At 58.5% G+C, this 56,118-nt stretch carries 55 protein-coding genes and 1 rRNA gene (1 of these 56 only partly in view); 25 read left to right on the plus strand and 31 right to left on the minus strand.

Annotation, left to right across the window (positions count from 1 at the left end; all coding sequences use genetic code 11):
• Positions 1-18 precede the first annotated feature (18 nt).
• Positions 19-134: ribosomal RNA gene (gene rrf / locus REA38_RS17745) — 5S ribosomal RNA — on the plus strand.
• 72 nt (positions 135-206) lie between these two features.
• On the opposite strand, the gene mobB is transcribed toward rrf, so the two are convergent.
• On the minus strand, positions 207-725 hold the full coding sequence (mobB, locus tag REA38_RS17750) for a molybdopterin-guanine dinucleotide biosynthesis protein MobB (protein ID WP_308886354.1): 519 nt from the start codon (positions 723-725) through the stop codon (positions 207-209).
• A complete protein-coding gene (gene mobA, locus REA38_RS17755; RefSeq protein ID WP_308886355.1) occupies positions 722-1,312 on the minus strand; it encodes a molybdenum cofactor guanylyltransferase MobA in 591 nt (196 codons plus the stop codon). Before mobA ends, mobB begins: the two co-directional genes overlap by 4 nt.
• Positions 1,313-1,460: 148 nt before the next feature.
• On the opposite strand from mobA, the gene REA38_RS17760 reads away from it, so the two are divergent.
• The 3 genes from REA38_RS17760 to dsbA all read left to right on the plus strand — a co-directional run bounded on the left by REA38_RS17760 (position 1,461) and on the right by dsbA (position 3,468).
• On the plus strand, positions 1,461-1,730 hold the full coding sequence (locus REA38_RS17760) for a YihD family protein (RefSeq protein WP_033638631.1): 270 nt from the start codon (positions 1,461-1,463) through the stop codon (positions 1,728-1,730).
• A 98-nt stretch (positions 1,731-1,828) separates the two neighbouring features.
• On the plus strand, positions 1,829-2,815 hold the full coding sequence (locus REA38_RS17765; RefSeq protein ID WP_060427002.1) for a serine/threonine protein kinase: 987 nt from the start codon (positions 1,829-1,831) through the stop codon (positions 2,813-2,815).
• 29 nt (positions 2,816-2,844) lie between these two features.
• Positions 2,845-3,468: a thiol:disulfide interchange protein DsbA gene (gene dsbA / locus REA38_RS17770; protein ID WP_004931264.1), complete on the plus strand. Its 624-nt coding sequence runs from the start codon at positions 2,845-2,847 to the stop codon at positions 3,466-3,468.
• 46 nt (positions 3,469-3,514) lie between these two features.
• On the opposite strand, the gene REA38_RS17775 is transcribed toward dsbA, so the two are convergent.
• The gene (locus REA38_RS17775) at positions 3,515-4,411 is read right to left on the minus strand and encodes an acyltransferase (protein ID WP_033636498.1); all 897 of its coding nucleotides are present in this window, start codon (positions 4,409-4,411) and stop codon (positions 3,515-3,517) included.
• Between the two features lie 497 nt (positions 4,412-4,908).
• On the opposite strand from REA38_RS17775, the gene polA reads away from it, so the two are divergent.
• Positions 4,909-7,710: a DNA polymerase I gene (gene polA / locus REA38_RS17780; RefSeq protein ID WP_308886356.1), complete on the plus strand. Its 2,802-nt coding sequence runs from the start codon at positions 4,909-4,911 to the stop codon at positions 7,708-7,710.
• A gap of 517 nt (positions 7,711-8,227) precedes the next feature.
• Here the strand turns inward: polA and yihA are convergent.
• Positions 8,228-8,872: a ribosome biogenesis GTP-binding protein YihA/YsxC gene (gene yihA, locus REA38_RS17785; RefSeq protein ID WP_019452177.1), complete on the minus strand. Its 645-nt coding sequence runs from the start codon at positions 8,870-8,872 to the stop codon at positions 8,228-8,230.
• Between the two features lie 505 nt (positions 8,873-9,377).
• Here yihA and REA38_RS17790 point away from each other — a divergent pair.
• The 3 genes from REA38_RS17790 to hemN all read left to right on the plus strand — a co-directional run bounded on the left by REA38_RS17790 (position 9,378) and on the right by hemN (position 11,702).
• Entirely contained in the window at positions 9,378-9,581 is a 204-nt protein-coding gene (locus REA38_RS17790; RefSeq protein ID WP_223182053.1) for a hypothetical protein, read from the plus strand.
• 25 nt (positions 9,582-9,606) lie between these two features.
• Positions 9,607-10,146: a Der GTPase-activating protein YihI gene (gene yihI / locus REA38_RS17795; RefSeq protein ID WP_071883854.1), complete on the plus strand. Its 540-nt coding sequence runs from the start codon at positions 9,607-9,609 to the stop codon at positions 10,144-10,146.
• Positions 10,147-10,328: 182 nt separating this feature from the next.
• Entirely contained in the window at positions 10,329-11,702 is a 1,374-nt protein-coding gene (gene hemN / locus REA38_RS17800) for an oxygen-independent coproporphyrinogen III oxidase (RefSeq protein WP_308886357.1), read from the plus strand.
• 34 nt (positions 11,703-11,736) lie between these two features.
• Here hemN and REA38_RS17805 read toward each other — a convergent pair whose 3' ends face one another.
• The 4 genes from REA38_RS17805 to glnA form a co-directional block, all read right to left on the minus strand.
• A complete protein-coding gene (locus tag REA38_RS17805; RefSeq protein ID WP_015379453.1) occupies positions 11,737-11,859 on the minus strand; it encodes a YshB family small membrane protein in 123 nt (40 codons plus the stop codon).
• Positions 11,860-11,970: 111 nt separating this feature from the next.
• The gene (gene glnG / locus REA38_RS17810) at positions 11,971-13,383 is read right to left on the minus strand and encodes a nitrogen regulation protein NR(I) (RefSeq protein WP_015379452.1); all 1,413 of its coding nucleotides are present in this window, start codon (positions 13,381-13,383) and stop codon (positions 11,971-11,973) included.
• An 8-nt stretch (positions 13,384-13,391) separates the two neighbouring features.
• Positions 13,392-14,441 carry a nitrogen regulation protein NR(II) gene (gene glnL / locus REA38_RS17815; RefSeq protein WP_004931246.1) on the minus strand — a complete coding sequence of 350 codons (1,050 nt, stop codon included), beginning with the start codon at positions 14,439-14,441 and terminating at the stop codon, positions 13,392-13,394.
• A gap of 193 nt (positions 14,442-14,634) precedes the next feature.
• The gene (gene glnA, locus REA38_RS17820) at positions 14,635-16,044 is read right to left on the minus strand and encodes a glutamate--ammonia ligase (RefSeq protein WP_004931244.1); all 1,410 of its coding nucleotides are present in this window, start codon (positions 16,042-16,044) and stop codon (positions 14,635-14,637) included.
• Positions 16,045-16,414: 370 nt separating this feature from the next.
• On the opposite strand from glnA, the gene typA reads away from it, so the two are divergent.
• The 5 genes from typA to fabY all read left to right on the plus strand — a co-directional run bounded on the left by typA (position 16,415) and on the right by fabY (position 21,343).
• Positions 16,415-18,238: a ribosome-dependent GTPase TypA gene (gene typA / locus REA38_RS17825; RefSeq protein ID WP_004931243.1), complete on the plus strand. Its 1,824-nt coding sequence runs from the start codon at positions 16,415-16,417 to the stop codon at positions 18,236-18,238.
• Between the two features lie 166 nt (positions 18,239-18,404).
• Positions 18,405-18,995 (plus strand): glucose-1-phosphatase, encoded by a 591-nt coding sequence (gene yihX / locus REA38_RS17830; protein WP_033636494.1) that lies wholly within the window; start codon positions 18,405-18,407, stop codon positions 18,993-18,995.
• A gap of 51 nt (positions 18,996-19,046) precedes the next feature.
• Entirely contained in the window at positions 19,047-19,940 is an 894-nt protein-coding gene (locus REA38_RS17835; RefSeq protein WP_060388464.1) for a virulence factor BrkB family protein, read from the plus strand.
• A complete protein-coding gene (gene dtd / locus REA38_RS17840) occupies positions 19,937-20,374 on the plus strand; it encodes a D-aminoacyl-tRNA deacylase (protein WP_016929644.1) in 438 nt (145 codons plus the stop codon). The genes REA38_RS17835 and dtd overlap by 4 nt, the downstream gene beginning before the upstream one ends.
• A 21-nt stretch (positions 20,375-20,395) precedes the next feature.
• Positions 20,396-21,343 (plus strand): fatty acid biosynthesis protein FabY, encoded by a 948-nt coding sequence (gene fabY / locus REA38_RS17845; RefSeq protein ID WP_033636491.1) that lies wholly within the window; start codon positions 20,396-20,398, stop codon positions 21,341-21,343.
• A 36-nt stretch (positions 21,344-21,379) separates the two neighbouring features.
• Here fabY and REA38_RS17850 read toward each other — a convergent pair whose 3' ends face one another.
• Complete coding sequence (locus REA38_RS17850) at positions 21,380-23,041, minus strand: AsmA family protein (protein WP_308886358.1); 1,662 nt, start codon at positions 23,039-23,041, stop codon at positions 21,380-21,382.
• Between the two features lie 128 nt (positions 23,042-23,169).
• Positions 23,170-24,570: an NCS2 family protein gene (locus tag REA38_RS17855; protein WP_019452186.1), complete on the minus strand. Its 1,401-nt coding sequence runs from the start codon at positions 24,568-24,570 to the stop codon at positions 23,170-23,172.
• Positions 24,571-24,810: 240 nt separating this feature from the next.
• On the opposite strand from REA38_RS17855, the gene gltS reads away from it, so the two are divergent.
• A complete protein-coding gene (gltS, locus tag REA38_RS17860; RefSeq protein WP_033649747.1) occupies positions 24,811-26,022 on the plus strand; it encodes a sodium/glutamate symporter in 1,212 nt (403 codons plus the stop codon).
• Between the two features lie 42 nt (positions 26,023-26,064).
• On the opposite strand, the gene recG is transcribed toward gltS, so the two are convergent.
• The 6 genes from recG to REA38_RS17890 form a co-directional block, all read right to left on the minus strand.
• Entirely contained in the window at positions 26,065-28,146 is a 2,082-nt protein-coding gene (gene recG / locus REA38_RS17865; protein WP_308886360.1) for an ATP-dependent DNA helicase RecG, read from the minus strand.
• Positions 28,143-28,838, minus strand: coding sequence for a tRNA (guanosine(18)-2'-O)-methyltransferase TrmH (trmH, locus tag REA38_RS17870; protein WP_308886361.1), 696 nt, complete (start codon positions 28,836-28,838; stop codon positions 28,143-28,145). Before trmH ends, recG begins: the two co-directional genes overlap by 4 nt.
• A 5-nt stretch (positions 28,839-28,843) precedes the next feature.
• Positions 28,844-30,955 carry a bifunctional GTP diphosphokinase/guanosine-3',5'-bis pyrophosphate 3'-pyrophosphohydrolase gene (gene spoT / locus REA38_RS17875; RefSeq protein WP_019452189.1) on the minus strand — a complete coding sequence of 704 codons (2,112 nt, stop codon included), beginning with the start codon at positions 30,953-30,955 and terminating at the stop codon, positions 28,844-28,846.
• 18 nt (positions 30,956-30,973) lie between these two features.
• Positions 30,974-31,249: a DNA-directed RNA polymerase subunit omega gene (gene rpoZ / locus REA38_RS17880; protein ID WP_004931221.1), complete on the minus strand. Its 276-nt coding sequence runs from the start codon at positions 31,247-31,249 to the stop codon at positions 30,974-30,976.
• Between the two features lie 54 nt (positions 31,250-31,303).
• On the minus strand, positions 31,304-31,927 hold the full coding sequence (gene gmk, locus REA38_RS17885) for a guanylate kinase (RefSeq protein WP_004931218.1): 624 nt from the start codon (positions 31,925-31,927) through the stop codon (positions 31,304-31,306).
• A gap of 210 nt (positions 31,928-32,137) precedes the next feature.
• Complete coding sequence (locus REA38_RS17890) at positions 32,138-32,755, minus strand: trimeric intracellular cation channel family protein (protein WP_025304704.1); 618 nt, start codon at positions 32,753-32,755, stop codon at positions 32,138-32,140.
• A 252-nt stretch (positions 32,756-33,007) separates the two neighbouring features.
• Between REA38_RS17890 and REA38_RS17895 the strand changes: the two genes are divergently transcribed.
• On the plus strand, positions 33,008-33,442 hold the full coding sequence (locus REA38_RS17895; RefSeq protein WP_033636480.1) for a DUF3574 domain-containing protein: 435 nt from the start codon (positions 33,008-33,010) through the stop codon (positions 33,440-33,442).
• Between the two features lie 34 nt (positions 33,443-33,476).
• Here REA38_RS17895 and REA38_RS17900 read toward each other — a convergent pair whose 3' ends face one another.
• Entirely contained in the window at positions 33,477-34,661 is a 1,185-nt protein-coding gene (locus tag REA38_RS17900) for a NupC/NupG family nucleoside CNT transporter (RefSeq protein WP_004931212.1), read from the minus strand.
• A gap of 363 nt (positions 34,662-35,024) precedes the next feature.
• On the opposite strand from REA38_RS17900, the gene REA38_RS17905 reads away from it, so the two are divergent.
• On the plus strand, positions 35,025-35,720 hold the full coding sequence (locus tag REA38_RS17905; protein ID WP_308886362.1) for a hypothetical protein: 696 nt from the start codon (positions 35,025-35,027) through the stop codon (positions 35,718-35,720).
• A gap of 95 nt (positions 35,721-35,815) precedes the next feature.
• On the opposite strand, the gene REA38_RS17910 is transcribed toward REA38_RS17905, so the two are convergent.
• On the minus strand, positions 35,816-36,679 hold the full coding sequence (locus REA38_RS17910) for a YicC/YloC family endoribonuclease (RefSeq protein WP_015379441.1): 864 nt from the start codon (positions 36,677-36,679) through the stop codon (positions 35,816-35,818).
• A 126-nt stretch (positions 36,680-36,805) separates the two neighbouring features.
• Between REA38_RS17910 and rph the strand changes: the two genes are divergently transcribed.
• Positions 36,806-37,522 carry a ribonuclease PH gene (rph, locus tag REA38_RS17915; RefSeq protein WP_025160305.1) on the plus strand — a complete coding sequence of 239 codons (717 nt, stop codon included), beginning with the start codon at positions 36,806-36,808 and terminating at the stop codon, positions 37,520-37,522.
• Positions 37,523-37,618: 96 nt separating this feature from the next.
• Complete coding sequence (gene pyrE / locus REA38_RS17920; protein WP_004931204.1) at positions 37,619-38,260, plus strand: orotate phosphoribosyltransferase; 642 nt, start codon at positions 37,619-37,621, stop codon at positions 38,258-38,260.
• 31 nt (positions 38,261-38,291) lie between these two features.
• On the opposite strand, the gene slmA is transcribed toward pyrE, so the two are convergent.
• The 3 genes from slmA to coaBC all read right to left on the minus strand — a co-directional run bounded on the left by slmA (position 38,292) and on the right by coaBC (position 40,792).
• The gene (slmA, locus tag REA38_RS17925; RefSeq protein WP_004931203.1) at positions 38,292-38,888 is read right to left on the minus strand and encodes a nucleoid occlusion factor SlmA; all 597 of its coding nucleotides are present in this window, start codon (positions 38,886-38,888) and stop codon (positions 38,292-38,294) included.
• 250 nt (positions 38,889-39,138) lie between these two features.
• Entirely contained in the window at positions 39,139-39,597 is a 459-nt protein-coding gene (gene dut / locus REA38_RS17930; RefSeq protein ID WP_033636478.1) for a dUTP diphosphatase, read from the minus strand.
• A complete protein-coding gene (coaBC, locus tag REA38_RS17935) occupies positions 39,575-40,792 on the minus strand; it encodes a bifunctional phosphopantothenoylcysteine decarboxylase/phosphopantothenate--cysteine ligase CoaBC (protein ID WP_308886364.1) in 1,218 nt (405 codons plus the stop codon). The genes dut and coaBC overlap by 23 nt, the downstream gene beginning before the upstream one ends.
• Before the next feature lie 183 nt (positions 40,793-40,975).
• Between coaBC and radC the strand changes: the two genes are divergently transcribed.
• From radC to mutM, 4 genes are all read left to right on the plus strand, one after another.
• On the plus strand, positions 40,976-41,659 hold the full coding sequence (gene radC, locus REA38_RS17940) for a DNA repair protein RadC (RefSeq protein WP_033654522.1): 684 nt from the start codon (positions 40,976-40,978) through the stop codon (positions 41,657-41,659).
• A 262-nt stretch (positions 41,660-41,921) separates the two neighbouring features.
• On the plus strand, positions 41,922-42,158 hold the full coding sequence (rpmB, locus tag REA38_RS17945; protein ID WP_004931195.1) for a 50S ribosomal protein L28: 237 nt from the start codon (positions 41,922-41,924) through the stop codon (positions 42,156-42,158).
• Between the two features lie 11 nt (positions 42,159-42,169).
• On the plus strand, positions 42,170-42,337 hold the full coding sequence (rpmG, locus tag REA38_RS17950; protein ID WP_002442576.1) for a 50S ribosomal protein L33: 168 nt from the start codon (positions 42,170-42,172) through the stop codon (positions 42,335-42,337).
• Between the two features lie 81 nt (positions 42,338-42,418).
• The gene (gene mutM / locus REA38_RS17955; RefSeq protein WP_308886365.1) at positions 42,419-43,234 is read left to right on the plus strand and encodes a bifunctional DNA-formamidopyrimidine glycosylase/DNA-(apurinic or apyrimidinic site) lyase; all 816 of its coding nucleotides are present in this window, start codon (positions 42,419-42,421) and stop codon (positions 43,232-43,234) included.
• Between the two features lie 4 nt (positions 43,235-43,238).
• Here the strand turns inward: mutM and coaD are convergent, their stop codons facing one another.
• The 3 genes from coaD to waaA are packed head-to-tail and all read right to left on the minus strand — an operon-like array spanning position 43,239 to position 45,779.
• Entirely contained in the window at positions 43,239-43,724 is a 486-nt protein-coding gene (coaD, locus tag REA38_RS17960; protein ID WP_033631353.1) for a pantetheine-phosphate adenylyltransferase, read from the minus strand.
• Positions 43,725-43,727: 3 nt separating this feature from the next.
• The gene (locus REA38_RS17965) at positions 43,728-44,501 is read right to left on the minus strand and encodes a glycosyltransferase family 2 protein (protein ID WP_041037400.1); all 774 of its coding nucleotides are present in this window, start codon (positions 44,499-44,501) and stop codon (positions 43,728-43,730) included.
• Positions 44,502-45,779 (minus strand): lipid IV(A) 3-deoxy-D-manno-octulosonic acid transferase, encoded by a 1,278-nt coding sequence (gene waaA / locus REA38_RS17970; RefSeq protein ID WP_025304695.1) that lies wholly within the window; start codon positions 45,777-45,779, stop codon positions 44,502-44,504.
• A gap of 125 nt (positions 45,780-45,904) precedes the next feature.
• Between waaA and REA38_RS17975 the strand changes: the two genes are divergently transcribed.
• Positions 45,905-46,921 (plus strand): glycosyltransferase family 9 protein, encoded by a 1,017-nt coding sequence (locus REA38_RS17975; protein WP_308886366.1) that lies wholly within the window; start codon positions 45,905-45,907, stop codon positions 46,919-46,921.
• 50 nt (positions 46,922-46,971) lie between these two features.
• Here the strand turns inward: REA38_RS17975 and REA38_RS17980 are convergent, their stop codons facing one another.
• The 3 genes from REA38_RS17980 to rfaQ are packed head-to-tail and all read right to left on the minus strand — an operon-like array spanning position 46,972 to position 50,278.
• Positions 46,972-48,072, minus strand: a complete 1,101-nt coding sequence (locus REA38_RS17980; protein WP_041037405.1) for a glycosyltransferase — start codon at positions 48,070-48,072, stop codon at positions 46,972-46,974.
• Positions 48,069-49,199: a glycosyltransferase family 4 protein gene (locus REA38_RS17985; RefSeq protein ID WP_041037407.1), complete on the minus strand. Its 1,131-nt coding sequence runs from the start codon at positions 49,197-49,199 to the stop codon at positions 48,069-48,071. Before REA38_RS17985 ends, REA38_RS17980 begins: the two co-directional genes overlap by 4 nt.
• On the minus strand, positions 49,196-50,278 hold the full coding sequence (gene rfaQ / locus REA38_RS17990) for a putative lipopolysaccharide heptosyltransferase III (protein ID WP_033649736.1): 1,083 nt from the start codon (positions 50,276-50,278) through the stop codon (positions 49,196-49,198). Before rfaQ ends, REA38_RS17985 begins: the two co-directional genes overlap by 4 nt.
• A 210-nt stretch (positions 50,279-50,488) precedes the next feature.
• Here rfaQ and REA38_RS17995 point away from each other — a divergent pair, with 210 nt between their 5' ends.
• Both REA38_RS17995 and REA38_RS18000 read left to right on the plus strand, forming a co-directional pair.
• Positions 50,489-51,451 (plus strand): polysaccharide deacetylase family protein, encoded by a 963-nt coding sequence (locus REA38_RS17995; RefSeq protein ID WP_041037409.1) that lies wholly within the window; start codon positions 50,489-50,491, stop codon positions 51,449-51,451.
• A complete protein-coding gene (locus REA38_RS18000) occupies positions 51,448-52,539 on the plus strand; it encodes a glycosyltransferase family 9 protein (RefSeq protein WP_052475437.1) in 1,092 nt (363 codons plus the stop codon). Before REA38_RS17995 ends, REA38_RS18000 begins: the two co-directional genes overlap by 4 nt.
• 47 nt (positions 52,540-52,586) lie before the next feature.
• Here the strand turns inward: REA38_RS18000 and galE are convergent, their stop codons facing one another.
• The 4 genes in view from galE to rfaC are tightly spaced (at most 19 nt apart) and all read right to left on the minus strand, a layout consistent with a single transcriptional unit that may run on beyond the window.
• Positions 52,587-53,603, minus strand: a complete 1,017-nt coding sequence (gene galE / locus REA38_RS18005; RefSeq protein WP_041037411.1) for a UDP-glucose 4-epimerase GalE — start codon at positions 53,601-53,603, stop codon at positions 52,587-52,589.
• Between the two features lie 19 nt (positions 53,604-53,622).
• On the minus strand, positions 53,623-54,867 hold the full coding sequence (locus REA38_RS18010) for an O-antigen ligase (protein WP_041037413.1): 1,245 nt from the start codon (positions 54,865-54,867) through the stop codon (positions 53,623-53,625).
• The gene (locus tag REA38_RS18015) at positions 54,852-56,015 is read right to left on the minus strand and encodes a glycosyltransferase (protein ID WP_041037415.1); all 1,164 of its coding nucleotides are present in this window, start codon (positions 56,013-56,015) and stop codon (positions 54,852-54,854) included. Before REA38_RS18015 ends, REA38_RS18010 begins: the two co-directional genes overlap by 16 nt.
• Positions 56,012-56,118, minus strand: partial view of a lipopolysaccharide heptosyltransferase RfaC gene (rfaC, locus tag REA38_RS18020; protein ID WP_308886367.1) — the 3' end only. Its footprint extends 859 nt past the window's final position; the window shows 107 of its 966 coding nt (coding positions 860-966); its start codon lies beyond the right edge, outside the window; it ends in the stop codon at positions 56,012-56,014. Before rfaC ends, REA38_RS18015 begins: the two co-directional genes overlap by 4 nt.

Here is a 56,118-nt window from a genome sequence, read left to right on the forward strand (position 1 = left end):
GGAATGAAACAGAATTTGCCTGGCGGCAATAGCGCGGTGGTCCCACCTGACCCCATGCCGAACTCAGAAGTGAAACGCCGTAGCGCCGATGGTAGTGTGGGGTCTCCCCATGCGAGAGTAGGACACTGCCAGGCATCAAACCAAGCCGAAAGCCCTGAACTGACGTTCAGGGCTTTTTGCTATGCGTAAAACGCAAAAAAGCGCAGCTACGCTGCGCCTTTCAACCACTCGACAATAAAGTCGGCGATGCTTTCCGGTTGATTGAGATCCAACTGCTTAGCCGCGATGGATAGCGGCCGGTCGCTGGCTACCGCCACGACAAACTGATCCAGCATGTCTTCCAGCGGTCTGCCGATCTCGGCCCTATAAAGCAGGATCTTGCTGACCGGCTCATGTTTGAACCCTTCCACCAGAATCAAATCGACCTTATCGGCGTCAAAACGCCCTGCCAGGTAGAGTAGATCCAAGGGTTGTTGCTCCGGCGTTTCGGTCATCAATGCCCAACGGCGATCGCTGGCGACCAGCGTTTGGTCGGCACCCGCTTTGCGCAGCTCATAGCTGTCTTTACCCGGCGTATCCACATCCATGTCGTGATGCGTATGCTTTATCAGCCCAACCCGCACCTGGCGCTGTTTCAGCATTGGGATCAATTGCTTGAGCAGGGTGGTTTTCCCCGTCCCGCTGTAGGCGCCGATGGCCAGCAAAGGGGGCAATGAACGATTCATGTTTTTAGCTCTCGTGCTTGCTGCCAGTGCAGGCAGTCTTCCGGCGTATTCAGGTTATGAAATGCCGTTTGCTGCCCGCTGAACACCACGCGTTGTGCGTTAATCTGATGCAAGAACAGCATCAGCTTGCGTTCACCGCGCGCCAGATAGTCGGCCAGCTGCGGCGCTATTTGGGTATGCAATAATGCCAGTGTAGGGTGATCTCGTTCACCATCGCTGGCAAAGGCTGCTGGCGCCGCGCCTTTTTGCCGCCATAGCTGCGCGACTAAGTCGGCGGGAAAGTCGGGGACGTCACAAGGGACGAAGACCACCCACTCGCTGGGAGATTGCTTGAGCCCGGCGAGCATCCCGGCCAACGGCCCGGCGAAATCGGGCGTCAGATCGCCAATCACCGGCAAACCGCTCGCCTGGTAACGTGCCTGATTGCGATTGGCGCTGATGGCGACGGAAGCCACTTGCGGCCGTAACCGAGCCAATACGTGTTGATAGAGTGCGATACCGGCAATCGACACCAGGCCTTTGTCTTCACCGCCCATACGCGTGGCCCGTCCGCCGGCCAAAATGACGCCGCTGATTTCTTTATGCATCTCGTTTATCCCGCCTTGTCGATGCGCTGATTGTAGCGCTAAAGCCGGCGCGACATCAGGATTTACCTTTATTGACAAGCCGGTTCTTTCACTGCGTGGGTAAGCCTGTTACTTTGTGAGTTTATTCATGCTATTGGACGATATTGAGATGAAAACGCATCGCGTAAACGAGTTGATCGAGCTGTTGCACCCGGCCTGGCAGGAAGATCCCGATCTCAATTTGATGCAGTTTTTGCAAAAGCTGGCGCAGGAAGCGGGCTTCCAGGGCGAGTTGTCCGAACTGAGCGACGACATTCTTATTTACCATCTGAAAATGCGCGGCAGCGCCGGCACGGATCAGATCCCGGGCCTGAAGAAAGATTACGAAGAAGATTTTAAAACGGCGCTGTTGCGCGCTCGCGGCGTTATCAAGGACTGATCCTCGCGCGGTGCGAGAAAGCATAGCTCGTGAAAGGCGCCATTAATGCTACTATTTCTCATTCCCGGCACCGTGCTGTCAGCGATCAAACGAACGTTATGAATAACTCTGCTTTTAATTTCGACACCCTGTCGCCCGATTTGATTATGGACGCCCTAGAAGGGGTTGGCCTGCGCGTCGATTCCGGCCTGACGGCGCTGAACAGCTATGAGAACCGCGTCTATCAGTTTATGGACGAAGATCGCCGGCGCTACGTAGTGAAGTTTTACCGCCCGGAGCGCTGGAGCGCCGCACAAATCGGTGAGGAACATCAGTTCGCTCTGGATCTGGCCAGCGCGGAAATTCCTGCGGTGGCGCCGCTGGCGCTGCAAGGCGCTACGCTGCATACGCACGGTGGATTCTTCTTTACCCTGTTTCCCAGCGTGGGCGGGCGCCAATATGAGATAGACAACCTGGATCAGTTGGAATGGGTGGGTCGTTTTCTGGGCCGTATCCATCAGGTCGGCGGCGAGCGTTTGTTCGCCGAACGGCCGACGATGGGGGTTGAAGAATATCTCACCGCCCCGCGTCAGGTGTTGGCCGATTGCGGGCTGTTGCCGGCAGCACAGCGTGACGCGTTCCTGCTGGCAACGGACAACCTGATTGTGGCGATCAAGGCGCACTGGCATCTGGACTGGCAGCCGCGCCGTTTGCACGGTGATTGCCATCCGGGCAATATTCTGTGGCGCGACGGCCCGCTGTTCGTCGATCTTGATGACGCGCGTAACGGCCCGGCGGTGCAGGATTTGTGGATGCTGCTGCACGGTGAGCGGCGCGATCAATTGATGCAGCTGGACGTCTTGCTGGAAGCGTACGGCGAATTTGCCGAGTTCGACCAACGCGAGCTGGCGTTGATTGAGCCGCTGCGGGCAATGCGCATGGTGTATTACCTGGCCTGGGTCGCCCGCCGTTGGCAGGATCCGGCCTTCCCTAAGAGTTTTCCGTGGATGGCGGAGTCTGATTTCTGGTTGTCTCAGACTGCGGCCTTCACCGAACAGGTTAAGCTGTTGCAGGAGCCCCCTCTGCAGCTGACGCCAATGTATTGAAGCTTTAACACAATGGAGAGTTTAGTCTTATGAAAAAAATATGGTTGGCGCTCGTTGGCATGGTGATGGCCTTCAGTGCCTCGGCGGCACAGTTCAGCGATGGCGCTCAGTACGTGACCCTGGACAAGCCGGTGACCGGTGAGCCTCAGGTGCTGGAGTTCTTCTCCTTCTACTGCCCGCACTGCTACCAGTTCGAGCAGGTCTATCACGTGTCCGAGAACGTGAAGAAGGCGCTGCCTGCCGGCACCAAAATGACCAAGTACCACGTTGAGTTCCTGGGGCCGCTGGGCAAACAGCTGACTCAGGCATGGGCGGTGGCGATGGCGCTGGGCGTGGAAGACAAGGTAAGCCCGTTGATGTTTGAAGCGGTGCAGAAAACCCAGACCGTGCAAACGCCGGACGATATCCGTAACGTCTTCGTGAAAGCGGGCGTGACCGCCGCAGATTATGACGCGGCATGGAACAGCTTCGTGGTGAAATCTCTGGTGGTTCAACAGGAGAAAGCCGCGGAAGATCTGCAACTGCGCGGTGTGCCGGCGGTATTCGTGAACGGCAAATACATGGTTAAAAACGATGGCCTGGACACCAGCTCGATGGACGCTTACGTGAAGCAGTTCGCCGACGTGGTTAAATTCCTCAGCCAGCAGAAATAAGCCAGATTCAACATGAAAAACGCCGGCGTTCGTTGCCGGCGTTTTTTTATCCGTATTGCCGCTTCAATTTATCCAGCAGCCGGTCTTTTTCCTGCCACAGCGTATTCAGCCACAGTTGGAAACGCCGCTTGAACTGCTTGTCGTTGAAATAGTCCCCGTGCAGGGTTTCATCGATCGGTAGCGTCTCTATTCTTACCACGATGCGCGTCAAACGACCGCACAGCATATCCAGAAAAGGCCGTTGGTTATTTTCCGGATAGAGCAGGGTGACGTTCAACACTTTGTCGAACTGATTGCCCAGCGCGCTAAGGGTAAACGCGATGCCGGCGGCTTTGGGCGCCAGCAAATTGCGATACGGCGAATTGCTTTTAATTTTCTTGGCTTCGGTGAAGCGCGAACCTTCGACGAAATTGACGATGGTGGTTGGACGTTGACGGAATTTTTCGCAGGAACGGCGCGTGGTTTCGATATCCTTGCCGCGCTTCTCCGGATGCTTGAGCAAATAGGCGCGGGAGTAACGCTTCATGAATGGCATATCCAGCGCCCAGCAGGCCAGGCCGACAAAAGGCACCCAGGCGAGCTGTTGCTTGAGGAAATACTTATTCATTGGAATATGATTTCTGAACAGCACGCACAACACGACAATGTCTGACCAGCTTTCGTGGTTGCTGATCAGCAGATACCAGTTTTTGCGATCCAGCCCTTCCAGCCCTTCAATATCCCAACGCAATTGCCCGTTAATGCGCAATAACAGCGCCAGCCCCTGACACCAACACCACATCATGAAATCGGCGAAAGCAGAGATATATCGCCAGACGGCGGGAATGGGCACCAGGAGTTTCACGATGCCGGCCAGCGTGATGGGGATAGAACACAACACCGTCACCAGAATGGTGAGTATGACGGAAATGATAAAAATAACAGGCGTTAACAATCTTGGCATGGTTATGGGCTGACGGTTGTTGGGAACATCGTTGCATGCCGAAGCGCATGAACAAAAGCCTATTTTAACAGAGAATGTCGGGGTAAAGCGCCGCTAAAAATCACTGTTTTTGGCCTCCCCGGATAACCATTTGCCGAGTTTTTGTGCAACTTGTCCAGCTTGTGCTAAGGTAATTGAGGCGCCGAATTTGATTAATAGTGCGATTAAAATCCGGCGAAAGTTATATCCACAAATTCAATAAAAGCCAGTAATAAAGCGTCGCCGGAATTCGTTCTTTTAACGCGGTGATTTAAATAGGAATTTTATTCGCCGTTATAACGATAATCACAACGTTATAATTCGGTCTCTTTTCTATGCACAAAGTTATCCACAGGTAAGATCTTGCGGATCCTCGCGCACAATCTCATCATTTTCGTCCGCAATGCACGCTAAGGTTCGTCTCCGGCGGCCAGCTATGGCATGCTTACCCCTATGTCCGATCACGATAAAGAAACGCTATGGCCCAGATTGCAGAAAACCCACTAATCCTGGTTGACGGTTCCTCCTACCTCTACCGCGCTTATCACGCCTTCCCGCCGCTGACCAACTCGGCGGGTGAGCCGACCGGCGCGATGTACGGCGTGCTGAATATGCTGCGCAGCCTGCTGCTGCAGTATCAACCGAGCCACGTTGCCGTGGTGTTTGATGCCAAAGGGAAGACCTTCCGCGATGATCTCTTCGCCGAATACAAATCGCACCGGCCACCGATGCCGGACGATCTGCGTGCGCAGATCGAGCCGCTGCATAACATGGTCAAGGCGATGGGCCTGCCGCTGCTGGTGACGCCCGGCGTTGAGGCGGACGACGTTATCGGTACGCTGGCGCTGGAGGCCGAAAAAGCTGGCCACGCGGTGCTGATCAGCACCGGCGACAAAGACATGGCGCAGCTGGTTACGCCGAACGTCACCCTGATCAACACCATGAACAACACCATCCTCGGCCCGCAGGAAGTGTGCGACAAGTACGGTATTCCGCCGGAGCTGATCATCGACTTCCTGGCGCTGATGGGCGATTCATCGGACAACATTCCCGGCGTGCCGGGCGTGGGTGAGAAAACCGCTCAGGCGTTGCTGCAGGGTATCGGCGGGCTGGATGCGCTGTACGGCAATCTGGAGAATATCGCCACGCTGAGCTTCCGCGGCGCCAAAACCATGGCGGCCAAGCTGGAGCAGAACAAAGAGGTCGCGTACCTCTCCTATAAGCTGGCGACGATCAAAACCGACGTTGAGCTGGATCTGACCTGCGCGGATCTGACGGTCTCTGCACCGGATGTCGATACGCTGCAGCAGCTGTTCAAACAGTACGAATTCAAACGCTGGCTGGCGGACGTGGAAGCCGGCGTATGGCTGGAAAACAAGAAAGGCGCGGGAGCGAAAGCTGTCGGCGGTGCCAAACCGGCCGCCGCCGCCGCGGAAGCGCCGAAGGCGCTGGCGGAGGCCAAGCTGTCCCAGGACGGTTATGTCACCATTCTGGATGAAGCGGCCTTTACCGACTGGCTGGCGCGGCTGAAAAAGGCCGATGTGTTTGCCTTCGATACCGAAACCGATGGTCTGGATACCCTGACCGCCAACCTGATCGGCCTGTCCTTCGCGATCGCGCCGGGCGAAGCGGCTTATTTGCCGGTGGCGCACGATTATCTGGACGCTCCGCCACAGCTGGACCGAGCCTACGTGCTGGAAGCGCTCAAGCCGCTGCTGGAGGACGATAAGGCGCTGAAGGTCGGGCAAAACCTGAAGTTCGACATGAGCCTGCTGGCGCGCTACGGCATTGAGATGCGCGGCATCGCCTACGACACCATGCTGGAGTCCTATGTGCTGGACAGCGTCGGCGGCCGTCACGATATGGACAGCCTGGCCGATCGTTATCTGAGCCATAAAACCATCACCTTCGAAGAGATCGCCGGCAAGGGCAAAAACCAGCTGACGTTCAATCAGATCGCGCTGGAGCAGGCGGCGCCTTACGCCGCCGAAGACGCCGATGTCACGCTGCAGTTGCACCTGGCGATGTGGCCGCAGTTGAAACAGAGCGCAGAGCTGCTGACGGTGTTCAACGAGATTGAAATGCCGCTGCTGCCGGTGCTGTCGCATATCGAACGCACCGGGGTGCTGATCGATCCGGCCATTTTGTCGGCCCACTCCCAGGAGCTGGCCAAGCGTCTGGCTGAGCTGGAGGCGCAGGCCCACGAGCTGGCGGAAGAGCCGTTCAACCTGGCGTCGACCAAGCAGCTGCAGGCTATCTTGTACGAGAAACAAAAGTTGCCGGTGCTGAAGAAAACTCCGGGCGGTGCGCCGTCCACCAACGAAGAAGTGCTGGCCGAGCTGGCGCTGGATTACCCGCTGCCGAAGGTGATCCTGGAATACCGCGGCCTGGCGAAGCTGAAGACCACCTATACCGACAAGCTGCCGCTGATGATCAACCCGGTCAGCGGCCGGGTACACACCTCGTACCATCAGGCGGTGACTGCGACCGGCCGTCTCTCCTCGAGCGATCCGAACCTGCAGAACATCCCGGTGCGCAACGAAGAAGGGCGGCGCATCCGCCAGGCTTTCATCGCGCCGGAAGGCTACCGCATCGTCGCGGCCGACTACTCGCAGATCGAGCTGCGCATCATGGCGCATCTGTCACAGGATGAAGGGCTGCTGAAGGCCTTCGCCGAAGGGAAAGACATTCACCGCGCCACGGCGTCGGAAGTCTTCGGTGTGCCGTTGGATAAAGTGACCGGCGAACAGCGCCGCAGCGCCAAGGCGATTAACTTTGGCCTGATTTACGGCATGAGCGCCTTCGGCCTGGCGCGCCAGTTGGGGATCCCGCGTGGGGAAGCCCAGCGCTATATGGATCTGTACTTCGAGCGTTACCCGGGCGTGCTGGACTACATGGAGCGCACCCGTCAACAGGCTTCCGAACAGGGCTATGTCAGCACGCTGGACGGGCGCCGCCTGTACCTGCCGGACGTCCGCTCCAGCAACGCCATGCGCCGCAAGGCGGCCGAGCGCGCCGCCATCAACGCCCCGATGCAGGGCACCGCGGCCGATATCATCAAGCGTGCGATGATCGAGGTCGACGCCTGGCTGCAAGGGCAGGAGAAGCCGTTGGTGCGCGCGATCATGCAGGTGCACGATGAATTGGTATTTGAGGTGCATGAGTCGGTGATCGAAGAAGCCAGCCAACGCATCCGTCAATTGATGGAAGGCAGCATGACTCTGGCGGTGCCGCTGAAGGTCGACGTGGGCGTCGGCATGAACTGGGATGAGGCGCACTGATTACCGGGTTATCGCCGGATGCGCTAACTGGCGATAACCTAAGCACTTTTCGTAATTAAGCTACAAGATGCGGCGATAGTTTCCCCAACTTCGCCGTTCTTGCGCCGCAAATTGTGTAAGTAAACTACAAAAAATTCTTTTGCCCTGCGAAAAAATAAGGTAGAGTTACAGGCGTAGGGTACAGAGGTAAGATGTTCTATCTTTCAGACCTTTTACTTCACGTAATCGGATTTGGCTGAATATTTAGCCGCCCCAGTCAGTATTGACTGGGGCGTTTTTTATTGTAAAAACAGCAGCAAACCATACGTTTTTCCTATCGCTCCGCACCGCTTTTCGTTCCTGCTTTCCTCCTTTCGACTCGCGTAATCCGGCGAGATAAGCCAGCCCTGGCGATAAGTTTTTATGATGGCTTTATTTCAGAACTGTAATTAGATAACAAAAAATCCCGCCTGCGGCTGAACTGCGGGTATAAAAAAGCCGATGCGGCGAGGCATCGGCTCTGGCGTTCGGCCTGGGCTTATTCGCCGGCTTCGTCTTCCGGCAGCACTTCCGGTGGGATCTCGTTAAACCAGGTGTCCAGCTTCTGGCGCAGCTTGTCGACGCCGATCTTCTTCAGCGACGAGAAGGCTTCAACCTGGATATCCCCCATAAACGGCAGCACCGCTTCACGCACCATATTGAGCTGCGCCTTGCGTGCGCCGGAGGCCAGCTTGTCGGCCTTGGTCAGCAGCACCAGCACCGGCGTGCCGACGTCGACCGCCCACTGGATCATCTGCTGGTCGAGATCTTTCAGCGGATGGCGAATATCCATCAGCACCACCAGGCCTTTCAGGCTGTTGCGCATCTGCAGGTATTCGCCCAGCGCGCGCTGCCATTTGCGCTTCATCTCTTCCGGCACTTCGGCGTAGCCGTAACCCGGCAGGTCGACCAGGCGGATGCCGTCTTCCACTTCAAACAGGTTGATCAGCTGGGTGCGCCCCGGCGTCTTACTGGTGCGCGCCAGGCTTTTTTGGTTGGTCAGCGTATTCAGCGCGCTGGATTTCCCTGCGTTGGAACGGCCGGCAAAGGCGACTTCAATTCCTGCATCCCCCGGCAGATGGCGAATATCGGGTGCGCTGGTGACGAAATGGGTCACATGATAGTTGTAGTTCTTGCTGGTCAAAATTTTTCGTCTCCGTGAGGATGGCTAACTGGTTGGCGATTATAACTGCATCAGCGGTAAAAATGGCGTGTTTCTCGGTTTTTAAGCGGTGGGACGCGATAAAACGACAGTTATGCCGCGCGTACGTTGTGAGACATTTGCCATTCGAATCGCGGGTAATGTCGCTTTATTCGAAAGTGATGTTTCTGTTTTTATTTTAAAAACAATATGTTGTTTTTTCGTTGTAGGGAAATGTCGTCCAAATCGGCGTCAGGTGCCTTGAGCCTTGGCAACAATAACGTAAAGTAGTCGTTAACGCAGGGTTGCGCAGGATTAAGGAACATCCGGGAAGGATGACAAATCTCAGGGAATGCACAGGGCGTGCAATGAGTGCCAGGATGAACGCAACAGGAAGTGACCCTTTCGCACCGGAACAGGCGGCAGGCACATCGGATGGTGAAGTATTGGCAGTTTGGATGCTGGCAGGAAGCGCGCTCGGGAAGAGCGGATGCGAATGGATTGCGCCATGGACGATTTTTCTTTCAGGATGAAGGACGTAGTGGCAGGGAATGCGGTTATAGCAGAAGGAAAAACCGGGATGTTGCATGTGCGCAAGGAGCGCGTAACAGGAATACCCTTCGCAAGAAGGTGCGAAATAGGCGGCAGGTTTAACCTGCCGCCTTTTTTCTTTGTCCGCTTTCTGCTAGATTCCGCCGCAATTCTATACTGAATCTACATACCTAAGAGCACACGCTATGAACCAGCCATCAAAAGCACCTCGCGGCAGCGCGGCGAAGTCAAAAACGAAAAAGAAAAGCCGTATGGAGCTCGATCAGGAAGCGCGCGAGCGCAAACGCCTGAAAAAGCGCCGCGGCCACGCTTCCGGTTCGCGCACCCAGGTCGAGTCCGGCAGCCAGAAGAACAAATCGGCGGCGGAAGCCAAAGATCCGCGTATCGGCAGTAAAGTGCCGGTAGCGCTGGTGGTCGACGAAACCAAAGTAAAGGCCAAACCGCAGCCGAAGCCAAAGGCCGAAGCGAAACCGCGCCTGTCGCCGGAAGAAGAGCTGGCGAAGCTGGAAAATGACGAACGCCTGAACGCGCTGCTGGATCGCATCGACGATGGCGAAACGCTGAACGCGGAAGAGCAGACCTATGTCGACAAAACGTTGGATCGCATCGATGTGCTGATGGACGTGTTGGGCATCGAACTGGGTGAAGACGACGACGAAGAAGAAGAGAAGCAGGAAGATATTCTGAAGCTGCTGAAAGGCGGCAACCCGAAAGACGCTTTTTAACGCGCTATGTGGCTAATCTCGGCAATAGCCCTACTCTTGATGTGTTATCTGCTGTGGTTATTCGGTAAACTATGGCGGCTGTCTAAGCGCAAAGCGCGTTTTCGCAGCGCTTCCGTGGCCAGACAGCGCAGACAACCGCCTCTCTCCAGGCCCGGTAGAAAAAGATATCGGAAGGAGTGAGCATGTCAGAGCAGACGATTGTCTGGGATTTGGCCCTGATCCAAAAATATAACTACTCAGGGCCACGTTATACTTCATACCCCACGGCGCTGGAGTTTAACCAGCGCTACGACGAAGCGGCGTTTCAACGCGCCGCTGCGCGTTACCCTGAGCGGCCGCTGTCGCTGTATGTGCATATCCCTTTCTGTCATAAGCTGTGTTACTTCTGCGGCTGCAACAAGCTGGTGACGCGCCAGACCCACAAGGCCGACGAGTACCTGAACGTTTTGGCGCAAGAGATCGCCAGCCGTGCGCCGCTGTTCGCCGGCCGCAAGGTCGGCCAGATGCACTGGGGCGGCGGTACGCCGACCTACCTGGATAAAGCGCAAATCAGCCGGTTGGTGGCGTTGCTGCGCGAACACTTTGATTTCCTGCCCGATGCGGAGATGTCGATCGAGGTCGATCCGCGCGAGATAGCGCTGGATGTGCTCGATCATTTACGCGCCGAAGGCTTTAACCGTCTGAGCATGGGGGTGCAGGATTTCAACAAGCAGGTGCAGCAGTTGGTCAACCGCGAGCAGGACGAAGCCTTTATCTTCGCCCTGATTGAGCGGGCCAAAGCGCTGGGCTTCCGCTCTACCAATATCGATCTGATCTATGGTCTGCCGAAACAGACGCCGGAAAGCTTCGCTTTCACGCTGCAGCGGGTGGCTGAACTGAATCCCGATCGCCTCAGCGTGTTCAACTACGCGCATATGCCAAACTTGTTCGCCGCCCAGCGCAAAATCAAAGACGCCGATCTGCCCAGCGCCCAGCAGAAGCTGGATATCCTGCAACAGAGCATCGCTTTCCTGACCGGCGCCGGCTATCAGTTCATCGGCATGGATCACTTTGCGCGCCCGGACGACGAGCTGGCAATCGCCCAACGCGAAGGCAAGCTGCACCGCAATTTCCAGGGCTATACTACCCAGGGCGACAGCGATCTGCTGGGGCTGGGCGTGTCGGCCATCAGCATGCTCGGCGACAGCTATGCGCAGAACCAGAAAGAGCTGAAGCATTACTATGACAGCGTACCAGCGCAGGGCAATGCCCTGTGGCGCGGGCTGGCGCTGACGGACGACGATTGCCTGCGGCGCGATCTGATCAAAACCCTGATCTGCAATTTCCGGTTGGCGTATCAGCCGCTCGAACGGCAATACGGCATCGATTTCACCGCCTACTTCGCCGAAGACCTGCAGCTGCTGGCGCCGTTTGAACGCGATGGGCTGGTGGAGCGCGACGAGCAGGGCATTCGCGTCACGCCGCGCGGGCGCTTGCTGATCCGCAATATCTGCATGTGTTTCGACCGCTATCTGCGGCAACAGGCGCGCAGCCAGCAATTCTCACGGGTGATCTGAGGATGAAAAAACAGCCGCTGATGCGGCTGTTTTTTTAACTGAAGAAGTTAATCAGCGCGGCGCACAATACCGCGGCAACCGCCGCCTGCGGGGTGTGGCTGGCGGCGGAGCCCAGCTCCGCGCCCTGAGAAATGAATACGATGAATGAGTCCAGCATCGTCAACCTCCAGAGTGTGCGACACGATCATACTGCGCCCGCACCGGCTGTAAAGCCTGCGGTTGGCGTTTTTTTGTGCGCCGGACGGCGTTTTTCATCATCCATCCCCGTCTATTCCATGCCCAGCTCTTTGAGCTTGCGGGTCAGGGTATTGCGCCCCCAGCCCAGCAGGCGCGCGGCTTCCTGTTTGTGCCCCTGGGTATGGCGCAGCGCGGTGGTGAGCAGCGTGCGCTCCATTTCCGGCTGCGCTTCCGACAGCAGGTTTTGATGACCGGAACGCAGCGCGCGATCGGCCCACTGCGCCAGCAGCGTGGCCCAGCTGTCCGGCAGACTGTGGCTGGGGCTTTCCGGCGCGGCGGTTTCGAACAGCTCACCCGGCAGATCCTGGATCAGCACTTCCTGCCCGGCGGCCATCACCGTCAGCCAGCGGCAGGTGTTCTCCAGCTGGCGCACGTTGCCCGGCCAGGGCAGGCGGGTCAGCGCGGTTTCGGTTTCCGGGTGCAGGTTCTTGGCCTCGACGCCTAACTCTTTGGCGGCGATCTGCAGGAAGTGGCGCGCCAGCCGCGGGATGTCTTCACGGCGCTCGCGCAGCGGCGGCAGGTGTACGCGAATCACGTTCAGGCGGTGGAACAGATCCTCGCGGAACTTGCCTTCCTGCACCCGCAGCTCCAGATTCTGGTGCGTGGCGGCGATGATGCGCACGTCGACCTTCACCGGCGCATAGCCGCCGACCCGGTAGAACTGGCCGTCCGCCAGCACCCGCAGCAGGCGCGTTTGCACGTCGAGCGGCATATCGCCGATCTCGTCGAGGAACAGCGTGCCGCCGTCGGCCTGTTCAAAACGGCCCTGACGAATTTGGTTCGCGCCGGTGAAGGCGCCTTTCTCGTGGCCGAACAGCTCGGACTCGATCAGATCCTTGGGGATGGCGGCCATGTTCAGGGCGATGAACGGCGACTTGGCGCGCGGGCTGTGGCGGTGCAGCGCATGCGCCACCAGCTCCTTGCCGGTGCCGGATTCACCGTTGATCAACACGCTGATCGACGAACGCGACAGCCGGCCGATGATGCGAAACACGTCCTGCATCGCCGGCGCCTCGCCGATGATGTCCGCCGCCGGATCGCTGGCCGGCTGGCTGCGCACCGGCTGCTGCTGCTCCTGATAATGACTGATGGCGCGCTCGACCAGCGCCACCGCTTCATCGATATCGAACGGCTTCGGCAGGTAGTCGAAGGCCCCTTGCTGATAGGCGCTGACGGCGGCGTCCAAATCCGAATGCGCGGTCATGATGATCACCGGCAGCATCGGGTGGCGCTGTTTGATCTGCTTGAGCAGCGCCAGGCCGTCTATGCCCGGCATGCGGATATCGGACAGCAGCACGTCGGGGGTTTGCGTGGCCAAGGCTTCCAGCACGTCATTGCCGCCTTCGAAGGTGGCGCAGCTCAGGCCCGCGCCGGTGAGCGCGCGCTCAAGCACCCAGCGGATGGAGCTATCGTCATCGACGATCCAGACTATCCCTCGTTGCATAGCAAACCTCACTGACGAATGGGCAGGTAGACCGAGAATTCGGTATGACCTGGCCAACTGTTGAATTCAATTTTTCCGCAATGCTGATCGATAAGATTGCGGGCGATGGATAATCCCAGGCCGGTGCCGCCCTCGCGGCCGCTGACCATCGGGTAGAACAGCGTGTCCTGCAGCTGCGCCGGCACGCCGGGGCCGTCGTCTTCGACGTCGATGCGCGCCGCCAGCCGGTAGCGGGTGCCGTGCAGCGTAATCTGAAACGCGGTGCGGGTGCGCAGCGTGATGGTGCCGCCCGCTTCGCCCAGCGCCTGCAGCGCGTTGCGGGTAATGTTCAGTAGCACCTGTTCTATCTGATCCGGGTCGTGGGCCATTTCCGGCAGGCTCGGATCGTAATCGCGCACCAGCGTGACGTTATCCGGCATTTCCAGCGACACCAGCTGGCAGACGCGCTCCGCGACCTGATGGATGCTCTGGGTGATGTGCTGGCCGGGCCGCTGCGGGCCGAGCAGGCGATCCACCAGATTGCGCAGCCGATCGGCCTGTTCGATGATCACCTTGGTGTATTCGGTCAGCGCCGGATCGGGCAGCGCTTTGGCCAGCAGCTGTGCCGCGCCGCGCAGACCGCCCAGCGGATTTTTAATCTCGTGCGCCAAACCGCGCACCAGATCGCGGGCCGCCACCTGTTGGGCATGCTGCAGCTGTTCCTGGCTCAGGCGGCGCTGATTGTCCATCGGCGCCAGCTCGACCAGAATATAGCCTTCCGGCAGCGCCTGAGCGGTCAGGGAAAGGATATGCGCACGGCCGTCGACCACCAGGGTCACTTCGTTGTCGGTGAAGCCCTGACCGGCGCGCAGGCTTTCACGCATCAAAGAGACGTTCAGCGAAAAATAACCGAGCAAATCGGGCAGCGGCGTGCCGAACAGCTTGCGGGAGCTTTGCGCCAGCAGCTGCTGTGCCGCAGGGTTGGCGTAGTGAACCGCCAGAGAGTCATCCAACAGCAGGATGCTGTTGATGAGTGAATTGAGGATCTGCCCAGCATCGGGCAGCTTGCCAGTTGCCATACAGCAGACTCCTGCACCTTTTTAGTGCATCTATCCTACTCCATCCGGGATCGGCGCGGTATGGAATAGTTTTGCAGAAAATACGGTGGAGAAAAAAACCCATCCGAAGATGGGCTGAAAGTTTCCACGGCAACAAAAAAGCGATAACAAAAATGTGGGCGCCGTCCGCCTGCGCAGACGGCGCGGGTAGGGCTTAGACGCTGTAGTACAGTTCGAACTCAACCGGGTGTGGCGTCATGCGAATGCGGTCCATCTCTTCTTTGCGCAGTTCGATGTAGGCATCGATCGCATCGTCGGTGAACACGCCGCCGCGGGTCAGGAACTCGCGGTCTTCGTTCAGTGCGGCCATCGCCTCGTCCAGCGAGCCGGCCACTTTTGGGATCTCGGCTTCTTCTTCCGGCGGCAGGTCGTACAGGTTTTTGTCCATGGCGTCGCCAGGGTGGATCTTGTTGATGATGCCGTCCAGGCCGGCCATCAGCAGCGCGGCGAAGCACAGGTATGGGTTAGCCGCCGGATCCGGGAAGCGGGCTTCGATGCGGCGCGCTTTCGGGCTGGCGACCACCGGGATGCGGATGGACGCGGAGCGGTTACGGGCGGAGTAAGCCAGCATCACCGGCGCTTCGTAACCCGGCACCAAACGTTTGTACGAGTTGGTGGTCGGGTTGGCCAGGGCGTTGATCGCCTTGGCGTGCTTGATGATGCCGCCGATGTAGAACAGCGCGGTTTCAGACAGGCCGCCGTATTTGTCGCCGGCGAACAGGTTGGTGCCGTTCTTGGACAGCGACATGTGGCAGTGCATGCCGGAACCGTTGTCGCCGAACATAGGCTTCGGCATGAAGGTCGCGGTTTTGCCGAAAGCGTGCGCCACGTTGTGCACCACGTATTTGTAGATCTGAATTTCGTCGGCTTTCTTGGTCATGGTGTTGAAGCGGGTTGCCACTTCGTTCTGACCGGCGGTCGCCACTTCGTGGTGGTGCGCTTCAACCACCAGGCCCATCTCTTCCATGGTCAAGCACATGGTGGAACGCAGATCCTGCGAAGAGTCGACCGGTGGAACCGGGAAGTAACCGCCTTTCACCGCCGGACGGTGGCCTTTGTTGCCGCCGTCGTATTTTGTACCGGAGTTCCAGGCGCCTTCGATGTCGTCGATGGCCACGTGGGAACCGCGGATGCTGCTGCCGAAGCGGATGTCGTCGAACAGGAAGAACTCAGGCTCTGGCCCGAACAGCACGGTATCCGCGATGCCGGAGGAGCGCAGGAAGTCTTCGGCGCGTTTGGAGATGGAGCGCGGGTCGCGATCGTAGCCTTGCATGGTGCCCGGCTCGAGAATGTCGCAGCGAATAATCAGGGTAGGTTCTTCGAAGAACGGATCCAGAACCGCCGTGCTGGCGTCCGGCATCAGCACCATGTCAGATTCGTTGATGCCCTTCCAACCACCGATAGAGGAGCCGTCAAACATTTTGCCTTCTTCGAAGAAGTCGGCGTTTACCTGGTGAGCCGGGATAGTCACGTGCTGTTCCTTACCCTTGGTGTCAGTGAAACGCAGGTCTACGAATTTCACTTCATGCTCATTCAGCATCGTCAAAACGTGTTCAGCGGACATACTTAACTCTCCCGGTTTATCATTGTCGTCGTCGTGGAACGAATCTGTGGAACTGGCTTTTTTTCGCCTTGAAAAGACTAAAGCGAAAAGCGTGCCAACTTTTTAAAAAGGCGTTCATCGCCTTTCTGCGCGGGTTTTACCCAGCCACAGTATGCACCATCAACGATAAATTGCACTGTTATGGTGCAATAACGGTGGGTGTGAGCACTGAAATGGTGCAAAAGTGCAGCGATTGCGGCTTTTTGCACCGTGAAAGGGATCACAAACTGACCGGTACGCGGTTGTTTATAAGAGATGGTTGTGATCTTGTTTAGTCCCTCGCTTAATACGTGTACAATAGCGCGCTATTTCTAATGCCCGAGGCAAAGCTGTGATCGAAAATTTGCGTAACATCGCCATTATTGCCCACGTTGACCATGGTAAAACCACCCTGGTTGATAAGCTGCTGCAACAATCCGGTACTTTCGGAGAGCGTGCGGAAGCCACCGAACGCGTAATGGACTCCAACGATTTGGAGAAAGAGCGTGGGATTACCATCCTCGCAAAAAACACCGCCATTAATTGGAACGGTTACCGTATCAACATCGTAGATACCCCGGGACACGCCGACTTCGGCGGCGAGGTAGAGCGCGTGATGTCGATGGTTGACTCGGTGCTGCTGGTTGTGGATGCAATGGATGGCCCTATGCCGCAAACCCGCTTCGTGACCAAGAAGGCCTTCGCCAACGGTCTGAAGCCGATCGTGGTCATCAATAAGGTTGACCGTCCTGGCGCGCGCCCTGACTGGGTTGTGGATCAGGTGTTCGACCTGTTCGTGAACCTCGACGCGACCGACGAGCAGCTCGACTTCCCGATCATCTACGCTTCTGCGCTGAACGGCATCGCCGGCGTCGACCACACCGACATGGCGGAAGACATGACCCCGCTGTATCAGGCGATCGTCGACCACGTGTCTGCGCCGCAGGTTGAGCTGGAAGCGCCATTCCAGATGCAGATCTCCCAGTTGGACTACAACAACTACCTGGGCGTTATCGGCATCGGCCGCATCAAGCGCGGTAAAGTGAAGCCGAACCAGCAGGTCACCATCATCGACAGCGAAGGTAAAACTCGCAACGGTAAAGTGGGCAAAGTGCTGGGCCACCTGGGTCTGGAGCGTATCGACAGCACCCTGGCGGAAGCGGGCGACATCATCGCCATCACCGGCCTGGGCGAGCTGAACATCTCCGACACCATCTGCGACACCAACGCCGTAGAAGCGCTGCCGGCGCTGTCCGTCGACGAACCGACCGTCACCATGTTCTTCAACGTCAACACCTCGCCGTTCTGCGGTAAAGAAGGCAAGTACGTGACGTCGCGTCAGATCCTTGACCGTCTGAACAAAGAGCTGGTGCACAACGTAGCGCTGCGCGTTGAAGAAACCGACGATGCGGACGCCTTCCGCGTTTCCGGCCGTGGCGAGCTGCACCTGTCGGTGCTGATCGAAAACATGCGTCGCGAAGGTTTCGAGCTGGCGGTTTCCCGTCCGAAAGTTATCTTCCGCGAAATCGATGGCCGCAAGCAGGAGCCATTCGAGAACGTGACGCTGGATATCGAAGAGCAGCATCAGGGTTCCGTGATGCAGGCGATGGGCGAGCGTAAAGCCGACCTGAAAAACATGGATCCGGACGGTAAGGGCCGCGTGCGTCTCGACTACGTGATCCCAAGCCGCGGTCTGATCGGCTTCCGTAACGAATTCATGACCATGACTTCGGGCACCGGTCTGCTGTACTCCACCTTCAGCCACTACGACGACGTGCGTCCGGGCGAAGTGGGCCAGCGTCAGAACGGCGTGCTGATCTCCAACGGCCAGGGCAAAGCGGTCGCGTTCGCGCTGTTCGGCCTGCAGGATCGCGGCAAGCTGTTCCTGGGCCACGGTGCGGAAGTGTATGAAGGCCAGATCATCGGTATTCACTCGCGTTCCAACGACCTGACCGTAAACTGCCTGACCGGTAAGAAGCTGACCAACATGCGTGCTTCCGGTACTGACGAAGCGACTACCCTGGTTCCGGCCATCAAAATGACCCTGGAGCAAGCTCTGGAGTTCATCGATGACGACGAACTGGTAGAAGTGACGCCAACCTCGATCCGTATCCGTAAGCGTCACCTGACGGAAAACGATCGTAAGCGTGCCAGCCGCGGTCCTAAAGACGCTTAATCGCTGATTGAGTGCCTCATGCTTAGGGCGCGGTTCTCGCGCCCTGAGTTTTTTCCTCTGTTGTTCCCCGTTTGTGCGGCGCGCTATGCGCTTTTCCGTTCGCTCCCTGTTCAGCTGTTCCTTTTCCCGCTACAGTGAAATCTCACCGGCCCATCAGGAGAGGACTATGCTGTATATCTTTGATTTAGGTAATGTGATCGTCGATATCGATTTCAAGCGTGTGCTGGGCGTGTGGAGCAATTTGAGCGGCACGCCGTTGGCGGTGCTGTCCGATCGTTTCACTATGGGTGAGGTGTTCCAGCAGCATGAGCGCGGTGAAATCAGCGACGAAGACTTCGCCGGCAAGCTGTGCGATGAAATGGGCATCGCGCTCAGCTTCGAGCAATTCGCCACCGGCTGGCAGGCGGTATTCGTCGCGCTGCGCCCGGAAGTGATCGACATCATGCAGCGCCTGCGCAACGAGGGCCACCGGGTGGTGGTGCTGTCGAACACCAACCGTCTGCACTGCAACTACTGGCCGCAGCACTATCCTGAAGTGGCCGCCGCCGCCGATCATCTCTATCTGTCGCAAGATCTCGGCATGCGCAAGCCGGAGGCCGAGATCTACCAGCATGTGCTGGCCGCGGAAAACACCGCCGCCGCCGACGCGGTGTTCTTCGACGATCACCCGGCGAACGTCCTCGCCGCGCAGGCGCTGGGGATCAAGACGGTGCACGTCACCGATCGCGACGTGGTGCCGGCCTATTTTGCTCAATGAGCGTAGGGCGCGTTAAGCTTAAGGCGTATCAACGGACATCAAGGAGTGACCATGTCGTTTTTCCGCCGCAAGAAGCTGCCCTCTGCGATTAAGCCCGGCGTCACCTTCGGACGGCTGCTGTACCAGCGTATCGATCACGATGGCCTGACGATGTTGGCGGGCCATCTCGCCTATGTTTCCCTGCTGTCGCTGGTGCCGCTGGTCACCGTGGTGTTCGCGCTGTTCGCCGCTTTCCCGATGTTTTCCGACATCAGCGAACAGCTGAAGAGCTTCATCTTTTCCAATTTCGTGCCGGCCGCCGGCAACGTCATACAGAACTACCTGGAACAGTTCGTCGCCAACTCCAACAAGATGACCGCCGTCGGCACCTGCGGGCTGATCGTCACCGCGCTGCTGTTGATCTCCTCGGTGGACAGCGTGCTGAACACCATCTGGCGCAGCAAGAACAAGCGGCCGATCGTCTTCTCCTTCGCCGTGTACTGGATGGTGCTGACGCTGGGGCCGCTGCTGGTGGGTGCCAGCATGGCCATCAGCTCCTACCTGCTGTCGCTCAACTGGCTGGCGCAGACCGGCGTCAACGGCCTGGTGGATCAGGTGCTGCGCATCTTCCCGCTGATTTTGTCGTGCGCTTCCTTCTGGCTGCTGTATTGCATCGTGCCGACGGTGCGGGTGCCGCCCAAAGACGCGCTGATTGGCGCAGTGGTGGCCGGGTTGCTGTTCGAGCTGGGCAAGAAGGGATTCGCGCTGTACGTCACCATGTTCCCCTCCTATCAGCTGATTTACGGCGTGCTGGCGGTGATCCCGATTTTATTCCTGTGGGTCTACTGGAGCTGGTGTATCGTGTTACTCGGCGCGGAAATCACCGTGACCATCGGCGAATACCGCGACTACCGCCGGCAGAAGGCGGAGCAACAGGAACAGAAACCAGAAGGGCAGCAGGAATGATTGCGTTGATTCAACGGGTGTTAAACGCCAGCGTCACGGTGGGTGGCGAGACGGTAGGCAAGATTGGCCCCGGTTTGTTAGTGTTATTGGGCGTGGAGCAGGGCGATAACGAGCAAAAAGCGCAGCGCCTGTGCGAACGCGTGTTGGGATACCGCATTTTCGGCGACGAGAACGACAAGATGAATCTCAACGTCCAGCAGGCCGGGGGCAGCGTGCTGGTCGTTTCGCAGTTCACCCTGGCGGCGGACACCCAAAAGGGCATGCGGCCCAGCTTCTCGCGCGGCGCCGCACCTTTGGTCGCCGATCGGTTGTATCAATATTTTGTTGGCCAGTGCCGCGAACGCGGCGTAGAGACCCAGACCGGCGAATTCGCCGCCGACATGCAGGTGGCGCTGGTCAACGATGGTCCGGTGACATTCTGGCTACAGGTCTAAGCATTCGGAGAACAGGCGTCTATGTATCACCTACGAGTACCCGTAACAGAGCAAGAACTGAAGGAGTATTACCAGTTTCGCTGGGAAATGCTGCGCAAGCCGCTGCACCAGCCGGTGGGTTCGGAAAAGGATGCCTATGACGCCATGGCCCACCACCAAATGGTGGTGGACGAGGCCGGTAAAATCGTCGCCATCGGGCGGCTGTACATCAATGCCGACAACGAGGCGGCGATCCGTTTTCTGGCGGTAGACCCGACGCTGCAGGATAAAGGGCTGGGGACGCTGGTGGCGATGACGCTGGAGTCCGTTGCGCGGCAGGAGGGCGTGAAGCGGGTGGTGTGCAGCGCCCGTGAAGACGCGGTGGACTTCTTCGCCAAGCTGGGGTTCGTCAATCAGGGGGAGATCACTGCGCCGCAGACCACCCCGATCCGCCACTTTTTGATGATCAAACCAGTAGCGACGCTGGACGATATCCTGCATCGCCCCGACTGGTGCGGCCAACTGCAGCAGGCCTGGTATGAACACATCCCGCTGAGCGAAAAGATGGGCGTGCGCATCAGCCAATACACCGGCCAGCGCTTCGTCACCACCATGCCGGAGACCGGCAACCAGAATCCGCACCACACGCTGTTCGCCGGCAGCCTGTTCTCGCTGGCGACGCTGACCGCCTGGGGGCTGATTTGGCTGCTGCTGCGCGAGCGCCACCTCGGCGGCACCATCATTCTGGCGGACGCGCACATTCGCTACAGCAAACCGATTACCGGCAGGCCGCGAGCGGTGGCGGATCTCGGCTCGCTGAGCGGCGACTTGGCGCGTCTGGCGCGCGGCCGCCGCGCGCGCGTGCACGCCGAAGTGCATCTGTTCGGCGACGAGGATAAAGGTGCGGTGTTCGAAGGCACCTACATGGTGCTGCCGGCCGAGCCGGATGTGCCGCTGGATCAGGGCGGCTCTGAGGCGCTGGAAGAGTAAGACGGCGGCCTGCCTGAGGGCGGGCCGCGCAGGGCATTACGGCAGTTGCTGGTTCACCGCTTGGCCGTCGCCGGCGGTGGCCTGCAGATTTCCCTTCAACGAGGCTTTGAACGGCCCGTCGCTGTTCAGCAGCCCTTTCAACTGCAGCTCAAGGTTGCCGTCGCCCGTCAGCGGCACCGGCTGCCATCCCCATTGCTGCAAGGTGTTGATCGGTACCGAACGGCCGTGCAGCGTCAGCTGGAAAGGCTTGCCCGGCAGCTGATCGACGGTCGCTTTGGCCTCAAGCAACCCATTAGGCATAAAGGCGCTGAGCTCGGTGACGTTAATCTGATTGGCGTCGGCGTTCAGCGCCAGCGAAGGGCGCCGCACGTCTATCTTGTTGAAGGTTGCCTCGCTGCCGTTCAGGTTGAGCGATCCGGACCATATGCCCCACTGGCGATCGCGCGCCAGCAGCAGGTTGCTGCCGTAGCCGTCCAGCGCGGTGATCTGGAACGGGAATGCCGGGTTGATATCGATGATCAGATTGCGGTTGGTGGTCAGCTTGGTGACGTACACCTCCGCCAGCCAGTCCGGCAGCGGTTTCAGCCACAGTTCGCGCCAGTCGCTCGGCAGGGTGTACTCCAGCGCCGCCATGGCCACTTCATCCAGCTGCAGGCGTTTGCCGGCGCGCAGCCAGTTGCCGGAGGTGCGCAGCAGCCCGCCTTCCCAGCGGGTGGTGAACTGTTGAATGGCGATGCCGGCGGAGGAGAGCCGCAGGGTGGCGATCGGATCGATCAGGTGGAAGCCGCCGTTGATCACGTCGCTGGCGTTGACGTTGAGCGAGCCGTCTTCGCTGCGCCAGTCGCCTTTTTCGACGCTGACGTTTTGCAGCGACAGATCGAGATCGTTAAACGCCCATGCCTTGCCTTCCAGGCGCGCGTCGATCAGATCGAAACGCTTGAGGGTGACCGGCGGCAGGGTGGTAAAGCGCTGCATGAATTCCGCCAGCGTCAGCGGGGTCTGCATGCGCACGCCGCTCAGCCGCAGGCGATCCACCTGCCAACTGCCGTCGGCGGCGCGGCTGGCCACGCCGGTCAGGTCGCCCTGCGCCAGATCGGCGCCGAAGTTGTTCAACAGCAGCTGGCCCTGCTTCTGCTCCCCCTGCACCAACACCTTCGAGGCGGGGATGCCGTTCAGCGTCATCGAACCGGCGCTGAACTGGAACTGGTTGTTGTCCCCCAGCAGATGGCCGGCCAGCGGGCGCCACGGCGTGATGCCGGCAGTGACCTGCTGCGCGTTGAGCTGCCACTCGTTATCGTTGGACTGCAACGCCATGTTGCTCAGCTGCAGCACGTCGGCCTGTACAGGCAGCGCCGCTGCCTGCGGCTGCACGATCAGCGTGCCGTCGCGCAGCGTGACGCTGTGAAAATAGCGCGGCTCGGTGATTTGGCGCAGGCTGAGGCCTAGATCGACGCGTTTGGCGACCAGCGCCTGCGGCTGGCCGTTGCGCGCCAGTTGCACGTCTTCCAGCTCAATCTGGTTCGGCTGGCTCCACGAATGGGTGATTTTTCCTATCGACAGGCGGTATTCGCTGTTGTCGCTGATCCAGGCGCTCAGGCGGCCTGCCGCCCAGCGGGTTTGCCCGACCAGGTACAGTATCACTGCCGCCAGCACGATCAGCAGCAGCAACGTCAGCAACAGCTTTCCGACAAATTTCATCGTCTACATCCGCATCGGTCAAAAAAGATACCCTGTTTATGCCGCAATTGGCCGGGCATCTCAAGGGCAATGGTCTGATAGACAATAAAAAACGGCCGCAAGCGGCCGTTTGAACGCCAATGGACGGGTTACTTCTTCTCGTGTTCCTGCGGGAACACCAGGTTCAGCACGATAGCGGTAATACCGCCGGCGGCGATGCCGGAAGAGAGCAGGGTTTTCAGCCAGTCCGGCGCGAACTGCAGGATCAGCGGCTGCTGGGAGACGCCCATGCCGACGGCCAGCGACAGCGCCATAATCATGATGGCGCGGCGATTCAGACGCTCGCGCGACACGATGCGCACGCCGGAGGCGGCGATGGTGCCGAACATCACGATGGTCGCGCCGCCCAGGACCGGTTCGGGAATGTGCTGTACGAAGCCGGCCACCGCCGGGAACAGCCCCAGCGCGATCAGCATCAGCGCCACCACGAAGCCGACGTAGCGGCTGGCGACGCCGGTCAGTTGGATCACGCCATTGTTCTGGCCGAAGCAGGAGTTGGGGAAGGTGTTGAACACCGCCGACAGCATCGAGTTCAGGCCGTTGGCCAGCACGCCACCCTTCAGGCGCTTCATGTACAGCGGCCCGCTGACCGGCTGTTCGGAGACGTCGGAGGTGGCGGTGATGTCGCCGATGGTCTCGAGCGAGGTGACCATAAAGATCAGCATCAGCGGCAGCAGCAGGTTCCAGTCGAAGCCCAGGCCGTAATAGAGTGGCGTGGGGATAGTGATTGCCGCCGTGGGGGCCGCCGGTGCATCGGCGGGCAGCATGTCCATCGCCCAGGCCAACAGATAGCCGACCGCCATGGCGATCACCAGCGAAGCCACGCGCAGGTAAGGGTTGCGCTGGCGGTTCAGCAGGATGATTACCGCCAGCACCGCGCCGGCCAGCAGCAGGTTTTTCGGCGAGCCGAAGCTATGATCGTTCATCGCGGCGTAGCCGCCGCCGATCGAGGTCAGGCCGACCTGAATCAGCGACAGGCCGATGATCATCACCACGATGCCGGAAACCAGCGGGGTGATGATGCGGCGCGCCAGATGCAGCACGCGCGACAGCAGAATTTCGGTGCAGGAGGCGACCATCAGGGTACCGAACAGCGCGGCCATCATGGTCGGCACGTCGGCGCCGCCGTTTTTCAGCGCCAGGCCGCCCATGATCAGCGGCGAAACGAAGTTGAAGCTGGTGCCCTGAATCGACAGCAGCCCGGAACCCACCGGCCCCCAGGTTTTGATTTGCAGAATGGAAGCCAGACCGGAGGCGAACAGCGACATGCTGATGATGTGCTGGGTATCCTGTGCCGGCAGGCCCAGCGCCTGGCAGATCAGCAGGGCCGGGGTGATCACCGCGACGAACATCGCCAGCAGATGCTGGCCGGCGGCAAACAGCGTTTGCGGCAGCGGCGGGCGATCTTCCAGGCGATAAATCAGTTCACTGGCGCGGGGTTCTGAGGCGGCTTGGCGCGCGGCATCAAGCTCGGAGGATGACATGCTCATGGTGTGGCGTTTCCAGATACGGCAAAGCAGGCATTTTAATGCTCCGCCCCACAAAAGCAAACGGTTGCGCGTAAATATTATGTTGCCGACTTTCCTGTTTATGTCGCATTTTCATTCATTTTTTCTTGTCATCTCAGCGTTTTTTACTTCTAATCCTGCACTCATCAAGTTTAAAAACTCAGTGGTTTTCTATAACTTATTATTTTTATTTGGATCTTTTTCCTTACATGGAGTACCTGGATGTTTCATCTTGATACTTATGGCACGTTAGTCGCGGCGACGCTGGTTTTGCTCCTCGGGGGCAAGTGCGTCAGAACCATTCCTCTGCTGCGAAAATATACCATTCCCGCTCCCGTCGCCGGCGGTTTGCTGGTGGCCCTCCTGCTGTTAGCCCTGAAAAAGCTCGTCAACTGGGAAATCAGTTTTGACATGTCGCTGAAGGATCCGCTGATGCTGGCCTTCTTCGCCACCATCGGCCTGAACGCCAACCTGGCGCGTTTGCGCGCCGGCGGCAAGGTGCTGGTGGTGTTCCTGTTCGTGGTGCTGGGGCTGCTTATCGTGCAGAACGCCATCGGCATCGGCATGGCGAAAATGCTGGGGTTGGATCCGCTGATGGGCCTGATCGCCGGGTCGATCACCCTGTCGGGCGGCCACGGCACCGGGGCGGCCTGGAGCAAGCTATTCATCGAGCGCTACGGCTTCGAGAACGCCACGGAAGTCGCCATGGCCTGCGCCACCTTCGGCCTGGTGCTGGGCGGCCTGATCGGCGGCCCGGTGGCGCGCTATCTGGTCAAGCACTCCTCCACGCCGGAAGGCACCCCGGATGACAGCGTGCAGCCGAGCGGCTTCGAGAAGCCGGAAAGCGGCCGTCTGATCACCTCGCTGGTGATGATCGAAACCATCGCCATGATCGCCATCTGTCTGAGTCTGGGGCAGCTGATTGCCGGCCTGCTGAGCGGCACGGTGTTTGAACTGCCGAACTTCGTTTGCGTGCTGTTCGTCGGGGTGATCCTCAGCAACACGCTGGCCTTCACCGGTTTCTATACCGTGTTCGAGCGGGCGGTGTCGGTGCTGGGCAACGTCAGCCTGTCGCTGTTCCTGGCGATGGCGTTGATGAGCCTGCGCCTGTGGGAGCTGGCCTCGCTGGCGCTGCCGATGCTGGCGATCCTGGCGGTGCAGACGCTGGTCATGGCGCTGTACGCGATCTTCGTCACCTATCGGGTGATGGGTAAAAACTACGACGCGGCGGTGCTGGCTGCCGGCCACTGCGGCTTCGGCATGGGCGCCACGCCGACGGCGATCGCCAACATGCAGGCGATCACCGATCGTTTCGGCCCGTCGCACGTGGCGTTTTTGGTGGTGCCGATGGTGGGGGCGTTCTTTATCGATATCGCCAATGCCATCGTCATCAAGCTGTATCTGCTGCTGCCGGTGTTCCCGGCGGTGGGGTGATATCGCGGGTCATCGCGAAAAGGGCGCCTGCGGCGCCCTTTTTTATGCGTTGGAGTAGCGCGCCTTCTCCGGCAGCCAGCGTTCGATCAGCGCCTGGGCGTGCTCCGGATAGTGCTGATGGAGATGGCGAGCGACGCGCTGCACTTCGGGGATCATCGCCTGATCGCGCAGCAGATCCGCCACCTTGAATTCGGCGCTGCCGGTCTGGCGGGTGCCCAGCAGCTCGCCCGGGCCGCGGATCTCCAGATCGCGCTGCGCGATGACGAAGCCATCGTTGCTGTCGCGCAGCACCTGCAGGCGCGTTTGCGCAGTCTTGCTCAGCGGCGTTTTGTACAGCAGCACGCAGTGTGAGGCCACGGCGCCGCGCCCTACGCGGCCGCGCAGCTGGTGCAGCTGCGCCAGGCCCAGCCGCTCCGGGTTTTCGATGATCATCAGGCTGGCGTTCGGCACGTCGACGCCGACTTCGATCACCGTAGTGGCCACCAACAGCTGTAGCTCGCCCTGTTTAAACGCCTGCATCACCGCCTGCTTTTCCTGCGCTTTCATGCGGCCGTGCACCAGCGCTACCTTCAGCTCTGGCAGCGCGGTTTTCAGTTCTTCCCAGGTGGCTTCCGCCGCCTGCGCTTCCAGCAGCTCGGACTCTTCGATCAGCGTACATACCCAGTAAGCCTGCCGCCCCTCTTCCAGACAGGCGCTCTTCACCCGTTGAATGATGTCGGCGCGGCGGGTATCGGGGATGGCGACGGTGGTCACCGGCGTACGGCCCGGCGGCAGCTCGTCGATGACCGAGGTATCGAGATCGGCATAGGCGGTCATCGCCAGCGTGCGCGGGATCGGCGTGGCGGTCATGATCAGCTGATGGGCGTGGAAGCCTTGCTCTTCGCCTTTCTCCCACAGCGCCAGCCGCTGATGCACCCCGAAGCGGTGCTGCTCATCAATGATCACCAGCGCCAGGCCGTTGAACTGCACCTGCTCCTGGAAGATGGCGTGGGTGCCGACCACCATCGACACCTGGCCGCTGGCGATAGCCTCCTGCTGCGCGATGCGCGCCTTGCCTTTCTGTTTGCCGGCCAGCCAGCCGACCTCCAGCCCCAGCGGTTCAAACCACTGACGGAAATTGTTGGCGTGCTGCTCGGCCAGCAGCTCGGTCGGCGCCATCAGCGCTACCTGCTTGCCGTGCGCGATGGCGCGCAGCGCCGCCAGCGCCGCCACCAGCGTTTTGCCGGAGCCGACGTCGCCCTGCACCAGCCGCATCATCGGGAAGTCTTTTTGCATATCGGCTTCGATGTCGGCCACCACGCGCGTTTGCGCGCCGGTCGGCGAGAACGGCAGCTGGGCGAGAAAACGGTTTTTCAGCCGATCGTCCGACAGCAGCGGCTGCGCCTGATAGCTCTGCGCGCCGGCGCGCACCGCCAGCATGCTGAGGTTATGCGCCAGCAGCTCTTCAAGGATCAGGCGTTTTTGCGCCGGGTGTTTGCCCAGCTCCAGATCCGCCAGCTGGATGTCCGGCGGCGGGCGATGCAGGGTGTGCAGCGCCTGCGGCAGGCTCATCAGGCCGCCGCTCAGCTCCGGCGGCAGCAGTTCGGCGATGGCGCAGGTATCCAGCAGCTCCAGCGCCTGATCGGTTAGCTTGCGCAGCGTGGCCTGCCGCACCCCTTCGGTGGTGGGGTAGACCGGCGTCAGCGACTCTTGCAGTTCAACCTCGCTGGCTTCGCCCTGAATGCGGTATTCCGGATGGATGATTTCCGCGCCGTGGTTGCCGCGCTTGATCTCGCCGTAGGCGGTCACGCGGCGGCCGGTGGCCAGGCTGTTCTTCATTGCGGCGTTGAAGTTGAAGAACCGCATGGTGAGGATGCCGGTGCCGTCGCTGATCTGGCAGGTCAGCATGCGGCGGCGGCCGAAGCTGATGTCGCTGCGCAGCACTTCCCCTTCTACCGTGGCGTAGATGCCCGGCAGCAGATCGTTGATCGGGTAGAGGCGGGTGCGGTCTTCGTAGCGCAGCGGCAGGTGCAGCAGCAGATCCTGAATGGTCTCGAGGCCGAGTTTGGCCAGTTTGCCCGCCTGGCTGGCGCCAACCCCGGAAAGCGTGGTGAGTGGGACAGCATCCAGCAGGCGGCCTTTCATTTGCGCACCGTCGCCTGCATGGCCGCCCACCATTCGGCGCTGGCGACCACCTGGCCCTGCTCGTCAATCTGCGGGCGTGGCAGCCCTTTGCGCTTGGCTACGTTGGCCAGCACCGGGTAACCGCCTTCGAACAGCAGACGCTGCTGCTCTTCTTCATCCAGCATGCTGTTGTCGCGGCGATACAGGCCGGCGTTCTGCCGCTGGCGCTGCGCTTCATACAGGATCAGCGCCGAGGCCACGGAGACGTTGAGCGATTGCACCATGCCGATCATCGGAATGACGATGTCCTGATCGGCCAGCGCCAGCGCTTCTTCGGTGATGCCGGTTTTTTCCTGGCCGAGCAGCACGCAGGTGGGCCGGGTGTAGTCCACCTCGCGGAAATCGACCGCGCGCGCAGACAGGTTGGTGGCCAGAATTTGCATGCCCTGCGCTTTCAGATGACCGACCGCGTCGTCGATGGTGCGATGGGTTTTGACGCTGACCCAGCTGTTGCTGCCGGCGGCGGAGGAAACCAGGGTGCGCATGCGGGTGGTGGGCCACACGGCGTGGACCTGATGCACGCCGACGGCGTCGGCGGTGCGGATAATGGCGGAGACGTTATGCGGCTTGTGCACTTGCTCCAGGCAGACCGTCAAATCCGGCTGCCGGGTCGCGAGCATTTCACAAATCCGCGCATAGCGTTCAGGACTCATAAGCGCTAGTTTCGGTTACGGTTAACTTTGATCACATCCGGCATGATACGGATTTTACGCATAATGTTTGCCAAATGGATGCGATCGCGGGTGGTCAAGCGGATAAAGGCGCTATAAACCCGACCGTCTTTCTCTTCGGTGTTCAGGCTCTGAATATTGGACTCGGCCGCGTTGATCGCCGCCGTCAGGTTGGCCAGCGCGCCCTGGTGGTTGAACATATCCACCTTGATCTCGGCGATGAACTCCTGCTCGGTCTCTTTATCCCACTCGACCGCCATGAACTTCTCAGGCTCTTTCTGATAGCCGCGAATATTGCGGCAGGACTCATGGTGGATCACCAGCCCTTTGCCCGGGCTGACGTGAGCGATAATCGGATCGCCCGGAATCGGGCGGCAGCACTTGGCGAAGGTGATCAACACCCCGTCGGCGCCCTTGATGGCCAGGTTACGCACGCCGGAGGATGCGCCCAGGCTGGACTGATCGCCCTGCAGGTTCTTCGCCACCACCACGCTCATGGCGTTGCCGAGGCCGATTTCCGCCAGCAGATCGTCCAGCGTCGCCAGCTTCATACGGTCCAGCTCGTGCTGAATGTTTTCCTGCGGGATTTCGGCCAGCTTGCGGCTGCCGCCCAGCGCGTGGTTGAGCAGACGGCGGCCGAGGCCGACGGAGTCGTCGCGCTTGAGGTTCTTCAGCATCTGGCGAATTTTGGCGCGCGCTTTCGAGCTGACCACGAAGTTCAGCCAGGCGGCGTTGGGCCGCGCGCCCGGCGCGGTGATGATCTCGACGGTCTGGCCGCTGGTCAGCGACTGCGACAGCGGGTATGGCTGACGATCGACGCGCGCGCCGACGCAGGCATGGCCGATATCGGTATGCACCGCATAGGCGAAATCGACCGGCGTGGCGCCGGCGGGCAGCTCGACGATGCGGCCTTCCGGGGTGAAAACGTAAATCTCATCCGGGAACAGATCGGATTTGACGCTCTCGATAAACTCAAACGAACTACCGGCGCTTTGCTGCAGTTCCAGCAGGCTCTGCATCCAGCGCTGGGCGCGGATCTGCGCCGTGGTGCCGGTTTCGCCCTGTTCTCTTTCCTTGTAAGCCCAGTGCGCGGCTACCCCCATCTCAGCCATCTGGTCCATGTCTTCGGTGCGGATCTGCACTTCGACCGGCACGCCGTGCGGGCCGATCAGCGAGGTATGCAGCGATTGATAGCCGTTGGCCTTGGGAATGGCGATGTAATCTTTCACTCGCCCCGGGCGCGGTTTGTACAGGCTGTGCACCTGGCCGAGCACGCGGTAGCAGGTATCGACCTCTTTCACGATCACCCGGAACGCGTAGATATCCATGATGGAATGGAAACGCTGTTCTTTGAGGTGCATCTTGAGGTAGATGGAGTAGAGGTGTTTTTCCCGCCCGCTGACGCGGCAGGCGATGCCGGCTTCGGTCAGTCGCCCTTCGATCTCGGAGAGGATTTTTTGAATCATCTCTTTGCGGTTGCCGCGTGCGGCTTTCACCACTTCCTTGATCACGCGATAACGGTTCGGGTACAGCGCCTCGAAGCCCAGCTCTTCCAGCTCGGTCTTCAGGTGATGAATACCCAGACGGTGGGCGAGCGGGCTGTAGATTTCCAGGGTTTCACGCGCGATGCGCCGGCGTTTGTCGGGGCGCAGCGAACCGAGGGTGCGCATGTTGTGCGTACGGTCGGCCAGCTTGATCAGTACGACGCGGATATCCTGCACCATCGCCATGATCATCTTGCGGAAGTTTTCCGCCTGCGCTTCTTTCTTGTCCTGGAACTTCAGTTTGTCGAGCTTGGAGACGCCCTCAACCAGTTCGGCGACGCTCTTGCCGAACAGCTGTTCCATATCTTGATAGGTGGCCGGGGTGTCTTCGATGACGTCGTGCAACAACGCCGCCATCAGCGTCTCGTGGTCGAGACGCATTTCCGCCAGGATGCAGGCCACGGCGACCGGGTGAGTAATGTAGGGCTCACCGCTGGAGCGTGTCTGGCCCTCGTGCGCGTCGCGCGCGACGAGGTATGCCTGTTTGAGGCGCTTAATCTGCTCCTCGGGCAGGTAACGTTGAATCAGCAGATTCAGGCTTTCAAACAGGTACAAGGCGGACTCGCTGTCTAATTAACGACGACCTTCAGCAATCGCGGTAACCGCTTGAATCTCTGCGGCTTCCTGCTCTTGCTGCTCCTGGCGCTCACGCACGTCGAGGATCTGGCTGGTGATCAGGCCTTCTTCGATTTCGCGCAGGGCGATAACGGTGTACTTGTCGTTCTCTTCCGGAACCAGTGCATCTTTGCCGCCGGTCTGGATCTGACGCGCCCGACGAGCAGCGACCAACACCAGGTCAAAACGGTTACCAATTTTCTCTACAGCGTCTTGAACAGTTACGCGTGCCATATTTGTGCTACTCCACAGGTGACGAAAAGACTGGGCATGATACTGAAACTGCCTTCAGTCTGCCAATAGTTTGCTGATTAAAGCGTCATGCCGCAGCAACTGGCGGCCCAAACGCAGGCGTTCGGCGCGAATGATGGTCTTCAGATCGGACAGCGCCAGATCGAAGTCATCGTTCACGATCAGGTAATCGTACTCCGCGTAATGCGTCATTTCCGCCACGGCCTGAGCCATGCGTTTGGCGATCACCTCTTCGGAGTCCTGCCCGCGCCCCCGCAGGCGGCGGCCCAGTTCTTCCTTCGACGGCGGCAGAATGAAGATGCTGCGCGCCTGCGGCATTTTGGCGCGGATTTGCTGCGCGCCCTGCCAGTCGATATCCAGAAACACGTCTACGCCGGTCGCCAACACTTGTTCGATGGCGGCGCGCGAGGTGCCGTAATAGTTGCCGAACACTTCGGCGTGCTCAAGAAACGCATCCTGCTCGATCATCCGGCGGAATTCGTCTTTCGAGACGAAGAAATAGTGCTCGCCGTGATTTTCACCCGGGCGGCTGTCGCGCGTGGTGTGCGAAACCGAAACCTGCGTGTCGTACAGCGGTTGCGTCTTTAACAAAGCCTGAATCAGACTTGATTTACCTGCGCCACTGGGAGCAGAGACAATATAAAGCGTGCCTTGAGCCATGATGATGTTCGTTGATAACGGTTGATATGCCAAAAACAGCGGATGTGTATTTTCTCCGCACAGTATACACGGCTAACGCGCCGGGTGCAGCGTTAGCTCGCATTTTGCCCGTGGCTTTGCGCGGAAAAAGCGTCGAATGAGCGAATATGCGCGCTGAAGAGCGACATTTTGGCGGTTTTGGCCCAGCGGCGGCGCGCTGCCGCCCCGGGATCAGTGATCCGGATGCTGGTAGTTGAACACCGGCAGGCCAAGGCGGAAGCGCAGGGCGATAAGACGCGCGCTCAGGCCGGCGACCAGCGTGAGGATCACCACCAGATTGTGCGGCAGGCTGAGGTGCTGCAGGCCGATATACAGCCAGGCGGCGCTGAAGGAGATGCCGGCGTAGATCTCCTTCTGGAAAACCAGCGGGATACGGTTGCAGAACATGTCGCGCAGCACCCCGCCGAAGACGCCGGTGATCACCGCGGCGATGGCGGCGATAATGGCGCTGTGTCCCATATCCAGGGCCACCTGCGCGCCGATGATGGAGAAGACGATCAGGCCGACGGCGTCGAGCACCAGGAACAGGCGGCGCAAATGGCGCATCAGGGGAGCCACCCAGGTGGTGACGATCGCCGCTATCGCGACGATGACGATGTATTCCGGGTGTTTGACCCAGCCCAATGGAAAATGCCCGAGCAGCATATCGCGCACCGACCCGCCGCCGATCGCCGTGACCGAAGCGATGATGATCACGCCGAACATGTCCATTTGGCGGCGGCCGGCCGCCAGCGCGCCGGTCATGGCTTCGGCGGTGATGCCGATGATATAAAGGATGCTCAGTAACATAGGGATTCACAGCGTACTTGCGTCAGAATGATGGCCGGCAGGGTAATCGCCGCCGATGGCGCGCGCCACTGAGTTTTTTTCACCGATGGCGTTTCGGATTAATTTAGCTAATCCAAACTCCGTTTTTATTGCCGATAACCAGCCTTTTTTAACATCTGGCTGTTGATGAAAGCATTAGAAATTTCGCGCTTGTTTCCATCGCTGACTATGCTTTTTGCAGCGAATCCTTCAACCGATAAACCGAGACTGCAGATGAAAAACTCCCCGAGATTGGCCGCCGGCGCCGTGGTGGCCGCCCTGCTGCTGAGCGGCTGCGTGGCGCCAGGCCACCAGGCTGTGCCACCCGCCCCGGCTTGCCGCACCGGCGATCCGCTGGTGCAGACAACGCTCTACTTCGGCCTGAATCGCCCGGCGGGGCCGGCGATCACCGCCGCCGAGTGGCAAACCTTCGTCGATAGCCAGGTGACGCCGCGCTTTAAAGACGGGCTGACGGTCTTTGATGCCAAAGGGCAGTGGCTGGGCCACGATGGCAAGCTGGCGCGCGAGAACAGCAAGGCGCTGCTGCTGATCCATGCGCCGGGCAAAGAGAGCGAGATGAATATCGAGGCGCTGCGCAGCGGCTACAAGCAGCAGTTTGCGCAGGATTCGGTAATGCGGGTGGATGCGCCGGTGTGCGTGGCGTTTTAAAGCGAACTCCCGGCCCTGCGGCCGGGAGTGGGGATTACAGCACCAGGCCGGCGATGGCCGCCGACAACAGGCTCACCAGCGTCGAGCCGTAAACCAACTTCAGGCCAAAACGGGAAACCACGTTGCCTTGCTGCTCGTTCAGCCCCTTGATGGCGCCGGCGACGATGCCGATGGAGGCGAAGTTGGCGAACGACACCAAGAACACCGACAGAATGCCCAGCCCGCGCGGCGACAGCTCCGCCGCGATTTTCTTCAGCTCAATCATCGCCACGAATTCGTTGGCCACCAGTTTGGTCGCCATGATGCTGCCCGCCTTCAGAGCCTCTTCCGCCGGGATACCGATCAGCCAGGCCAGCGGATAGAACACATAGCCGAGGATCTGCTGGAAGCTGATGCCGAGCACCGCGGAGAACAGCGCATTGACGGCGGAGATCAGCGCGATAAAGCCGATCAGCATCGCCGCGATGATCATCGCAATTTTGAAGCCGGCCAGAATGTATTCGCCCAACATTTCGAAGAAACTCTGATCTTCATGCAGTTTGTTCAGCTTCAGCTCCGGCTCGTCTTCGACCTGATACGGGTTGATGATCGACAGAATGATGAAGGTGCTGAACATGTTAAGGATCAATGCCGCCACTACGTACTGCGCGTCGATCATCGACATGTAGGCGCCGACGATGGAGAGCGATACCGTCGACATGGCGGTCGCGGCCATGGTGTACATGCGGCGCGGCGAGATATCGCCGATGATGCCTTTATAGGCGATGAAGTTCTCCGACTGCCCCAGCACCAGCGTGCTGACGGCGTTGAACGATTCCAGCTTGCCCATGCCGTTGACCTTGGACAGCAAGGTGCCGACCAGGCGAATGATCAGCGGCAGGATGCGGAAATGCTGCAAAATGCCGATCAGGGCGGAAATAAAGATGATAGGGCACAAAACGCCGAGGAAGATGAATGCCAGACCATCCTTGCTCATGCCGCCGAACACGAACTCCGATCCTTGGGCGGCGTAGGCGAGCAGGGTGTCGAAGAAGCCGGCGACGTGTTTGATCACGCTGAGTCCGCTGGCGGAGTGCAGGAAGAAATAGGCCAGCGCGCCTTCGATCACCAGCAGCTGGATGATATAGCGCAGGCGGATTTTCTTGCGATTATTGCTGACCAGCAGCGCCAGGGCGATGATCACCACCAGAGCCATAATAAATTGCAGAATTTGTGGCATAAACGGTCCGTACGGTTCACGGGCAGGAAAAAAACACATTTAGCCACAGCATCGCCGCCCTTTCATTACCTTGCGTGATAATTAGAACAAAATACTTATGGCGTGCGGGATATCTTGCCGATTGTCATCCGCACGCGCTGCTCGGCAGTTTTTTATAAAAATAAGCCTATAGTCTTCCTATAGAAAAATGTGTCACAGCTTGATTTTTCCTCTTACATATTCTAGTTATTAGCATAAAAAATGCTCGGTTGTTGTCTACTTTAGAGTTTTTGGGTGATTTTTTCATCAATATTGGATGTTTTTAATGCATTGGTATATGTTATTATGTTGTGATTTTACAAAATTATTTTTTCTGGGTTTTAAGTGAAATATATATTTAGAGTCCTTTCCGAGGCTAGTGATTCAATATTTAGGATTTACGTATGCATTTTTATAGCATTTGTTTTTATTATAAAAATAACATTTTCAATATATGGGTTTGATAGTGATCCTTTATTTTCAAGTTATTTTTCAGATAATTTACTACCAGAAATTACTGGAATGATAATAGAAATGGTGCTTTTCATTTTTGTGATTGATGTTGTTAGGGCATCTGAGGCGGCAAAACAAGAACATAATAAGGAAATGTCTCTACAGAATGGTAAGATAGAGATAGAACACAGACTTAGATCCCAGCTTAGGGCCTTGTTAAGACGTGTATTTGAAGAGGTAGAGCTTAGTGATGGGGTTACTGGCGCAAAGTTTAAGTTTCACTCTTCAGAACATGATGAAAATCAGAGCGCTTTAGTGCTACTGAAGGAAAAGCTTACGGATGAACTTGGAAGTAGTTCATTTTCAGAAAATCTAATTCTAGCTGCTGAATTTGAATTGCCCATGATGTTATCTTTAGTATCAGTTAATGCAGAACTCAGTGGTCGACATTTAAAAGCATGGATGAATATTATATTTTATCTAAAGCAAATATCAAACGATAGCAATATCCAAGAAAATACAGCTAAATTGATTGATTGGATCGCAATGTTTGATAAATTTAGCTATCAGCAAAAACTAATTGACTAATCTAATTTATATTCCTTCTTCAAATCCGGCTGGCTTTTATTTTAGCCATATAAAAAAGCCCGCTTGGCGCGGGCTTGGTGGCGTGCGGAGCGGGATCACTCGATATTCTGGATCTGCTCGCGCATCTGCTCGATCAGCACCTTCAGCTCGATAGCGGAAGCGGTGACGTCGGCGTTGATCGACTTGGAGGCCAGGGTGTTCGATTCGCGGTTGAACTCCTGCATCATAAAGTCGAGGCGGCGGCCGACGGCTTCTTTCTTCTTCAGGATGTTGTGCGTCTCTTTCACGTGCGCTTCCAGACGGTCCAGCTCTTCGGCGACGTCGATGCGCTGCGCCATCAGCACCAGCTCTTGCTCCAGGCGGGTGTTTTCCAGCTGTACCTGCGCCTCTTCCAGCTTGCTGACCAGACGCTCGCGCTGCCATTGCAGGATGTTCGGCATCTGGGCGCGCACTTTGACCACTTCGGCGCTGACGCCGTCGAGGCGTTGTTCGATCAGCGTTTTCAGCGCGGCGCCTTCGCTTTCACGTGCGACGATGAAGTCATCCAGCGCGCCGTCCAGCGCCTGCATCAGCTCGGCGCTGATGGCGTCCAGATCCTGCTCCTGCGCGGACATCACGCCCGGCCAGCGCAGCACGTCGATCGGGTTGATTTCCCCTTCGTCGCTCTGCATTTTCACCCAGTTGGCGGCTTCGACCAGCTGTTTGGCCAGTTTTTCGTTCAGGATCAGCGAGCTTTGCGCGCTTGGATCCAGCTCGAAACGCAGGTTGCATTCGACTTTGCCGCGGGTCAGGCGGCCACGGATACGTTCACGGATCACCGGCTCCAGGCTGCGGAATTGTTCCGGCAGGCGGATGTAGGTTTCTAAGTAGCGCTGGTTAACGGAACGCAGCTCCCAGGCTGCGCTGCCCCATTCACCCTTGATTTCACGCCGGGCGTAGGCGGTCATGCTGCGGATCATTGATGCGTACCCGTAATAGGAAAAGATGGGGCGATTATAGCGTCGCGGCTGCGGGCAGGATAGGCATTACGTCACGAAGCCCGTATAATGCGCAGCCAATAGTTGATTTGAAGCCGGAGAGAGCCCATGCGTCCTGCAGGCAGAGCACCACAGCAAGTTCGCCCCCTGACACTGACCCGTCACTATACCAAACACGCTGAAGGTTCAGTGCTGGTTGAGTTTGGCGATACCAAAGTCTTGTGCACCGCCACGGTAGAAGAGGGCGTTCCGCGCTTCCTGAAAGGCCAGGGGCAAGGTTGGATCACCGCCGAGTACGGCATGCTGCCGCGCTCCACCCACAGCCGCAACGCTCGTGAAGCCGCCAAAGGCAAACAGGGTGGCCGCACGCTGGAGATCCAGCGCCTGATCGCCCGCTCGCTGCGCGCCGCGGTAGACCTGAAAAAGCTCGGTGAATTCACCATCACCCTCGACTGCGACGTACTGCAGGCCGACGGCGGTACCCGAACTGCCTCGATCTCCGGCGCCTGCGTGGCGCTGGCCGATGCGTTGAACACGCTGGTGGCCAACGGCAAGCTGAAAGCCAACCCGATGAAGGGCATGGTGGCGGCGGTTTCCGTCGGCATCGTCAATGGCGAAGCGCTGTGCGATCTGGAGTATGTGGAGGATTCCGCGGCGGAAACCGACATGAACGTAGTGATGATGGAAGATGGCCGCATGATTGAGGTGCAGGGCACCGCCGAAGGCGAGCCGTTCAGCCACGATGAGCTGTTGGCGCTATTGGCGCTGGCCCGAGGGGGCATCGAAACCATCTTCCAGGCGCAGAAAGCGGCGCTGGCGGACTGATTTTTTAAGGCGACTGAGAAGTCGCCTTTTTTATGCCCGGCGATCGGGCGGCAGTAATAACAAGACCTAAGCAGATTCAGACGAGGAGAAGCAGTAATGAAAGCCTATCAGCGCCAGTTTATCGAGTTCGCGCTTAACAAGCAGGTATTGAAATTCGGCGAGTTCACCCTGAAATCCGGCCGCACCAGCCCGTATTTCTTCAACGCCGGCCTGTTTAATACCGGGCGCGATCTTGCGCTGTTGGGGCGCTTCTACGCCGAAGCCCTGATGGACTCCGGCATCGATTTCGACCTGCTGTTTGGCCCGGCCTATAAAGGCATTCCTATCGCCACCACTACGGCGGTGGCGTTGGCGGAACACCATGAGCGCGACGTGCCTTACTGCTTTAACCGCAAGGAAGCCAAGACCCACGGCGAAGGCGGTTCGCTGGTAGGCAGCCCGCTGCAGGGGCGCGTGATGTTGGTGGACGATGTGATCACCGCCGGCACCGCGATCCGCGAGTCGATGGAAATCATCGGCGCCAGCGGCGCTTCGCTGGCGGGCGTGCTGATTTCCCTCGACCGTCAGGAACGCGGCCGCGCGGATATCTCCGCCATTCAGGAAGTGGAACGCGACTATCACTGCAAGGTGATTTCGATCGTGACGCTGAAGGACCTGATCGCCTATCTGGAAGAGAAGCCGGAAATGGCGGACCACCTGGCGGCGGTGCGCGCTTACCGCGAGCAGTACGGGGTGTAAGTAAAAACGCCGGGCATGCCCGGCGTTATCTTTATTGCAGCTGGGCCGCCAACAGCGGCCAGCGGGCGTCGAATTCCTGCGTTGGGCGATAGCGGAATTCCGAACGCACATAGCGCGACAACATGCCTTCGCAGAAGGCCAGCAGCTGGCTGGCCAGCAGCGTTTCATCGACGATAAAGCCTTTGCCTTCGCGCAATTTGCGCTCTTTCAGCACCTGTCGCAGCTGCGCCTCGATGCGTTCGAACAGCTGGTTGATGCGGCCCTGCAGGCGATCCTGTTCAAACATCAGCGCGTGGCCGGTCATGATGCGCGTCAGCCCCGGGTTGCGTTCCGCAAAGCCCAGAATCAGCAGTAAAATCAGGCGCAGACGATTAAACGTCTCTTTCTCGTCCTGCAAGATCAGGTTGATGCGGGTGATCAGGCTGTCTTCGATAAACTCGATCAGGCTGTCGAACATCCGTGTCTTGCTGGGGAAATGCCGGTACAGCGCAGCTTCAGAAACACCCACGTTCGCGGCGAGCTTGGCGGTGGTGATGCGTTGGCTGCCGTCGCTGGACTCCAGCATCTGGGCTAACGCCTGCAATATTTCCTCGCGCCGATTCCTTTTCGTCTTTTCTTTTTCTGCCATGTCTGATTAGACCCTTGCTAAAACTTAACTGACGGAAACCCGGGCACCGGCCGCTGCAGAGCAGGCTCTGTGCGGCTTATGTGATAGCTTTTTTACGATGCTGGGGTCAGCGGCCTTAACGGCCTTTTCCGCGCTGCCTGGTGTGCGCTGCAATTGTCGCGGTAAAACCTTGCCGCAGAGACATCCTTCTCCCCGGAAAGGCAAGGTTCAGGCGACGTTTCCCTGCCGGCCCTCGTGCCTTGGGTGGCGCTTAGTGGCGCCCCGAGTGGCCGAAGCCGCCTTCGCCGCGCTCGCTGCCGTCGAATTCTTCCACCAGGTTGAATTCTGCCTGCACCACCGGCACGAAGACCATCTGCGCGATGCGTTCACCCGGCTCTATGGTGAAGTGCTTCTGGCCGCGGTTCCAAACGGACACCATCAGCTGGCCCTGATAATCGGAGTCGATCAGGCCGACCAGGTTGCCCAGCACGACGCCGTGCTTATGGCCCAGGCCTGAGCGCGGCAGGATCACCGCCGCCAGGCTTGCGTCGGCGATATGGATCGCGAGGCCGGTAGGCAGCAGCGTGGTTTCACCCGGCGCCAGCTCTACCGCGCTGTCCAGGCAGGCGCGCAGGTCGAGACCGGCGGAGCCCGGGGTGGCGTAGGTCGGTAGCGGGAAATCCTGACCGATGCGCGGGTCGAGGATCTTAACGTCGATTTTTTTCATCATAACGGCTGACTATCTCGTCTATTAAACGTTGGCCAAGGAGTGCCTTGTCGCTTAGCGCCAGGCGTTTCTCTCCATCCTGCCAAAAAAGGTGCAGGGCATTGGTGTCGCTGTTGAACCCGTGCTCTGCAAGCGATACATCGTTAGCGCAAATCAAATCCAGCTTCTTACGCGCCAGTTTTTGCCGCGCGTATTCTTCCACATTCTGGGTTTCGGCGGCAAACCCCACGACAAACGGTCGATTTTTGGTCATCGCCGCCACGCCGGCGACGATGTCGGGGTTTTTTACCATCTTGAGGATGATTTCATCACCCTGTTTTTTTATTTTTTCATCGGCGATCCGCTCGGGGCGGTAGTCGGCCACGGCGGCGCAGGAGATGAAAATCTGCTGCTGCGCGGCGCGCTGTTGCACCGCCTGCTCCATCTCCAGCGCGCTGGTGACGTCCACTCGGGTGACCGATGGCGGCGTCGGCAGGCTGACCGGCCCGGCGATCAGCGTCACCTGCGCGCCGCGGGCGGCGGCGGCGCGGGCGATGGCGAAGCCCATTTTGCCGGAGCTGTGGTTGCTGATGAAACGCACCGGATCCAGCGCTTCACGCGTCGGGCCGGCGGTGATCATAACCTGCAAATGTTGCAGATCCTGCGGGGCGGAAAAATGCGCGTTCGCCAGGTCGACGATGTTCAGCGGATCCAACATGCGGCCCGGGCCGACGTCGCCGCAGGCCTGGCTGCCGCTGTCCGGCCCCCAAAGCAGCATGCCGCGCGCCTGCAGCGTTTGCAGGTTGGCCTGCGTGGCGGCGGCGCGATACATCTGCTGGTTCATGGCGGGCGCGGCGGCGATGGGGGCATCGGTCGCCAGGCAGACGGTGGTCAGCAGATCGTTGGCCATGCCGGAGGCGACGCGCGCCAGCAGATCGGCGGTCGCCGGCGCCAGAATAACCAGATCCGCCCACTTGCCGAGTTCGATGTGGCCCATGGCGGCTTCGGCGGCGGGATCCAACAGATCGTCGGACACCGGGTAGCCGGAAACGGCCTGCAGCGTCAGTGGCGTAATGAACGCCTTGGCGGCGTGGGTCATCACCACGCGCACTTCCGCGCCCCTGTCGCGCAGGCGGCGCACCAGCTCTGGGCATTTGTAGGCGGCGATGCCGCCGCTGATGCCAAGCACAATATGTTTGCCGGAAAGTCCCGTCATCATCATTGTCCGATTGAAAGCCGAAAGATGCGCCATTTTAGCATATCCGCCGTTCAGGTGAGCGATTCCGCAATGGCTGCAGGGCGTTACATTGTGCTTTGCGAAACACTTCGCAATGTTATCAAACACCTGTCGAACGCGCCGGGTGGCACATGGCATGCTGTAGCCCTTTCAGGGAGGAACACGATGAGCAACTCGATTGTGGCGTGCTGGCCGGGCGCGCTGGCACCGCGTGAAAAGCTGTTGATGCAGGGGGCGGCGGCGCTGTCCGACGCAGAGCTGTTGGCCATTTTCTTGCGCACCGGGTTGCCCGGCGTGCACGTGATGCAGCTGGCGGAGCAGCTGCTGCGCCGGTTCGGCTCGCTTTATCACCTGATGTCGGCCGATCATCAGGCTTTTTGCAGCCAAAAAGGCCTGGGGGACGCCAGCTATACGCAGCTGCAGGCGATTGCCGAGCTGGCGCTGCGCTTCTTTTCCAGCCATTTGTCGCAGGAAAACGCCATGCTCAATCCGCGCGTCACTCAGCATTATCTGCAAAGCCTGCTGGCGCATCGCGAGCGGGAGGTCTTTTTGGTATTGTTTTTAGACAATCAGCACCGGGTTATTCGCCATCAGGAGATGTTTGCTGGTACCATCAGCAGCGTCGTCGTCTACCCGAGAGAAATTGTGCGCGAAGCGTTGAAGGCTAATGCCGCCGCGCTGATTCTCGCGCATAATCACCCTTCGGGTAAGGCTGAACCCAGTCATGCCGACCGCTTGATAACGGAACAGGTGGTGAAAGCCTGTCAGTTATTGGAGATCCGAGTGCTTGATCATTTGGTGATCGGTCGGGGTGAATGCGTCTCTTTTGCCGAGCGCGGATGGCTTTAAGCGATTTTTTCGCGATCCTTGTGGGATCTTTAGCTGTTCGGGACTTGAGCACTTACGCTTCAGAGCGTATACTACGCCACCTTTGAGAATCTTGGGTTTGGCGCAAGAGCCTATCTCAGCAGGTTTCTGACCTGATGTGTGGTTTCTACCTGATGACGAGAGTCTCCTCAGTATGAAGTTTGCTGAGATGGGCTCTAAAAGCCTGACGAGGCGGCCATACCCTATACGAAGCTCGAGCTGATTTGATTTTTGGAGAATAGACATGTCCCGAGTCTGCCAAGTTACTGGCAAGCGCCCGGTGAGCGGTAACAACCGTTCCCACGCAATGAACGCGACCAAACGCCGTTTTCTGCCTAACCTGCACTCACACCGTTTTTGGGTTGAGGCTGAGAAGCGCTTTGTAACTCTGCGTGTATCTGCTAAAGGTATGCGTGTTATCGATAAGAAGGGTATTGAGACGGTTCTGGCCGATCTGCGTGCCCGTGGTGAGAAGTATTAAGGAACTGAATCATGGCTAAAGGTGTTCGCGAGAAGATCAAGCTGGTTTCTTCTGCTGGTACTGGTCACTTCTATACCACCACGAAGAACAAGCGTACTAAGCCGGAAAAATTGGAACTGAAGAAATTCGATCCAGTTGTCCGTCAGCACGTAGTATACAAAGAAGCTAAAATTAAATAATTTTAGTGGATTAATGAAAAACCCGGCCTTGGCCGGGTTTTTTGTTTTATAAAGGGTAGAAAACGTCGGAGGGGAAGCCAGATGCCTGAATTACCGGAAGTTGAGACGAGCAGACGCGGTATAGAGCCTTATCTTGTCGGCCACAGCATTCAGTATGCGGTGGTGCGCAACGCGCGCCTGCGCTGGCCGGTTTCCGAGCAGATCCTGACGCTGAGCGATCGGCCGGTGCTCAGCGTGCAGCGCCGGGCCAAATATCTGCTGATCGAGCTGGAGAACGGTTGGATTATCGTGCACCTGGGCATGTCGGGCAGCCTGCGCATGCTGCGTGAGGAAAACGAAGACGAAGCCGGCAAACACGACCACGTCGATCTGGTGATCAGCAACGGCATGATCCTGCGCTATACCGATCCGCGCCGTTTCGGCGCCTGGCTGTGGTGCGAAGATTTGGCGACCAGCAGCGTGTTGGCGTATCTGGGGCCGGAACCGCTGAGCGAAGCGTTCAACGGCGACTACCTGTATGAAAAATCACGCAATAAGCGCACGCTGATCAAACCGTGGCTGATGGATAACAAGCTGGTGGTCGGGGTCGGCAATATTTACGCCAGCGAATCGCTGTTCAGCGCCGGGATCTTGCCCGATCGTCCCGCGGGATCGTTGAGCAAAGCCGAAGCGGCGCTGCTGGCGCAGACCATCAAGGCGGTGTTGCAGCGCTCTATCGAGCAGGGCGGCACGACATTGCGCGACTTTTTGCAGTCGGACGGCAAACCGGGATATTTCGCGCAGGAACTGCAGGTTTACGGTCGGGCGGGAGAACCCTGCCGCGCGTGCGGCACGCCGATCGAATCCGCCAAGCACGGGCAGCGCAGCACCTTCTTTTGCCGCCGCTGCCAGCGCTGAGCAATTACTCGGCGGCGAGCTTCGCCATCAGCGCCTGGGTGACCACATCCGGCAGGAAAGGCGCGATATCGCCGCCGTGACGGGCGACCTCCTTCACCAGTGAGGAGGAGATGAACGACCACTCTTCGGAAGGCATCAGGAACACGCTTTCCAGCGTCGGCATCAAATGGCGGTTCATGTTCGCCAGCTGCAATTCGTATTCAAAGTCAGACACCGCACGCAGGCCGCGCACCAGGATATTGGCATTTTGGTGAGCGGCAAAGTGCGCCATCAGCTCGCTGAAGCCCAGCACTTCCACATTGCCCAGATGCGAGGTGACCTGCGTCGCCAACGCCACGCGCTCATCCAGGCTGAACAGCGGCTTTTTGCTCGGGCTGGCGGCGATGGCCAGAATCACGTGATCGAACATCAGTGACGCGCGCGTCACTAAATCCAGGTGGCCGTTGGTCATGGGATCGAAGGTCCCGGGATAGATGGCTTTGCTGGTCATGATTCACTTCTCTGAGTAGTTGCGGCCCAATGCCCATAATGCGGCATATTTATTGAAGGTATATTGCGCGTTGACCACCGCTAACAGCAACCCCTGTTTACCGTCGAGGAAGCCGGCCCGCAGCAGCCAGGTTTTGACGAAGGCGCCGAGCGTGTGGGTCAGGATAGACAGGTAGCCGCAACGCTTGCCGGCCCGGTGGCGTTGCGTCGCCCACTCTTCGGCGTAGCGCAGCTGTTTGCGCTGGAAGGCGAAGAAATCGCGGCAGGTCAGGTGCAGCATATCGCCGCTGAGGGGGATCACTTTGGCGCCGCCGATGTTCAGCGATTCGTGCACCAGATCGTCGTTATAGCGATAGCGTCGGTTGGCGTACAGGCGGTTGACGCGGTCGGGATACCAGCCGCTGTGGCGCATGAAGCGGCCAAGGAACAGATTGCGCCGCGCACAGCTGTAGACGGCGCCGTCGTCCGGCGCGTTCAACACCCGTTCGATGGATTGCCGCAGCTCGGGCGTGACGCGTTCGTCGGCGTCGATCATCAAAACGTAGTCATGGCTGGCGTAGCTTTGCGCCAGCTGGCGCTGCTTGCCGAACCCTTGCCAGTCGGTGTGCGTGAAGACTTTGGCGCCCAGGCTTTCGGCGATGGCGACGCTGTCGTCCTCGCTGCCGGAGTCCAGCACGATGATTTCATCGGCCCACTCGACCGAGCGCAGACAGTCCGGCAACAGCCCGGCTTCGTTTTTGGCGATCATCACCACCGACAGGCTTTTGCGGCTGCTCATTTAGTGGCTCCGGGGCGGCAGGTGCGGTTCCAGCAGCTGCAGCAGGCGCTGCAACGCTCCCTGATTCTGATACAGCACTTCCACCGCATGGCGGCCGTAGTAGCGGCGGTAGTCTTCGTCGGTCAGCAGGGTTTCCACTTCCTTCACCAGCGAATCCACGTCGGTCACGGTGATCAGGCCTTCGGCCTGCGAAAGCTTGGCGCAGATGTCTTTGAAGTTGAAGGTATGCGGGCCCATCAACACCGGGATGGCGTGCGCGGCGGCTTCCAGCGGGTTGTGCCCGCCGCGCTCCACCAGGCTGCCGCCGACAAAGGCCAGATCGGCGATGCCGTACAGCAGCATCAGCTCGCCCATGGTATCGCCGATCACCACCTGGGTGCTGCCGGACGGAATTTCGCCGCTGCTGCGCAGGGTGTAGCTGAAGCCGGCCTTCTGCACCAGCTCCTTGGCGGTCGGAAAGCGCTCCGGGTGACGCGGCACCAGGATCAGCAGCAGATCGGGGTGTTTTTCCAGCAGTTTGCGGTGCGCTTCCAGCAGGATGGTTTCTTCACCGTCATGGGTGCTGGTAGCGATCCACACCGGGCGGCGCGGCGCCCATTGGCGGCGCAGCGTAACGGCGCGAGCGGCCAGCTCCGGGGTGACGGAGATATCGAACTTCAGGCTGCCGGTCACGGCCAGCTGAGAGCGCTTCAGGCCCAGCTCGATAAACCGATCGCCGTCTTCCTGGTTCTGTGCGGCGATCAGCGTGATGCGGCGCAGCATATCGCGCATGAATCCGCCAATTTTCTTATAGCCGGCGGCGGAGCGGGCCGACAGGCGCGCATTGGCGATCACCAGGGGGATCTGCCGCTGATGCAGCGCGTTGATCAGGTTGGGCCACAGCTCGGTTTCCATGATGATCACCAGCTTGGGATTCACCTGATCGAGGAAGCGGTTCATGGAGCCGGGCAGATCGTAGGGCAGATAGACATGATGCACGTCTTTGCCGAAAGCGGACTGGACGCGTTCTGAACCTGTTGGGGTCATTGTGGTCACAGTTATCGGCAAAGCGGGGTAACGATGGCGCAGCGCCCGCACCAGCGGGATGGCCGCCAGCGTTTCGCCGACGGAGACGGAATGCAGCATGATGCCGCCTGGCACGACTTTCCCGGCGCAGAAGCCATAGCGTTCCGCCCAGCGTTTACGGTAGGCTGGAGCTTTGCGGCTGCGCAGCAGTAAGCGGAGCCAGATCAGGGGTTGGATGAGGTAGAGTAGTACCTGATATAAACGCAGCAACATTCTATCAATTTCATTTATATGGGTTATTCGGAATAGTACCATAACTGGAAGGGAAAGGCGCTAATTTGGTAACCTTGGGTGTCAGTTTCAGACAACCGGCGAGCGATTTCGCCGACAGGCTCGGAATGAAGAATATTTTAATTATTCGCCGCGATAACATCGGCGATCTTGTTTGCACCACGCCCTTGATTGAAGGGGTGAAAATTGCCTATCCGGACGCAAAAGTTTATCTGCTGATCAATAAAGTCAGCCAGGACGTCGTTAAAAACAACCCTCATCTCGAGAAAGTCTTTGTCTATAAAAAGGCCAAGCACAAGGCTAAAAATGAGACCACGCTGGGCGTTTATTTCGAGCGTCTGATGATCTTCCTGAAGCTGCGCAGAATAAAATTCGATGCGGTCATTCTGGCCAACCCGGTGCCTTGCAAATACAGTTTGCGTTTAGCGAAAATGGCTGGCGCCACCTATATCATCGGCGCCGATTTGGGCACGAAAGATATTCATCGCCCGTTCCGCAAGGACGATTTCCGCGGTCAACATCAGGTCGAACATACCTACAGCTATTTATCGGCGATAACCGATCAATCCATTCCGATCCCGCCGGTGCGGGTGTTTCTGACGCCTGAAGAGCGGCAATTGGCGGCGCAACGGCTGCAGGAGCGTCTGCCGCCGGTCGAACGGGTATGCGCAGTGCATATCAGCAGCCGCAGCCCGAAAAGGCGTTGGCCGGTTGAACGCTATGCCGAAATCATCAACCGTCTGGTTGCCGATCCCCACACCGGCGTGCTGATCTTCTGGTCGCCGCAGGGCACGCTGGCGCCGGACGACATCGGCGACCAGCAGCGCGCCGAACAGCTGCTGGCGCTGTGTCAAAACGAACGCGTCGCGCTTTATCCGACGGCGTCGGTGCGTGAGCTGTTGGGCGGGTTTGATTTATGCGACCGGGTGCTGTGCAGCGACGGTGGGCAGATGCATCTTGCCGCCGCGTTGAATAAGGACATGGTGGTGTTCTTTGGCGATACAAATAAAGAGCAATGGCATCCGTGGATGAATGATTATCAGATTTTGCAAAGCGAATCCGGCGACTGTATAGATATTTCTGTTGACGATGTCTGGGGCTGCATAAAATATAACAATGCCTGACCGCTATTTCCCCACCGCCATCATTATGGCGGTGGGGAATGTAATAGACGTCACTCCGCCAACGATAAATATTTATCGAGAATCTTTTCGTAATCGAATTTACTGTACATCTCTGCTGTGATTTGCGGCGGCGTTTGCCATGCCAGACGCATTTTTTCCGCCAACGCCTGTTCGTTCATTTCCGCCAGATAAGGCCGCAATGCTCCCGACATGATTTCGGCCACGCCGCCCGGACAGGCGGTGCTGACGATCGGCGTATGGCAAATCAGCGCTTCGATCAAGACGGTTGGCAAACCTTCGCTGTCAGAGCTGAGCGCGACCATTTTGGCGCCTTTGATCGCCGGCAACGGATTGGCGTGGAACCCCGTGAGCACGACTTTTTCCTGCAAGTTAAGGGCCGTAATTTTTTCTTGAATGGCGTGTGTAACGGCGGCCTCTCCCTGGCCTATCAACACCAGCTTTGCGGGCAGATCAGCCAGTGCAAACGCCGCCAGCAGCCGATCGTGGCGTTTTACCTGATGAAAACGGCCGACGTGCAGGATGTAATCTTCGTCGGCGAAGAGGTTTTTCTGTGCGGCGCGATTTTCTATTTCTTTGATATTAAAAGGATTGTAAATTGTAATGAGCTTTTCAGGGCGAATGCCGGTCTGCTCGATCAGGTCGGCGCCGATGGCTTCGGACACGGTGATGACCTTGCGATTTCTGTAGACCTTCTGCACTTTTTTCTGTTTTAACCAGCGACTGAACCCTGTTTTATTCCCAAGATAAGTGCGGGAAAACATGCCGTGGATGCAGTACCAAACATTGCACTCTTTCAGCACGCGCGAGCGAACGACAATACGGTCGGTTTTGTGCAGATGGGAAATCACCAGTGCAGGTTTGCCCAACTCGGCGAATAAGTTGGGCAGCAAACGATCCATCGAGGCGGCGCGGCGCGACAGTTCATGGGTTTTGCGAAACGGCCCGTTGTTGGTGTCATGATCGACGATATAGTTCACCCCTGTAGGGATCTCATAGTCGAGGCGAGCACTGAGTGACAGCAACGTGACCGCGCAGCCCCGCTGCTGAAAGCCTTTGGCCAGCGTCAGAGTGACGTTTTCCGCGCCGCCGCCTGGCAGGCCGTCGATAATCAGCAAGATGTGTTTTTTCATGGAGTTAACAACTTTCGATAGAGGCTGATCAACTGCTGGGAAAGGCGTTGGGCGTCGTGCGGCAAAATGGTGGCGCGTGCGGCAGCCCCCATCTCCGCTCCCAGCGCCTGGCGCGGCAGCGCGCGAATGGCCTCCGCGATGGCCGGTACGTCGAGCGCATCGGTCACGAAGCCGTTCTGGCCGGGGGTGATAAACTCGGCGCCGCCGCAGGTGGTGCTGGTGATAACCGGCAGGCCGCACGACATCGCTTCCAGAATCACATTCGGGAACGGATCGTACAGCGTCGGCAGCAGCAGCGCATCTGCGGCCTGATAGAACGGCAAGGTCTGCTTCTGCACGCCCATAAAGTGAACCCGATCGCCGCAGCCCAGCGACTGCGCCAGCGCCCGGTAGCGTTTTTCGGCCTTGTCTTTGCCGACCACCAACAGGTGGCTGTCGGTCGCCGCCACGGCGCGGATGGCGGCGGCCAGCCCTTTGCGCTCAAAGCCGGAACCGACGAAAATCAGGCAGTGCGCCTGTTGCGGGATCTGATACTGCTCGCGCAGACGTTGGCGCAGGGCCTCGTCGGCGGGCGGGAACTTTTGATTATCGATGGCGTTATAGATCACCGTGATTTTTTCGGCGGGCACGCCAAAGTCCGCGATGATTTCCTGCTTGATCATCTCGGCGTTGCAGATGACGGCTTTCAGCTCCGGTGCGGCGTACATGGCGCGTTCGGCGCACATCACATAGCGGTGATAACGGTTGGAGAACAGCCATTTGCGGCGCCATTCCGGCAGCAGACGCGCGCGTTGCAGCAGCCAGCGGCGGTGTACGCCGTCGCCGGCGCGGTAGATGTCGCAGCCGGGAATGCGCTCGTGGCTTTGCACCAGATCAAAATGCTCTTTCTGCCACAGCGCCCTGGCCGCCACGGCGAAGCCCCGTTCGCGGCTGATGCGGCCGAGTTTTAGCGGGTTGCACAGGTGGATATGCCAGTTGGGATTGGCGTCACCCTGCCATTCGCGGGTGATGACGTTCAGATCGAGATCCTGTTGCTCCAGCGCCTCCAGGGCGCGGGAAACGAAACGTTCGGCCCCGCCGTCCGGGCGGTATTTTTGGCGAACGATCGCCAAACGAAATGCTTTCATGCCAGCGTGCTCCGCGCGGCTGCAATCACCGCGTCTGTAGGAATAAGGTCGAGATACCGTTCGTCGGTGCCGGTATCGATGGCGTCCGGATCGGGCAGTTCGCCGAAGTCGCCGGCCCAGATCACGGCGCCGGTAGCCTGCCACGGCCGCCAGAAAGTCAGCTTGGAAGGGCCGAACAACGCTACGCACGGCGTGTGCAGCGCGGCGGCCATGTGCATCGGCACCGAATCCACGCCGATAAACAGCTTGGCGTGGTCGATCAGGGCGGCCAGCTGGCGCAGCGTCAGCTGGCCGGCTAACGAAATCACGCCCTGCGGCGGGCAGAGCGCCAAAATGCGCTCTACCATGGCTTGTTCTCTGGCGTCGGGGCCGGAGGTGATCACCAGCTGGTGGCCGTCGGCCTGCAAGGCGGTGAGGGTGGCGGCCATTTTCTCTTCGCTCCAGCATTTGAAGAACCAGCGCGAGGTGGGCTGCACCACAATATAACTGCCGGTGACGCCCTGTTTCTGTAACCGTTGCTCACATGCCTGCCAATCTTGCGGATCGTAACTCATGGTCACATGATCACTGAGCGCGGGCAGGTTCAGCGGCGCCAGCAGCGAGAGGTTTTGTTCGACGGTATGCAGGTGGGCGTGATTGTCGACCGGCACCAGCTGCGTGTGGCAGTGGCGCCACAGGAAGCCGCGGCGTTTGGGGAAATCGAAGCCCAGACGGATGCGCGCGCCGGTCAGGCGCGTGAGGATGGCGCTGCGCCACTGATCGGCCAGGTTGACCACCAGATCGTAGCGCTGCGCCTTCAGGCGGCGCAGCAGCGCCAGTTCGTGCCCCAGATGCGCGCGGGCTCCCTGTTTTTTCCATTGGCGGTCGATGGCGAACAGCGTCGACAGTTCCGGATTACTGGCCAGCATCTCCTGCGTTTCCTGATACAGCAGCACATCGATCTGCGCCTGCGGGTAGTTTTGCCGCAGGCTGCTGATGACCGGCGTGACCAGCAGCATATCGCCGTGATGGCGCAGTTTTATGATCAAAATACGCTGTACGGATGGGGCGGAAGTTGGGGCTGGCGCGTCGTTCATCATGAGTCGCTTTCTGGGAAACCAATCTTTGATTCTAAATGACCCGATCGCATGTGGCTACTGTTGCAAGGTTTTCTTGCCGGGCCGCAAAAAAATCGCCGAGCCGGGGACGAATGCGTTTCAATGTTGTCCAAACCAGGCAGCAAAGTCGTTTGCCCTGGCGAAACGGGCTGCGTAACATAGTGCATTCTGTTGATATCAGGCTCGATATTCATGACTAAACCGGCGTTTCTCATCACCATTGATACCGAAGGCGATAATCTGTGGCAAAACCACGATCGCATCGCGACCGAAAACACGCGTTTCTTGCCGCGCTTTCAGGCATTGTGCGAAAAATACGCCTTCAAACCGGTTTATCTCACCAACTATGAAATGGCGATGGATCCGGCTTACGTCGAGTTCGCGCGCGACGTGATCGCCCGCGGCGCGGGTGAAGTCGGCATGCACCTGCACGCCTGGAACAGCCCGCCGCTAACGCCGCTCACCGACGACGACTGGCGCCACAAACCGTATTTGATCGAGTATCCCGCCGATCAGATCCGCGCCAAGGTCGATCACATGACCAAGCTGCTGGAAGATGCCTTCCAGACCAAAATGCTCAGCCATCGCGCCGGCCGCTGGGCATTCAACGAATATTATGCCTCGCTGCTGCTGGAGTATGGCTATCAGGTGGACTGTTCGGTGACGCCACGCGTCAACTGGCAGTTTTCGCCGGGCAATCCGCAGGGCAACGGCGGCACCGATTACAGCCGGTTCCCGTCGCAGGCCTATTTCATCGATCCGCAGAACATTGCCAAACCGGGCGCTTCGGCGCTGCTGGAAGTGCCGATGAGCATTCAGTACAAGCACTCGGCGCTGATGAACGCGTTCAAGCAAGGTTATGATCGGCTGCGCGGCAAGCGGCGTTCGCCGTCCGTCAACTGGCTGCGCCCGAGCGGCGACAATCTGGCGCAAATGAAAAAAGTGGCGGAGATGTCGTTGGCTCAAGGGCACGACTACGTTGAGTTTATGCTGCATTCTTCAGAGTTTATGCCCGGCGGCAGCCCGACGTTTAAAACGGAACAGGACATAGAAAGACTCTATGTCGAGCTGGAACAACTGTTTGATTGGCTGCAGGGAATAACGATAGGAAAAACCCTTGCGGAATATTATTTGGACAAAGTCAGTACACGATGAGAGAAAAGAAAAAACTTAAGATTAGGCTGTGCGATTTCTTTCTCAGCCTGTTTTTCCGCCCGGCGAAAAGCACGCCGGAGAAAAAAAATGCCCTGGCCTCGATGACGTTCGACAGCATCCTGGTCTATTCCACTACGGCGTTGGGCGACTATATGTTCAATTCGCCGGCGCTGCGCGCCATTCGCCTGCGCTATCCGCAGGCGTGCATTACGCTGGTCGCACATCCCAAATATCAAAACTTGCTGACACAGCACGACTTCTACGATGGCGTGTTGTTCTGGAACAACAAAATCAGCGATATGCCGGCGTTGGTAAAGCAGGCGAAACGCTATAAGCCGCAACTGGCCATTTTATTGCATTCTCATCTGCCTTATGACATCACCAGTGCGGCCATGGCCGGCTGCCAATATATTGTGCGCGACAATTACGCCAAGCCGGTGGGTAAAATGGCCCGTTGGTTGACTTATGGGCTCGATGATTACGACGAACACGTCATTGCGCGCAAAATGAAGCTGGTGGCGGCATTAGGCTGTGCGACCGACAATGTCGATATGGCGTTGCCATGCCGTTACGAAGTGCAGCCTAAGCCGGAAGGAACGGTGCGTGTGGGTTTCCAACTTGGCGCTTCGACGCTGATACGTTGTTGGCCGCCGGAATATTACGCTGCTCTTGCACAGCGTTTATTGGCTGAGAACGAACGCATTGAAATCGTGTTGATTGGCTCGCCGCAGGAAACGCCTTTGGCTGAGGCATTGATGAAACATATTGATGCGGCGTTTGCGGACAAAATCGTCAGTTTCGTGGGGAAAACCACGTTGCCGCAGTTATTGGGGGTGATCGCCTCTATGGATCTGCTGGTGACAGGCGATACCGGCCCTTTCCATCTGGCTATCTCGCTGCATGTGCCGACCCTGAGCCTGTTCGTGACAGAAGATCCACGCCGCAGCGGTCCCTATCAGGACCGCGAGCTGCATCAGAATATTTATCTGCCGTTGAGCGATCCGCGTGTCACCGACAAAGAAGCGCCTCTGCGGGCGATCGCTGTCGATGATGTTTACCCGCGCGTTATGGCGATGCTTGCGGCATAAGGGTAAACAAAGAGCGTGCATGCACGCTCTTTGTTCTCTGGCCGTTTTCAGTCATCGTATCCGCGTGGGTTACTCTGTTGCCAACGCCAGGCGTCCTGCATCATGTCTTCCAATCCACGACGAGCCTTCCAGCCCAGTTTTTCTGCGGCTAACGAAGCGTCCGACCAGCATTCGGCAATATCGCCAGGGCGGCGCGGTGCAATGTGGTAGGTGATTTTATGGCCGCAGGCCCGTTCAAAGGCGTGCAGCATTTGCAGCACGGAGTAACCGACGCCGGTGCCCAGGTTGTAAACCGCCACGCCCTGAGAATCGCGGATGTGTTCCAGTGCCTGCAGGTGGCCTTCCGCCAGATCCATCACGTGGATATAGTCGCGCACGCCGGTGCCGTCCTGCGTAGGGTAGTCATCGCCGAAGACCGCTAATGCATCCAGCTTGCCAATTGCTACCTGAGACATGTAAGGCATCAGATTGTTGGGGATGCCGTTGGGGTCTTCACCGATCCGGCCTGAAGGATGTGCGCCGACGGGGTTGAAGTAGCGCAGGATGGTGATCGCGAAATCCGGTTCCGCTTTTGCTAAATCCTGCAGGATCTGCTCCACCATTAGTTTGGACGTGCCGTAAGGGTTGGTGGTGCCGCCGATGCGCGACGTTTCACGCAGTGGAACCTGTTCCGGCGTGCCGTAGACCGTGGCGGAAGAGCTGAAAATAAACTGGCGCACGCCGGCCTGGCGCATTTCATCCAGCAAGATCAACGTGCCGCCGAGGTTATTCTGATAGTACTCCAGCGGTTTGGAGGTGGATTCCCCGACCGATTTCAAGCCGGCGAAATGGATGACGGAAGAGATGTCATGTTCGGCGAAGATGCGCTTTAACGCCGTTCGGTCTTGAACATCGTCAGGGTAGAAAATGGCCGCTTTGCCCGCGAGCTCCGCTACGCGCTGCAGCGAAGCCGCGGAGGCATTCGCCAAGTTATCTAACACCACGACGTCTTCATTTCGCTCCAGCAACGCCAGCACGGTATGCGAGCCGATATACCCGGCGCCGCCAGTCACTAAAATAGCCATTGAGCCTCCTTCATGTTGATTATTTTTCGTTTGGGCCTACGTTGGCGGCTGCTGAAGGCGACAGACACAGGTAAATGGCCAGCAGCAACGTCAAGTTGGTCACATAACGGTGATCGATGAACAAGGTATCTACCATGCCAATCACGACCGTAGGCAGCAGCACCAGCAGCAAGATGGGCCTCGCCGTGGTGCCAAGGCGGCTGGCGTAAAACGTCAGCAGGTAAAACAGGACGACCGCCGTCAGACCGATGAGACCTTGCAGAGAGCTCGCATCAATCACATCGTTATGCAGGTGGAACACCAAGTTGCGCAACGCTTCGGGGTTACCGCCCTCGTGCCGGTTGATGTAATCGGTCGTCGAGGCCAATCGAGTGGCCGTGCTTTGGCCGTTAGGGTGGTGCAGGATCGCGTCGACGCCCGCTTTCCACATGCTGATGCGCGAGCCCAGTGACGAGTTGCCGTCGCCTTTTTGATAGTTGCCTAGTTCGGCTGCGGTGCCAATCAGCCGTTCAGTGGCTTTGCTGAAGAAATGGCTGGTGATAGCGGCGGCGAGCAGCGTAATGACACAGGCGATCGCCATTGTACGGAGTGAAAAATGGTGCCTGCGGCCAAACATCATCAACAGAATGATCGGGTAAAGCAGCAGCGAAGAGCGCGTTTCCGTCAATAAAATTAGCCCGATAGTGATCAAAACGACCACCGCAATGGCCAATGATTTACGGCGCAGGTTCAACGATGCAATGACATATATCGTCAGCAGTGACTGCAAAACGTAAATGTAGGCGGTCATGGTGGAAACCGTCTTGATTTGCAAACGTACGTCCGGGGTTTTCAGGTAGTAATATAGCCCCATGTATGAGGTGTATAAGAAGCCGACGACGATCAACACCTTAACCGTAAGCAACGTTTTTCGGCCCCAGCTGTCGCGCAGCGTGCCCAGCGCCAATATCAGAGCTGCGCCCGCGATCAGCCGTAGCGAGGTGGTGAGGTAGTCTTCATCGGCCTCCATCATGCTGACGGCCGGAAAACGCCAATGCCAGATGAGTTGGCTCAGCCCGACGATAAACACGCCAAGCGCAACCATCGCCGCTTCACGCGGAATGCTGTGCGGGCGGCGTACAAGCAGGGCAATGACGGCAATGAGCGCGGACAGATAAAACGCGTTGCGGTTAAGCGTGGTGTCAGTCAGGGTCGTTGAGATCGCGATGGCGGCTAAAACGAATGCAAGCGTCATGGCATTGATGGTTTTTATTTGACGAAGCATGCGAAGCCCCGCTCCAGTGCCTGGACGAACCGAGCGTAATCAAAATGATCGCGGGCATATTGCAGCGCGTTGTTGCTCATGGTCAGGTACTGGTTTTGCATCAACATGGCGGCAATTTGACGCGCACACGCCTCCGGTGACAGCACCAGCGGATCCATCATGCGTTGGGTCACTGCGTTGAACACCTGATGCGGGAAGTCGATGTCGATGCCGGTCAGTGACTGATACTGCGCGAAAGTCAGTGTGGGGGCGATGCCGATGCCGCACTTACCGTCGGGGATCACTTCCGGTTGACCATCGATCAGCGGGAATATCACCGGGACGCCGTGGAATAGAGCCTCCATGCAAGATAAGCCAAAAGGTTCGGTGACTGGCGAGCTGATATAGAAATCGATTTTCGCGAAAAATTCCGTCAGGTCCTGGCGGAAACCGAGGAAGCGCACCTGTTGTTGCAGGCCTAACTTTTCTACCAGCGCTCGCAGAACGTCCTCATCGGGCCCTTTGCCGGCGATGTGGAGTTCTGCGTCAATGTTCATTTTCAGCAACGCCTGCAGTGTCAGGATAGATACGCCGATCCCTTTGAGAGAAACCAGACGGGAGGCGGTACCTAGGCATATTCGCGGGCCGGGCTGTTGCGTTTTGGGCATTACGGCGGTGGGAGGTGGCACGCAGTTGCTGACAATCTCGATCGGGCAGGTGAGCTTGAATCGCTCTTCCATCACGCGTTTCGAGGCGTGGCTGACGGCGATGCAGCCATCCACTTTTTCAAAGAAGCCGAGTGTTTTTTGAGTTAACGGATAGCGCCATGAGCAGCCATGATCGTAATAAAGGGTTTGGATGCCGCGGATTTTACGTGCCAGATTGGGGACGAAATCCCAGAAGATCACCAGGTCGGTTTGCTGCCGTTCGATTTTTCGCAAAAGCGCCGCTTTTCGCATAAAAACAGGGTATTTCAGCGAGCTGCCGCTGACGATCCGGTTGGCGAACGTGAGCGGCGTATCGCCCAATTCACGCGCGATCTCTGTGCCGATCTTGTTGCTGATGCACAGGATGCTGTCGCTGCCTGAGGTGGTGTTGGCCAGGAATTGCAGAAATATCTTCTCAGCCCCGCCCATTTTTTCCAGATTGATGACGTGCAGCCGTTTCATAGCGCTTGCTCCTGCAGCAAAACGAATACCTCGTGGGCGGAGAGGGATCCCATATGGCGATCGCTAGCAACGAGCGACCGCTGATTTTGCCCGTAGCCGCCGA

The sequence above is a fragment of the Serratia sp. MF1(2023) genome, from assembly GCF_030954545.1.
Classification (GTDB): Bacteria; Pseudomonadota; Gammaproteobacteria; order Enterobacterales; family Enterobacteriaceae; genus Serratia; species Serratia sarumanii.

Coding starts and splice junctions, on each gene's coding strand:
- REA38_RS17835 (WP_060388464.1), top strand. CDS start 19,047: ATGTCGTTTTTCCGCCGCAAGAAGCTGCCCTCTGCGATTAAGCCCGGC.
- REA38_RS17805 (WP_015379453.1), bottom strand. CDS start 11,859: ATGCTGGACTCATTCATCGTATTCATTTCTCAGGGCGCGGAGCTGGGC.
- rpmB (WP_004931195.1), top strand. CDS start 41,922: ATGTCCCGAGTCTGCCAAGTTACTGGCAAGCGCCCGGTGAGCGGTAAC.
- REA38_RS17900 (WP_004931212.1), bottom strand. CDS start 34,661: ATGCCACAAATTCTGCAATTTATTATGGCTCTGGTGGTGATCATCGCC.
- coaBC (WP_308886364.1), bottom strand. CDS start 40,792: ATGATGACGGGACTTTCCGGCAAACATATTGTGCTTGGCATCAGCGGC.
- glnA (WP_004931244.1), bottom strand. CDS start 16,044: ATGTCCGCTGAACACGTTTTGACGATGCTGAATGAGCATGAAGTGAAA.
- coaD (WP_033631353.1), bottom strand. CDS start 43,724: ATGACCAGCAAAGCCATCTATCCCGGGACCTTCGATCCCATGACCAAC.
- REA38_RS18015 (WP_041037415.1), bottom strand. CDS start 56,015: ATGAAACGGCTGCACGTCATCAATCTGGAAAAAATGGGCGGGGCTGAG.
- hemN (WP_308886357.1), top strand. CDS start 10,329: ATGTCAGAGCAGACGATTGTCTGGGATTTGGCCCTGATCCAAAAATAT.
- gmk (WP_004931218.1), bottom strand. CDS start 31,927: ATGGCTCAAGGCACGCTTTATATTGTCTCTGCTCCCAGTGGCGCAGGT.
- REA38_RS17975 (WP_308886366.1), top strand. CDS start 45,905: ATGAAGAATATTTTAATTATTCGCCGCGATAACATCGGCGATCTTGTT.
- REA38_RS17980 (WP_041037405.1), bottom strand. CDS start 48,072: ATGAAAAAACACATCTTGCTGATTATCGACGGCCTGCCAGGCGGCGGC.
- REA38_RS17850 (WP_308886358.1), bottom strand. CDS start 23,041: ATGAAATTTGTCGGAAAGCTGTTGCTGACGTTGCTGCTGCTGATCGTG.
- galE (WP_041037411.1), bottom strand. CDS start 53,603: ATGGCTATTTTAGTGACTGGCGGCGCCGGGTATATCGGCTCGCATACC.
- REA38_RS18000 (WP_052475437.1), top strand. CDS start 51,448: ATGAGAGAAAAGAAAAAACTTAAGATTAGGCTGTGCGATTTCTTTCTC.
- rph (WP_025160305.1), top strand. CDS start 36,806: ATGCGTCCTGCAGGCAGAGCACCACAGCAAGTTCGCCCCCTGACACTG.
- REA38_RS17890 (WP_025304704.1), bottom strand. CDS start 32,755: ATGTTACTGAGCATCCTTTATATCATCGGCATCACCGCCGAAGCCATG.
- yihI (WP_071883854.1), top strand. CDS start 9,607: ATGAACCAGCCATCAAAAGCACCTCGCGGCAGCGCGGCGAAGTCAAAA.
- REA38_RS17790 (WP_223182053.1), top strand. CDS start 9,378: ATGGACGATTTTTCTTTCAGGATGAAGGACGTAGTGGCAGGGAATGCG.
- REA38_RS17910 (WP_015379441.1), bottom strand. CDS start 36,679: ATGATCCGCAGCATGACCGCCTACGCCCGGCGTGAAATCAAGGGTGAA.
- recG (WP_308886360.1), bottom strand. CDS start 28,146: ATGAAAGGCCGCCTGCTGGATGCTGTCCCACTCACCACGCTTTCCGGG.
- rpoZ (WP_004931221.1), bottom strand. CDS start 31,249: ATGGCACGCGTAACTGTTCAAGACGCTGTAGAGAAAATTGGTAACCGT.
- rpmG (WP_002442576.1), top strand. CDS start 42,170: ATGGCTAAAGGTGTTCGCGAGAAGATCAAGCTGGTTTCTTCTGCTGGT.
- REA38_RS17895 (WP_033636480.1), top strand. CDS start 33,008: ATGAAAAACTCCCCGAGATTGGCCGCCGGCGCCGTGGTGGCCGCCCTG.
- REA38_RS17760 (WP_033638631.1), top strand. CDS start 1,461: ATGAAAACGCATCGCGTAAACGAGTTGATCGAGCTGTTGCACCCGGCC.
- REA38_RS17965 (WP_041037400.1), bottom strand. CDS start 44,501: ATGAGCAGCCGCAAAAGCCTGTCGGTGGTGATGATCGCCAAAAACGAA.
- pyrE (WP_004931204.1), top strand. CDS start 37,619: ATGAAAGCCTATCAGCGCCAGTTTATCGAGTTCGCGCTTAACAAGCAG.
- REA38_RS17765 (WP_060427002.1), top strand. CDS start 1,829: ATGAATAACTCTGCTTTTAATTTCGACACCCTGTCGCCCGATTTGATT.
- yihX (WP_033636494.1), top strand. CDS start 18,405: ATGCTGTATATCTTTGATTTAGGTAATGTGATCGTCGATATCGATTTC.
- slmA (WP_004931203.1), bottom strand. CDS start 38,888: ATGGCAGAAAAAGAAAAGACGAAAAGGAATCGGCGCGAGGAAATATTG.
- rfaQ (WP_033649736.1), bottom strand. CDS start 50,278: ATGATGAACGACGCGCCAGCCCCAACTTCCGCCCCATCCGTACAGCGT.
- glnL (WP_004931246.1), bottom strand. CDS start 14,441: ATGGCAACTGGCAAGCTGCCCGATGCTGGGCAGATCCTCAATTCACTC.
- fabY (WP_033636491.1), top strand. CDS start 20,396: ATGTATCACCTACGAGTACCCGTAACAGAGCAAGAACTGAAGGAGTAT.
- REA38_RS17855 (WP_019452186.1), bottom strand. CDS start 24,570: ATGAGCATGTCATCCTCCGAGCTTGATGCCGCGCGCCAAGCCGCCTCA.
- mobA (WP_308886355.1), bottom strand. CDS start 1,312: ATGCATAAAGAAATCAGCGGCGTCATTTTGGCCGGCGGACGGGCCACG.
- dsbA (WP_004931264.1), top strand. CDS start 2,845: ATGAAAAAAATATGGTTGGCGCTCGTTGGCATGGTGATGGCCTTCAGT.
- glnG (WP_015379452.1), bottom strand. CDS start 13,383: ATGCAACGAGGGATAGTCTGGATCGTCGATGACGATAGCTCCATCCGC.
- dut (WP_033636478.1), bottom strand. CDS start 39,597: ATGATGAAAAAAATCGACGTTAAGATCCTCGACCCGCGCATCGGTCAG.
- REA38_RS18010 (WP_041037413.1), bottom strand. CDS start 54,867: ATGCTTCGTCAAATAAAAACCATCAATGCCATGACGCTTGCATTCGTT.
- REA38_RS17995 (WP_041037409.1), top strand. CDS start 50,489: ATGACTAAACCGGCGTTTCTCATCACCATTGATACCGAAGGCGATAAT.
- mutM (WP_308886365.1), top strand. CDS start 42,419: ATGCCTGAATTACCGGAAGTTGAGACGAGCAGACGCGGTATAGAGCCT.
- mobB (WP_308886354.1), bottom strand. CDS start 725: ATGAATCGTTCATTGCCCCCTTTGCTGGCCATCGGCGCCTACAGCGGG.
- REA38_RS17775 (WP_033636498.1), bottom strand. CDS start 4,411: ATGCCAAGATTGTTAACGCCTGTTATTTTTATCATTTCCGTCATACTC.
- REA38_RS17985 (WP_041037407.1), bottom strand. CDS start 49,199: ATGAAAGCATTTCGTTTGGCGATCGTTCGCCAAAAATACCGCCCGGAC.
- trmH (WP_308886361.1), bottom strand. CDS start 28,838: ATGAGTCCTGAACGCTATGCGCGGATTTGTGAAATGCTCGCGACCCGG.
- radC (WP_033654522.1), top strand. CDS start 40,976: ATGAGCAACTCGATTGTGGCGTGCTGGCCGGGCGCGCTGGCACCGCGT.
- waaA (WP_025304695.1), bottom strand. CDS start 45,779: ATGTTGCTGCGTTTATATCAGGTACTACTCTACCTCATCCAACCCCTG.
- gltS (WP_033649747.1), top strand. CDS start 24,811: ATGTTTCATCTTGATACTTATGGCACGTTAGTCGCGGCGACGCTGGTT.
- polA (WP_308886356.1), top strand. CDS start 4,909: ATGGCCCAGATTGCAGAAAACCCACTAATCCTGGTTGACGGTTCCTCC.
- dtd (WP_016929644.1), top strand. CDS start 19,937: ATGATTGCGTTGATTCAACGGGTGTTAAACGCCAGCGTCACGGTGGGT.